Below are 57,671 nucleotides of genomic sequence, written 5' to 3' on the forward strand. Positions count from 1 at the left end.
ACTGATGGAGATCGCGGTGACTTTGCCGATTTCTACATTTAGGTATCTAATCTTGGTTTTATCCACTTCCAGACCTTCTGCGGTAGGAAAGCTGATCGTGATAACCGGGCCTTTTTCATTGTAGGATTTGGCGATTAGCCAGCCGCTGACCAGCAGGGCAATCAAGGGTAAAAACCACACCAGCGGCAATTCTGTTTTTTTATTGATGGTCACTTCTGACGCATCAGGGTCGATAAAGTCATTCATTTTTAGCGCTGGTTATCCCATAGTAATCGTGGATCGAAATTTTTCGCGGCAAACATGGTTAGCACCACGACCGCCGCAAATGCTGTTGCCGCAGGCCCGGCGATAACCTGAGCCACACCGCCCATGTCAACCAAAGACACCAGAATTGAGATCATAAAAATATCCAGCATCGACCAGCGGCCGACAAAAGCAATAATACGGTAAAGGATAGTCCATTTTTTTGCACGGCCTTGCCAGCGATAATGAACGTTGAGTAACAGCAGACTGATTCCCAGTAATTTTAACAAGGGTACCAGAATACTGGCGACCAGAACCAGCAGGGCAATGGGCACCATATTACCGTTAATCAACGCCATAATGCCGCCGATAATGGTGTGCGGCTCGCCGACGCCCAAGCTGGTGATGGTCATGATCGGAAAAATATTGGCTGGAATATACAAACAGAAGGCGCTTAACAGCAAGGCGGCGGTGCGTTGAAAACTATTGGGCAGCCTTGGATGCAAGCGGCCGCCGCATAACAGGCAAAGTCTGTTTTTGCCAGCCTGCTTTGATAAACAGCCGCAATCATGACAACGGATAAAACCCTGAGACAGGGCGGTCTTTTTGGCTTTCATTTTCTTAATTGCCCGATTTGCCGCCAGAACAAAACCTTATCCAGACTGCTCGTCAGCATGCCGGTCACGATCAGCAAGGCCACGAACGCGTAGAGCCCAAAACCGAATTTAAGTTCAGACGTGGAAGAAAGTTTAACGCAGGCGACAATAATGCCCAGCATATAAACTTCCAGCATCGCCCACTCATCGAGGTGTTGCAGCCAGCGCATCCAATGCGCCAGATGCCGGTTCGGCTGGTTAAAATAAAGATGCGCGCTGATCAGCAAGGATAAAACTATGTTCAGCAATGGAAATATAATGCTGGATAAAAACACCAGTACCGCAACCCCCCACAGCTGTTCTTCAAATAACGCAGCCACGCCCGACCACAACGTGCCGTCTTTAGTATTGCCGAACATTTTAATACCGACCAACGGCATTAAATTGGCCGGGAAAATCAAGATCAACCCGGCAATAGACAAGGCAAACGTACGCTCGATGCTTTGTTTGCGCGGCCGTTGCAGCAGGTAACCGCAACGGGGGCAGTGCGCCTTGTCACCGACTACAGGCGCGCCGGGGTTGAGTAATAAATCACACTCGGGGCAGGCGGTGAGGTTTGTTTGGTTCATGTTGTGCGACAATGTTTAGCGTGTGACGACTATTATCCCTGTCAAATCTCCGGTTGTCATTTTTAGCAAAAGGGTGAACGCGGTAAGGCGATGGGATGGGCTCCTTCCACCTACCGGCGTCGGGTAATGGGTCGCATCTGCAATTTTTAGAGGGTGTAAATAATTTCGTGTAACGGCTTAATTTCTGTTGGTGACATCAATTGTGAAAACCTATATTGCAATAAACGATGAGTTTATATAAGGAAGTCATTACTTTGATTTTCAAGATTAAAGATTTTTGTAAAGTTTCTTGATCCACTGGCTTACGCCTTGATCAATTTGAGCTAGCGCAGACTCGAAAGCTTTTAGATTCAATCGGTAGGGGTCGGGGATGTCATGTCCTTCCCATTCGCCTAATCTAAAAATCTTTCCTTTAGCGCTGGGTTCCTTGGTTTCGATATCCGTTTTATGAGCCAGTTCCATCACTAAAATTAGATCAGCTTTTCGAATCATTTCTTTATTTAACTGACAAGCACGATGCGGGGAAATATCCAATCCTCTTGCCGTCATAAGTTGACTCGCCTTGGCATCGGCTTTGTGACCAACCAAAGCACCGATTCCCGCAGAACTAACATGACAAGTATTCTGCTTTATTTTAGAAAGGGCATCTTTAAGAATTGCTTCCGCCATGGGACTACGGCATATGTTGCCTACACAGACAACTAGTATGTTATTGAACAAAATTGATATTTCCCTTTATTAGGTTGACGACCCTAAAATCATTCGACATATAATTCGATTATTGACATCCTCCCCAGCTCAAGGCGAGGGATTCCTGATAGAACTCAGGAGTAAGTGTGTATCGCTACTGTTCACTCGTTTCTGCTGCTAGCGGCATTGCTGCACAGCTCACCTCATTTTACAGACTAGTTCCGTCTATCTGACGGTTATTTTTTACTTATTTGCTATGGCATTCAAGAGGTCGCTAGTGTCACTTGGTTATCGCTGATAGTTATTTAAAGTCTTTTCTGCTGAGAAAATCTTACCAACAAGGGGCTTATTTTGCTAAACAAATTTAAAAGAATATCGGATGTAGAAAATCACTCGCTACTGAGCCGCTTATGTTCTTGCTCTGAACGGCGGGGGGAGGGGGGACGCTACTCCAGGATAAAAATACAATTGTCATATCATGTAATGGTAAACAACCATTAAAAAACGATAAAAATATAACTATGTAGTGATTAAAACGCAATAACTGGAACTGTTTCACAATTTTTATCAGGCTGATACTGTAAAAAGTGGTCATATTGAAATACTGAATCAAAAGCCAAAAAATGACCACCCAATTCATCCTGATTGATCGGTGATTCTAGTCAAGGGAATGTAAATACTTATGATAATGCAGCGATAAAATCATACATTGCGCAAAAATGGCAAGTCATAATCAAGCATATGAAGTCTGATATCAGCACGAACCGAAAATAGACGAGTTTACTGGAATTTGAAGGGAGCGCATTAAGAGGGGTGAGAGAGAAAATAACCTTGGTTGAATCATAAAACAAAACTAAGGGCAGTAAAAATTGTAACAACCCACTTTTTTGAACTTTAAACTTGATTAGGCGAGTTGTTTAGTTCTATTCATTCGACAGCACCTAAGCGACTTAATGAATGTGTCATCAAGCACTTAATTTTCTTTACTAATTCAAAGGTATTACGGCAAAAATTTGAAACTTTTTGCCGTAATACCTTAACTTTAAATGTTTAGATTTTATATCTAAAACCGTATTTTTGGCGAACCAGGAGACACTGTCTTGACTAATTTCGAAACATCATACTTAACCATGCTAATGAGCAGCTCTTTTTTTATAACGATAGCTGCAATGATATTGTTAAGGCCGGTTGCCTTTAAAATCGGTCTTACCGATCAGCCAAGTTCACGAAAAACACACCAGGGAGAAATCCCGATGATTGGGGGCTTGGCGATCTACCTTTGCATCACTTACATCATCCTGACACAAGGTGTGGACGTTCCGGTAAATATGGCTTTTTTGACAGCAGTCACCATCATTGTTATCACTGGATTAATTGATGATTTTAAAGACTTAAACTTTAAAGTCCGTTTAACCGCAGAAATAGTTGCGGCGCTGATCATGATAAAGTGGGGTGGCGTTGAGATAACCAGCTTAGGTAATTTATTAGGGTTTGGTGAAATACAACTGGGTATGTTTTCGACCTTGTTTACGGTGTTTGCCATTGTAGGCGGCATTAACGCCTTCAATATGATTGATGGCGTTGACGGCTTAGCGGGCGGCACTTCATTAGTTGTCTATTTGCTGCTGTCGATTTTGTGCCTTACTTATAATTCCACCAACTCCTTGCTATTTTGTTTCATCCTTGCTCCGGCTACAGCCGCATTTTTATTGTTTAACCTGCCTTTTCCAGGACGAAAAAAAGCACCGGCTTTTCTCGGTGATACGGGCAGCATGTTGCTTGGTTTTAGTATTTGCTGGCTGGTTATTTCTGCATCGCAGGGCGACAATAAAATCTTTTCGCCTGTTACCGTATTATGGCTTATTGGGGCGCCCATTTTGGACTCGTTGTGCATCATAATACGTCGTATAAGAAAAGGCCGGTCGCCATTTGCGCCTGACAGAGAGCATTTCCACCATATTCTCCAGGTTGCAGGCTATGGAAGATATGCGATTTTATTCATCATCTTATCGTTTACCACGTCCTTGGCCGTAATAGGGTTAGCAGGGGATATTCTGTTTAATGCGCCTGACTGGCTTATGTTCTACGGGTTTATCATCGTTTTTGCGCTCTATTACTGGGGTATGAGCCATGCATGGAAGATGGTGAAAGTTACCCGACATTTGCGAGAACATAAAAACGAGCATAGAGGGAACGACTCCTTACGCTTGTTGTTTGTCACGGAACCGGAGTTCGAGCGTAGTAATGGCAAATAGCTCCCCAGAAGCGTATAGCTATCTGTACACGTTTTCCTGAATTATGCGTTCCCACGCCCCCACAACCCTGTCCATGCGTCAACTTAATGGTGGTGACACTCTTGCGTGACAGCGAGCGCATAACTTGTGTAGATCGCTATGCCAGAAGCGATGGGGCATGTGTTTTCACGGTGCGTTTTTTGCCTAGCAAAAATGTAGGCTTTTCGGAATCGCGTTGCCTACACGGATGTAGGTACTTAGCGTGAGCAGGATGCGGAAGCTGCGAGTCTTGGGATAATATTCATCGGCTGTGAACGAGAAATGCAGGACGACTGAGGTAGTCGCAGGCATTGATAGCCGTGGTGTAATTGTTGCAGCTTTCTTTGGACGGAGACGCTAAAAATAGCGACTCCCTGTAGTCAAAAATGCACTCTCTTTTACTTGCCGAGCGTCGAATGTTAGCTGAACGGAATGCTGGCATGGATGCACCCCTTATCGCAAACTGACGCTATTGAATGTAATAGCTAGAATATTAGTAAGAGCGTGAGCTTTTATAACAACAAACCCAGTATTTATAATTGAAATAAAAGTGATATCTGTCGTTTATGCCACTTGCAACAAACAGCTCCATAGGTAGTAAACTTGAAAATTTTGTCTTTGATTTCATGATCTTAAATTCTTATATTTAATAAGAAATGAAAATTCAATCTCGGCGTACCATCAGGCAATCCCATTTGTTAAGCGGCCATTAAGGTTAAATCGAATAATATAGCTCAAAGTTTATCACTGAATAATTCATGTCTGTACGAAATCAATATACACCCCTAATTATTTAAGGAAGATAATGAAAAAGTCGTTTTTTAAATTCAATTAACTACCGTTGTAATCTTGTTTTCACCGCTTTTTATGCTGATAAATCGGAACACCGCGGCCACAGCTGGCACTACTACCATACCCACTTTGGCGAACCAGGAGACACTGTCTTGACTAATTTCGAAACATCATACTTAACCATGCTAATGAGCAGCTCTTTTTTTATAACGATAGCTGCAATGATATTGTTAAGGCCGGTTGCCTTTAAAATCGGTCTTACCGATCAGCCAAGTTCACGAAAAACACACCAGGGAGAAATCCCGATGATTGGGGGCTTGGCGATCTACCTTTGCATCACTTACATCATCCTGACACAAGGTGTGGACGTTCCGGTAAATATGGCTTTTTTGACAGCAGTCACCATCATTGTTATCACTGGATTAATTGATGATTTTAAAGACTTAAACTTTAAAGTCCGTTTAACCGCAGAAATAGTTGCGGCGCTGATCATGATAAAGTGGGGTGGCGTTGAGATAACCAGCTTAGGTAATTTATTAGGGTTTGGTGAAATACAACTGGGTATGTTTTCGACCTTGTTTACGGTGTTTGCCATTGTAGGCGGCATTAACGCCTTCAATATGATTGATGGCGTTGACGGCTTAGCGGGCGGCACTTCATTAGTTGTCTATTTGCTGCTGTCGATTTTGTGCCTTACTTATAATTCCACCAACTCCTTGCTATTTTGTTTCATCCTTGCTCCGGCTACAGCCGCATTTTTATTGTTTAACCTGCCCTTTCCAGGACGAAAAAAAGCACCGGCTTTTCTCGGTGATACGGGCAGCATGTTGCTTGGTTTTAGTATTTGCTGGCTGGTTATTTCTGCATCGCAGGGCGACAATAAAATCTTTTCGCCTGTTACCGTATTATGGCTTATTGGGGCGCCCATTTTGGACTCGTTGTGCATCATAATACGTCGTATAAGAAAAGGCCGGTCGCCATTTGCGCCTGACAGAGAGCATTTCCACCATATTCTCCAGGTTGCAGGCTATGGAAGATATGCGATTTTATTCATCATCTTATCGTTTACCACGTCCTTGGCCGTAATAGGGTTAGCAGGGGATATTCTGTTTAATGCGCCTGACTGGCTTATGTTCTACGGGTTTATCATCGTTTTTGCGCTCTATTACTGGGGTATGAGCCATGCATGGAAGATGGTGAAAGTTACCCGGCATTTGCGAGAACATAAACACCAACGCAGAATGAATAACTCCCTACGCTTGTTGTTTGTCACGGAACCGGAGTTCGAGCGTAGTGATGACAAATAGCTTCCTAGAAGCGATAGGCATGTGTTTTCACGGTGCGTTTTTTGCCTAGCAAAAATGTAAGTTTTTCGAAATCGCCGTTGCCTACATGGATGTAGGTACTAGCGTGAGCAAGCTTTTGCAACTGCGAGAGATATGGGATTTTTTCTACGGCAAACTCGTAGTTTAAAATTTATTAAAACCTTTACGTTCATCGCTTCGTAAGCGACTAATCGTTTCGCCTGTAAAGGGCTAATGAAAACGGGTATGTTCGTTTTTTGCTATGTGATCTTACCAATAGCAGCCAGTATATGAAATCCTCCATACCGACTAAAGTGTATAAGCAAGTAGTAATAGCATGAGATACATCGACTTAATCACATTGCCTCCCGTAAATAGTCTATTTTTAAAAATATACTCACATGTTAATTGTGTCAGAGTCAGTCGAGAATAGAGAAAAATTCAATTTTGAATACCCAAGCCCATAATATGCGAAAAAAATCCTTACTTATCTTGTTGATACTAGCCACTCTTACCGGTTGCACCATTATTCCCGGGATGCACGTGAGTCCATTCGCCAACCAATCCAGTATCGAAATGCCGATTGGGGAAAATAATGAAACCCTATTAAAGAAACTCAATATCCAGACCATCACTGCTCAGAAAATTATCGAGCTGGAAAAGAATGTCAATAATCGCAGTTTAGGTTCCAATAATGCGGCTAATCTTTATTTTGATTATCGCATAGGCTCAAAAACCGTAAAAGGTACTCCTGTCTCAAAAGACTATAAGCAATATTTGGTTGGCCCAAGAGATATTCTTAATATTACCGTATGGGAACATCCCGAATTGACTATTCCAGCCGGTGAATTTCGATCGGCTGAAACTGCCGGTAATGTTGTGGGCGAGGACGGAACTTTCTTCTACCCTTATGCGGGCATAGTAACAGCAGCCGGAAGAACAGTTGAAGAAATAAGAGCCGAGTTAACTGAAAAATTATCCAAATATATCGAACAAATTCAACTGGATGTGCGGGTAACTTCGTATCGTAGCCAGCGGGTTTATGTGGTCGGAGAAGTCAATCAACCCGGCATACAATTAGTAAAAGATATTCCCTTGACCGTCCTGGAAGCAATCAATAGTGCCGGTGGCGTAAAAGCTGACACCGCTGATCAACGCAACGTTACGCTTACCCGTGACGGAAAAACCTACAGTATTAATCTCTTGTCGCTCTATGAGGGTGGCGATATTACTCAAAATATAATGTTAAAGCACGGTGACGTGCTGAATGTAGCGGATAACAATTTCAACAAAATATTTGTTTTAGGCGAAACAACGATTGGCGGAAGTAATTCAGCAAGATCACGCAGTCTTTTCATGAATAAGGGGCGGATGACATTAGCTGAAGCGCTTAGCGATGCTGGTGGCGTTAATCAAGATACATCAGATGCAGCGCGAATCTTTGTCTTCAGAAGCGGGGTCAATAAACCAGAGATTTTCCATCTGGATGCAAAATCGCCAGACGCATTATTGTTAGCCGATCGCTTTCCTTTGCAACCACACGATGTGGTCTATGTTGATCGAGCTGAGGGTATCCGCTGGAATCAAATCATTGCTCAAATTCAACCCACCATTACGTTGTTGAATATATTTGACGGTTCTTTGAAGGTACAACCGTTTCTTGCTCAGTAATTAAATCAATGATGCTGTGGCTGGATAAATGCGCATGATTCAGATCAAAATTTTTGAATGCTTCTAAAAAAAGGAATCTATGCTTAAGTTCTTCGATAAGTCTCTGCTGAGAATAGTCGAAGAACTAAGCATTAACGCTAAAGGCTTCAACAGACCCCCTAGGGCAAGTTGATTACGTTCGCGAGCTTATCGAATAGTCGAACCATGAATGAATTCACATTATTCAAAGATTTCTTATGGTTTAATCTGATCGATTTTTCACACAAACTGTTAGAAAAATTATCCCAACAATAGACGACAGCATGACAAACCAACATTCAGCTATAACCAATCATCCAGGAAACTATCAAGCCAACCAAGAGGATGATGAAATTGATTTGGGAGAATTAATAGCGACCATTGTGGATGGCAAGTATCTGATTGCCATTATAACTTTAGTTTTTTTAACGCTAGGGGTGGCCAAAGCACTGATAGATACACCGATTTACAAAGCTGATGCGATGCTGCAGGTCGAAGTGAAGTCAAACTCCCTTGATGCCTTGGCATCGGTATCATCATTAATGGCAGGTAAAGAATCGGCATCGACGGAAATAGAAATAATTAAATCACGAAAGATTTTGGGGGAAGCCGTTAAAAATCTCAATCTGGATATTATCGCCAAACCAACATACTTTCCAAAGATCGGTGCAGCCATCGCCAGACGCTTTCAACAACAGAACATAACCGACCAGGTTTCCGCGCCGCTATTCGGACTGGATCAATATGCCTGGGGCGGCGAGTCAATTCGTATTGATACCTTCTCAACACCTGAAAGCTGGGTCGATAAAGAATTAACATTGATTGCCGGCGAACAAGGTCACTTTACCTTAGTGGATGACAATCAACTGATTCTTGAAGGTGAAGTTGGAAAACCGCTGATCGAACAACTGGCAGATAATCAGCAAACGCTTACCCTGTTTGTGTCGTTGTTAAAAGCGCGGCCAGGCACACACTTTACGCTAATGAAAAAATCCTTAGCCAGCGGTATTAATGACTTGTCTACGAATCTTGCCGTCGTTGAAAAAGGCAAAAGCAGTGGGATTTTAAGTTTTACCTTCGAATCTAATTCCCCGGCTGTGGCGGCACGGACACTCAACGAAGTGGCTAATATTTACGTAAAGCAGAATGTTGAGCAGAAATCCAAAGAAGCACAAAATACCCTTGAGTTTTTAGATAAACAATTACCTGCCATCAAAGACCAGTTGGAAGTATCGACAACAACCTTAAACGATTTTAGAGCCAACAAAGGTTCAATTGATCTAAATATTGAAACACAAAACGTTCTGACCGGTGTGGTGGCAATCAAAACACAGCTTACCCTTCTGCAGCAAAAAAGAGACGAATTACGCGGCAAATTTACCGAATCACACCCAGCAGTTGTAGCGATTGATAAACAAATTGCCCGACTACAAGTACAGATGAACGCAAACGATAAAAAAATTGAAACATTGCCGGAAACCCAGCAAGCTATCCTAAGATTATCTCGCGACGTTCAAGTCAGCAACGAGCTTTACACCACATTGCTCAACAACGCGCAAACCCTAAAAGTGGCCAAAGCGGGTACCGTTGGCGATGTAAGGATTATTGATGGAGCAATTCCCCCCACTGAATCAATAAAGCCTAAAAAACTGTTAATTATTGCAGTGTCGTTGATATTGGGGGTAATTGCTGGCGTAGGCTGGGTTTTTATTCGCAAAATGATGCGTCGTGGTGTTGAAGATCCTGATCAATTAGAAAAGCATCTCAATATTCCGGTTTATGCCACTATTCCTCATAGTGATGAACAAATAAAACTCAGCGAAAAGCTAAAAAAATTAGACAAAAAGCATAACGATCAACCCATGATTTTAGCAGTGGAAAACAAAGAAGACTTGGCGATAGAAAGCCTTAGAAGTTTGCGTACCACCTTACATTTTGCTTTTTTAGAAGCGCAAAATAATATCATTATGATTACCGGTCCCAGTCCTGGTATTGGCAAATCATTCGTATCAATCAACCTGGCAACCGTGTTAGCCGATGCGGGTAAAAAAATCCTGCTGATAGACGGTGATTTACGTAAAGGTTTTATCAACAAGGTTTTAGGCGTAAACAGAGAAGGTGGATTATCGGATCTAATCTCCAGCGCGACCACCCTGGATAAAGCCGTCCGTCATATTGCTGCGGCCAATATCGATTTTATTCCCACCGGATCAATTCCCCCTAATCCGTCAGAACTATTGCTGCATGAGCGTCTCGGACAGTTATTGGAGACTCTGGGCGAACAGTATGATCATATCATTATCGATTCACCGCCTATTTTGGCTGTTACCGACGCCTGCATTATAGGCCGTATGGCAAGCGCGACATTAATGGTTGTTAAAGCCGGCCAACATCCTATGCGCGAGTTAGAACAATGCACCAAACGTTTAGCTCAGTCTGGCGTCCATATGAAAGGCATCGTGTTTAACGACTTGCCAAAAACCTCGTCAAACTATGGCTCCGGTTATGGGAAATATGTATATCAATACAATTATCAAACATCCAATTAAATGGTCACATTGTCAATAAGCTAACGGGAAATCAATAAATGAAAATCAGTGTAATCGGTAGTGGGTATGTTGGCCTGGTAAGTGGCGCCTGTTTTGCCCAAATGGGTAATGACGTCACCTGTGTCGATATTGACGAAAGCAAAATAGCCAATCTTAAGCAAGGCATTGTGCCCATTTACGAACCTGGACTAGACGAAATGATCCAGGAAAATTTTAAACAAAAAACTTTACATTTCACCACAGATAGCCAAAAAGCCATTACGGAATCAAAAATAATATTTATTGCCGTCGGCACGCCCATGGGTGAGGACGGCAGTGCCGATCTGCAATATATTTTGGCGGTTGCAAAAAACATTGGCCAACATCTGCAAAGCCACGTTGTCGTCGTTGATAAGTCGACTGTTCCTGTGGGTACCGCTGAAAAAGTGCGCGAAACCATTCAAACCGAATTAAATCAACGCGGTTGCAACCTCACTTTTGATGTTGTATCAAATCCAGAGTTTCTAAAAGAAGGCGCAGCCATAGAAGACTTCATGAAACCAAATCGTGTTGTCGTTGGTGCTGATAACGCCAATGCTATGGACACCATGCGCGAACTCTATACCCCTTTCATGACTAAAAATGATCGGTTTATCGGCATGGATATTAAAAGCGCTGAAATGACAAAGTATGCCGCCAATGCAATGCTAGCTACCAAAATTTCATTTATGAATGAAATAGCCAATATTTGTGAACAAGTAGGCGCTGATGTTAATCAGGTTAGGCATGGTATTGGCTCTGACAATCGAATAGGTTACAGCTTTATTTATCCAGGCTGTGGATATGGCGGCAGTTGCTTTCCAAAAGACGTACAAGCGCTAGTTAAAACAGCAAAAAATAAGGGTTATAACCCCCGGTTATTAGCAGCGGTAGAAGCCGTTAATACGGATCAAAAATCCGTGCTTGCCCATAAAGTCATCAATCGCTTGGGAAAAGATTTAACCGGCAAAACCTTTGCCGTCTGGGGACTCGCATTTAAACCCGAAACTGATGATATGCGCGCCGCCGCCGCAATTATTATTATTAATATGCTGACCACGCAGGGTGCAAAAGTAGTGGCTTACGACCCTAAAGCACGACACGAAGCGGAAAGCTTTTATCTTAAGGGTAATAAAAATGTCAGTTATGTCGATAGCAAATACGAAGCCCTTAAAAATGCAGATGCCATGTTATTAATAACAGAATGGCAAGAATTTAGAAGTCCTGATTTTGATGAAATAAAAAAATTACTCAAAACTCCCTTATTTTTTGATGGGCGCAATCAGTTTAAACAACAGCGAATGGAAGCCATGGGCTTTGAATATATTCAAATTGGCGTTACGGCATAAAATATATTATGAAAATACTAGTTACCGGCACAGCAGGCTTTATCGGTTCATATGTTGTTCAATGTTTACTGGAAAGAGGTGATGAGGTCGTAGGCCTTGACAACATAAACGACTATTACGATGTCAATCTTAAACAGGGTCGCCTTGAAAAAGTCGGCATTAAAGAAGACCAACTTTCCTGGTATAAGTTTGTGCAAAGTGATAAATATCCCAATTACCGCTTTATTCGAATGAATTTGGAAGATAAGCAAGCTATGCAAATGCTTTTTGCTAATGAAAAGTTTGATAGGGTCTGTCATTTAGCCGCACAAGCCGGGGTACGTTATTCAATTGAAAATCCATATGCCTATATTCAAAGCAATATAGATGGCTTTTTAAATATTTTAGAAGCTTGCCGTTGGAACAACGTCAAGCATTTGGTCTATGCCAGTTCAAGTAGTGTTTATGGTTTAAACGGTAAGGTTCCATTTTCCGAAAAAGATGGAATAGCTCACCCAGTAAGCCTTTATGCAGCCACCAAAAAAAGTAATGAGTTAATGGCCCATTCCTACAGCCAACTCTATAACCTACCAACCACCGGCTTACGGTTTTTTACAGTATATGGCCCCTGGGGTCGGCCTGATATGTCACCGTTTCTTTTTGCGGATGCTATATTAAATGATAGGCCTATCAATGTATTTAATAATGGGGATATGTTGCGCGACTTTACCTATATTGATGACATTATAGAAGGCGTTATTCGCTGTATAGACAAAGTGGCATTACCTTTTATGGAATGGGATGCTGAAAACCCTGACCCAAGTTGTTCATTAGCGCCTTATCGTATTTATAATATTGGCAATTCATTTCCTATTAAATTAATGGATTTTATCCAGGCAATAGAATTAGCTTGTGGAAAAGAAGCGGTAAAAAACTATTTGCCGATGCAACCGGGAGATGTCTATCAGACCAATGCCGATACTACGGCATTAGAGAGCGATATGGGCTATAAACCATCTAAAAATCTTCTCGAAGGCATTAAAGAAACCGTGGAGTGGTTTAAGGAATACTATAAATTGTAGGGGAGATAGGCCGACCGCCGATTGTGAAAAAGTACTCTTTGTTCCCACGCTCCTGTGCGGAAACAAGGAAGTTATTGGTTACTAGGATGCTGTTAATGTTAAATTCACGTTTGATGTGTAAACGCTTTAAATTAAGATGTTAAACCCTAATAACTTGTAAGATGTATACCATTAGGCCCTACCTAGCTACTAAAAACTGTTGGATTATTGCCCTAGTCATACCCTACCTATTGGCGCTGGAATTGATGAAGCGCTGAAATAATATATATAAAGATATTATTGGATGATAGCGCGTTGTTAATATCGAATCTATATTTGACATGGAAATTCTTATTAAAACAACTAGGTTTTAATTAAACTGTCTGAACATCAAAATTCAGCATAATTCATACACATTAGTTGCTACTTGTTAAAACAGTAATACAGTAAAATCAGTTTTGATCCACAAAAAGTTCTAGATTTAATAATTAAGGGAGAAATTTTGCGAAAAAAATATAACGCCTTGCGCAGTAACACTTATGTTATGCAGATTTTTACGCTAATGTCCGGTACTTTAGTTGCGCAATTAGTCATGTTGGCCTTTGTGCCTATTTTGACAAGACTATATTCTCCAGCAGAATTTGGTGTTTATTCGTTGTTTTTCTCAGTATCAAATGTTCTTGGCATGGTTTCAAGCTTAAAATATGATCAAGCTATTATGCTACCCAGATCAGATAGAAATGCTCTAGCTTTGGTATTGTTGTCAATTTTTATCACATTGGGAATGGTTGTTCTTGTTGGTTTATCCATATTTTTATTCGATGATTTAATTATCAGTTATTTTAATAACCTAGGTCATGTTATTTGGTTAATACCTGTCGGGGTATTTTTAACCGGTTTTCTGCAAATATTCAATGCCTATTCAAGTAGATATCAATTTTACAAGCAGTTATCTGTGGTTCGTGTGGTCAACGCATTTTCAGTAATTAGTGTACAAATTGGGAGTAAGTATTTTATACAATACCAGTCTTCAATTATAGAGAAATTAAAACTAGATACTTTTATTCAAGAGAAATTAAAGCTATATCCTTTTATTCAAGAGAGATTAAAATTTGATGCTTTTATTCAAGAGGGATTACAAGAGGGATTAAAATTTGACGGTTTGATTATAGGGAAATTGTTGGCAGATCTTATTTCTCTTCTATCATTGATAAGACATCATTTTAAAAGACAAACACTTCAGTTTTTTTCAGTATCTCGTAGACGATTAATAGTAAATGCTAAACGTTATAGTCACTTTCCTAAATATCAAAGCATTACAGTTTTTTTAAATGCTATTTCTCAGAACATACCTATTCTTTTGCTTTCATCGCTTTATTCAGTGGAAATAGCAGGGCTCTATGCCTTGACTGTAAGGGTGTTACAAGCGCCAATTGGTCTGATAGGCGCATCTACCAGGGAAGTTTATTATCAGAAAGCATCAAAACTTCATGCTAATGACGAGAATTTTTATAATTTATATATAAAAACTACATTGGGGCTTTTAAAGATATTTATTTTCCCTCTTTTGATTGTTTTATTTTTTGGCGAATATTTATTTGGTTTTGTATTTGGTAGTCGATGGAATGAATCCGGGGTTTTTGCGCAAATTTTAATATTCTGGTTTGCTTGTGGCTTCATAAATTACCCATCAATTGTTTCTTATAGCATTCTTAATCTTCAAAAAATACAAATGAGGTTGGAAGTAATTTCCCTTATATTAAGGTTTTTAGCTATTTATATAGGATATTACTTATTTAAGTCATATTACATATCCATCGGTTTATTTATGATTGTTAGTGTTTTGACCAATGGTTTTTCTATTTTTTTCATAAAGCATAAATTAAAGAAAATAACTACTTAGAGATACAGCTGTGAAAAATATATTGAGTTTCCCAAAAAAATTATTTTTTTATTTACAAAGAAAATTTTTTATTAAAGCTATAAGAGCTAAAAATAATATTAAAATAGAAGGAAAAATAAATTTAATTTCCATTCCAATTATTGATATAAAATCTAATGCCTCCTTATACATTGAAAATAATGTAACACTAAATTCCAGTAATGACGGCTATCATATTAATATGCATTCTCCAGTTAAACTAATGGCTGATAGAGATGGCGCGATGATAAAGATAGGTCAAAATACTCGAATCCATGGTACTTGTATCCATGCTTATAAGTCCATAAGCATTGGTCGAAATTGCCTGATTGCGGCTAATTGCCAAATCATTGATGGGAATGGACATGATCTCTCTTTTCCAAATGTTCAAAATAGAATAAATACGAAAGGAAGCGCGAAAGAAATAACAATAGAAGATAATGTATGGATAGGAGCAAATACTTTTGTTTTACCAGGAGTAAGAATTGGTATGGGCTCGGTTATTTCTGCAAATAGTGTTGTGAAAGAAGATATACCTCCTATGGTCATCGCCGGTGGCAACCCTGCGATTATTATTAAAAAATGCAGCATAATAAATGATTAAGCATTAATATTTTATTAAATATGTCGGAATATCTATTTAATGAATGTCAGTAACTTTTTAAAACATATAGGCTCTTCCCGATTTCGTGAAATCCGGCTGCATATAGATATTTAGATACGGATCGATGAGAGTGAACTAATCTCAATGTCGTTTATGGTGAATGCATGAAATCTACATATAGTGGCTACCCCAAGAAATCGGGAAGAGCTGATTTTTTATGCATTTAACCAATTACCTAATGCTAATCGGCCAAGACAAAACTGCCAAAATATCTCACTCTATAGATTTCTAACATTCATGGTGGTGGCGTTAATCATTATCCTTAGAGGGATATGGGGCGTTATAGCGCCTTCATCTGGAGCAAGAAGGCAATGGGATCAGTAAGTTTTATATTTTGTCTAGACATTTTAGGTTGCGCAGACAATTAACATTAAGGACTGAAAGTGATTAATCAATACATTTTAAACGATACTCCAATTACCTTAACTTCTGATTTGGCGGGGGAGTTTCCGCTGTATTTGTATTTGGCGTCGGATAAGAAAAGCCTGATTTACTCGATTTCGATTATCGAACTGTTAAGCGATGCGCGGGTTAAAAAACATTTGGTGGTGTCTGCTGAGGGGATGTCGTTTTTATTGCAAAGCGGGGTAGTGCCACCGCCTAAAACCGTTTATGAAAATGTGTTTATTGTCGGTATTGGCGATAGCGTTGAGGTGGGTACGCAACAAAACCAAATCCAACTCCATTTTAAACATGAGTTCCCTTTTTTCAATGCCCATCGTCTTGCGTCTGAAGACATGCAACCCGATGAAGAACTGATTTTGCAAATATTGGCCGAAGCGACCATTTCTCGCATCGATGAATCAAAACCAACCTTTTTATTCCATAGCGCTGGTAAAGACAGTAATAGCATTGCGCTCGCGATGGCCGAAGCCGGTTGGCAAAATAAGGTGACGCTGATTACCCATAAATCCAAAGGACAGGCGGACGAAAGTGAGATTTCAAAATCCATCGCAAAACAACTCGGCTTTAAACATCAAATTTTGCATGAAGTCGATCAGCTTAAAGATCAACACAAGCGCGTAATCGAAGACTATTTTAGCAGCGTGCCTTTTCCTAGTACCGATAATGTCATGCTAGCCTACCCGCTCTATGCGCACCAAATACCAGAGCTAAAGGGGGCGAATATTATTGATGGAGGCGGCAATGACAGTTATATGATGACACCCCCTAGTAGGCACGAACAAAAGGTTTTACCACTTTCTAAATTGACATCTAAGTTTGCATTTATACGTGGAATGGCGGCCTCGGAAAGCCTATTAACGCCATTGTTACGTACCCCAGCTGAGTGGTGCGGTATGGCGGGTTTAAGTTATGCGGATAGCAAAAACATTTTCCCGGAAAGCATTTCGGTTTATGGGTATTGGCAGGCGGAATCAAAATTAAGACAAAATTGGGATAGCTTCGATTTTAAAACAGATATTCTTACAACAATTACTGCTGCGGAACTGCACATTAGAAAAGTAAGGACCTTTGCAGATTCAATCAATTCAAATTTAGTTTTGCCGTTTGCAAATCAAAATGTCGCTACATACTTTGCTAAAATGCCAGAAGCCTATTTATTTGACCGTAAACAGTTTAAAAACAAACTCATCCTGCGCACGCTACTAAAAGATCGCATCGGGCTAGATTCCGACAAACTTGGCAAAATGGGCTTCAGCTACGACTCGCGCAGCATTGTCCTACAAAACTGGGATTGGATTACTCAAGAAATCCACCAATGCAGCCTTTGGCATCAACCAGGCATGGAGAAGGTATTAAATAGATTAAAATCCACTATGCAAAACAAGCATAAATACGCGGAGTTCTCTGGTCGATTAATCTATCGAAAGTATTTGATTTCTTCATGGTTTAATCGTAATAGGTTTATTAATGACTGATATAAACAATAAAAAAATCACATTTCTAATAAGTACATTGGGCGGTGGTGGGGCTGAGGGCGTTTGTGTTAATTTGGCCAATGCTTTGGCGGAGTGTGGTTGGGCGGTGACGCTGGTAGTGTTGCACATGAATAACTCGGTTTACCATGATCGGCTGAGTGATAAAGTTGAGTTGCTTGTGTTGGGTATGAATCATGCGCGTTATGCGTTTAGTGGTTTGTGTCGGTTTTTAAAAGAGTACCAACCTGAAAAAGTGCTAGTGTTTAATTATGAATTAGCGGTGTTGTTAGTGGCGGCTCGCGCGTTAACGCGGCAGAAGTTTAAAATCATTGCACGCAATGTTAATACGTTATCGTATAACCGCCGCTTGTCAAAAGGATTTTGGCATAAGCAGGTAGTTAATCGTCTTGTTGATGAGCTGTATTGCAAGGTAGATCATGTGATTAACCAGTGCGAAGGCATGCGTGAGGATTTGATTATGCTTTATCCAAGTTTGGCGGATAGGTCGAGCGTGATTTATAACCCGGTTAACCAGATGGTAGCCGATACGGCGAAGCAGATTAATTCCAGTTCTGTACAAAAAGAAGATTATCTATTGTGTGTTGGCCGCTTAGAGCCGCAAAAAGCGTTTCATTATGCTATTGAGGCATTTGCAGAGATTGCGGTTACCTATCCAAGCTTGCGTTTAAAGATTGTCGGCACAGGAAGTTTGGAAGCCGATCTAAAAACCTTGGTAAAACGCTTGGGTATTATCGAGCGTGTTGATTTTGAAGGCTTTAAGAAGGATATGATTCCTTATTATTTAAAAGCCCGTGCTACGGTTTTAACTTCACTTTATGAGGGTTTTCCGAATGTATTGGTGGAATCGATTACACTCGGTACGCCAGTTGTCGCGTTTGATTGTCCAAGTGGTCCAAGTGAAATTATTCAACAGGGTCTGAATGGGTTTTTGGTGAATTATCAAGATCATACTCATTTGGTTTTGTCCTTGCACTCTGTTTTAACAAAATCTTTTAGTACTGAAATAGTTTCAGCCACGTCAAATAGCTACTCCATAGATCATATTCTTGATCAGTATATACGCTCAATAGGCTTGCCGACGGTATGAGACTGCCCAGAAAATTAATTTTATGTTACGCATTCTTGTATTCTTTTTGTTTTATTTTAATTCCCTGGGAATCCATGTTTCCATTGGGTTATTTCATAGATAAGTCCGTTTATTTAAAAAGAATGCTAGCTTTTTCAGAAGGCAGAGAGCTTTATGTTTTTGATAATATTACGTTAACTTCGTGGGTTACTAATGAATTAGGATGGGCCTATTTATTACTATTTTTTTCAAATTTAAATTTTAATCATGAGTGGTTTTTAAAATCTATTTCTTTTTTTATAGTATTTGTGAATTTATTTTTTGTCGTTACTAGAATTAATAAATTCAATGTATTCATATTGTTCATTATTTCTTTGTTATTTATAAATCCAATTTTTGTGGATTTTTCGATGTCGCAGATTAGATCTGCATTTTGTTTGTCAATATTTTTAGTTTTTTTGATGCTTTATGAATCAAATAAAAAAACTATTTCCTTGTTTTTCTTGTCAGTAGTTCCGATTATTCATACTATTGGGATTGTTTTAATTTCGTTTTATTTTTTGTATTTGTTACTAAAACGATTTAGTTTAAATATGCTACAAGGTCAATACTTTCCTGTTGTACTTGGACTTTTATTCTCTTTGTTTATGTTTGTAGGTTGGCATTATGTTTTAAGTTATTTAGGAGATAGGCGAGCAGAATATTCTGATATGTCTTCTAGTCTGAAATATATGATCTTTTGGGTTTTTTTGCTCTTTGCATTTGTTTTGTTGAAGATAAAGTGTGTTGAAAGTTATATATTTTTAGGTATGTTATTACTTTCAATAGCGGTATTTAACACCATATTTTCTTTATATTCTTCCAGATTTATTGCTTTAGGATTTGTTTTTATCATACCCATTTTTTTTATGATTAGGAAACCTATGTATTTTTATACTATAGTCCTTGCTTATATGTCGTTTACGCTTGTGCAATGGTTTTTTTGGTTTGAATTGCAGGAGTTAATATAATAATGATCATCCTACACATTATCTCAGGCCTCACCAACGGCGGGGCTGAATCGGTTCTGTATCGTTTATGTATGCATGATAAGGCTTACACTCACATCGTTATTTCGCTGATGGATGAGGGTAAGTATGGATCTTTGTTGCGTGAAGCGGGGATTGAGGTGCATTGTTTAAATATGGCATCTGGTCGCGTGACATTACAAGGCTTGGTGAAATTGTTTCGTCTTTTGCGTTCTTTAAAACCTGATGCGGTACAAACCTGGATGTATCATGCGGATTTGATCGGTGGTGTAATGGCAAGATTGGCGGGGATTAGAAATATAAATTGGGGTATTCACCACACCATACTAGATCCGAAGCAATCCAAAGGCACAACTATTTTGGCAGCTAAGTTATGCGCTAAGTTAAGTGGGTTTGTGCCCAAAAAAATTGTTTTTTGCGCGCAAAAATCTTTGGAGGTTCACAGGACTCTGGGTTATGCCTCGAATAAACTTGTTGTTGCAAATAATGGCTATGATTTGTCCCTGTTCTTTATCAATAGTTCGCTTGGCGATAAGGTTAGGGAGGAGTTTAACCTAGATGTCAATATACCTTTGTTGGGTTTAGTGGGGCGGTTTGATCCTTTAAAAGACCACCATAATTTAGTGAGTGCGCTTAGCTTAATTAAACAAAAAGGTGTTTCGTTTAAATGTCTTTTGATTGGTGCCGAATTAAATCGTCAAAATTCCACTTTACATGATTGGCTAGTGGAAAATGGTTTGAATGAGGAGGTGTTGTTACTTGACCAGCGTTCTGACATTCCGGCAATCATGAATGCGTTGGATATTCATGTTTTATCGAGCTTTAGTGAAGCGTTTCCCAATGTGCTTTGCGAGGCAATGGCTTGTGGTACACCTTGTGTGACTACTGATGTAGGGGATACAGCGTTAATTGTAGGAAAAACGGGCTGGGTGGTTCCGCCAAAAAATCCGCAAGCCTTAGCGGATACGATTATTACTGCATTAGATGAAAAGCAAAATAACCCAGAAAAATGGGCCGATCGTAAAGCACAAGTTCGTAAGCGTGTTGAAGCGAATTTTAGCATTGAAATTATGATTGCAAATTATCATGCAATATGGTCCGGTTATAGTAAAGAAAAAGGTAGTTTATGAAAGTTTTTAATTACAGGCATGGCTAGTTTTATTGGTGTTCATTTAGCGAATAAGTTGAATGCGCGTGGTGATTGAAGTATTTATAAGCTGATTCAATATATGGCTTGCCGGAAACCCGTTATCGCTTCACCGGCCGGATGAATCAGAAAGATCGACAGCCCTATACACTCATGTCATGAGTCCTTGAAAGAAATTGATATATCATCATGCCGAGGACATTATGATTGATTTTTTGATGATTAATGTGTGTCCGGAGACTACAAAAATATGGTTACTCGCCCGATGAAAGTTCTTTTTTTCGCAAATACTGAATGGTATCTGTTCAATTTTCGACTGGCACTTGCCAAACATCTGCGTAAGCGCGGGGTAGAAGTGGTGATGATATCGCCCCCCGGTCCTTACGGTAAAAAACTGGAGGAGGAAGGATTTCGCTGGATACCTGTACCCATGGCACGCCGCAGTCTTAACCCATTGCGCGAGGCTTGGTTGTTATGGAAACTTATCCGGATTTATCAAACCGAAAAGCCGGATATTGTGCATCACTTTACAATCAAGTGCGTTGTGTATGGTGGGCTGGCTGCACGTTTGGTTGGCATTAAAGGTATTGTTGGCGCTGTAGCAGGGATGGGTTTTGTGTTTGCGAGTTCAAGTGCTTTGGCCGTTATGCTACGACCAATGGTTCGAGTTCTTTTACAGATTGCACTAGGAGGAAGAAAGTGTCGATTAATCCTACAAAATCCCGATGATCTGAATGCATTTGTTTCTGCTTCGATAGCTGATCCTGCCAATGTTAGATTAATTCCGGGCTCCGGCGTAAATACCGACCGGTTTTCGCCGACTTTAAAATCGTCTGCATCAGAAGGTTCAAAAAAAGTTCTTTTGGCAGCGCGATTGCTTTGGGAAAAGGGTATTGCCGAGTATATTGAGGCGGCACAGCAGTTGAAGGCACTTGGGTATTCAGTCGATTTTTTGTTGGCTGGCGAACCCGACATGGGAAACCCTAATTCTGTTCAACAGGAACAAGTTGAGACATGGAAGCAAGCTGGAATTATTAAACCAGTCGGTCACGTTGTTGATATGGCTGAGTTGCTGAAATCGATTGACATTATGGTTCTACCAAGCTTTTATCGCGAGGGAGTTCCTCGTAGTTTGATCGAAGCCGCTGCCGCAGGTCTGCCTATCGTGACAACCGATGCACCAGGCTGTCGCGATATTGTGGAAAATGGTGTAAATGGTTTTTTGGTGCCAGTACGCGACAGTAATGCACTTGCTGAGGCCTTGTGTAAGATTCTCGAAGACCCCGCGCTCGCTTCCCGCATGGGCGAGGCCGGCAGGTCAAAGGCTTTAGCCGAGTTTGACGAACGGTTGGTATTTGAAAAAACCGTTGAAGTTTATCGTGAATTGGTTCCGAAGCTTTGACTGGAAAGGATTTTTCTTAATAACTGATGTTACGCAGGCAAATCAAAAATCAATAACTTACAAAGTAAAAAATGACCATAAGTTATTGATAATTTGTAGTCGGTGTGTAACATCAGTTAATAACTGATGTTACGCACCCACCCCTCAAAAAGCGTATTATTTCGGGATGGAAAAAATAAAACTAGAATTATACACAGACTACCTGATCTGCAATAACGGGTTTGCGACGGCGACCGGATTGTCGGCAATGATGGAAGGGGATATAAGCCATGACCAGATGACGCGTTTTCTGGCATCGAAAGCATTTACCTCCAAAGACCTGTGGGGGCAAGTTAAAGCGACAGTACGCCAGATAGAACGGGAAGATGGTTGCTTGATATTTGACGATACCATTCAGGAGAAGGCCTGGACGGATGAGAACGAAATCATGTGCTGGCACTTTGATCACTGCAAAGGGCGTTCGGTCAAAGGTATCAACTTGCTGAACGCCCTATACTATAGCGGGGAAGTTTCAATTCCCGTCGCCTTTGAAGTGGTGCGCAAGCCTTACCAGTTCAGTGATGTGAAGACCCGCAAGGTCAAGCGGGCCAGTGAGTTCACCAAAAATGAGCTGATGCGGGAGATGATAGCGACCAGTGTGGCGAATGCCATCAAGTTCCGCTATGTGTTGACAGACAGTTGGTTTGCCAGCAAGGAAAACTTTGCGTTCATCCTGAAAAAAGACAAGCACTTCATCAGCGCCCTAAAGGATAACCGCTTGGTGGCTTTAACAGAAGACGACAAGAAAGAAGGCCGTTTTGTACGGATCAGTCAGCTGGAATTGGCGGATCAGCAGGCGGTGCGCGGTTGGATGAAAGGTTTTCCTCATGAGGTGCTTTTCGTCCGTCGGGTCTTTACAAACAAAGACGGCAGCATCGGCCTATTGAATCTGGTATGCAGTGATTTAGCGTGCAATGGCGAACAAGCCGCCACGATCTACCAAAAACGGTGGAAAGTTGAGGAGTTCCACAAGTCATTAAAATCCAATGCGGGGTTGGCAAAGTCACCAACCCGTACGGTCACTACCCAGAACAACCCTGTCTTCATGTCGATCTATGCGGTGTTCAAGCTGGAATGTCTGAAGATAAAACACAAGGCCAATCATTTTGCGCTAAGAACTAAGCTGTTTATCAAAGCGAACCAGATAGCTTATGAAGAGTTGCAAAAATTACTGGCTGCGTAACATCAGTTAATAAAACATTCCTGATTAAGAATCTACAGCCAATACGTGACGTCCTATTTCGTCGTTCCGGCAGGAATTGCCGGAATCCAGCAGCCAAGGATATCTTGTGTAACTCAAGTCCATGTAGCCTGGATATAGGCAATCTTTGCTTGGTATGACGCCGTCTTCGCTTAGCTGAGGATACTGATTAATCCAAGTTATTGTTTAAAGTTTTTTTCACTCGTATTCAAGTTTCTATCGAGGTTGTTGTCAAAAACTGTATTTCCGCCATCGGCATCTTTAATGCCGTTTTTACCCGTGACGGTATTCCCAATGACGGTGTTTCCCTTCACTCCTTTCTGCAGGAGTATGCCGTAACTCTGGTTATCTTTAAGCCGATTGTTAATTAACTTGTGGCCAGAGGTATTGTTGTGAAGCTTGATTCCACCAGCAAGATTGTTGCTAATGGTGTTGCCATCTAGCGTTACATGCTTAATTAAGCTATGTTTAGCCCATTGAACAAGTTCTATTCCAAAACCCTTGTTGCCAATGGACTGCGAGTTCACTATCTGCACGTTGCTGATAGTGTCTTCTTTGTTTGGCTCAAAATCGATACCCGCCTGAGGAGGAGCACCACCGGTGTTCTTGAAAATCGAATTCTTCACGACCATTCCATCTACTGAGATGATAGACATTCCTTGGCGGCGGTTGCTATCTGCAATGACGGAGCAGAATTTGACATTCTTACTAGCACCACTAATGTAGAAGCCATCTCCCCAGTTGTTTTTGACCGTCACTCCCTCGATTACTACGTTAGCGGCACTACGCAACATAATCCCCATCCCCCATTCACCCGTAGTGCCTAAGTGTTCATCGCGTTCGCCGATCAACGTTCCATCAATCACATTGATGTTGGAAGCACCTGTAATATTGATGATGTTATAGTGATCCTTCTTGTTTGGCAGTGCCTTAAGTATGGTGCCTCTTGACATACGGAAGGTCATATCGCTTTTAATTTGAATGCCGGTGATGGCATCAATCATGTAAGTACCATCGGGCACCAGAACAGTCCCACCTGTCCCCGCCACCTGATTGACCGCGGCTTGAATAGCTGCCGTATCATCTGTGATTCCATTACTCTTCGCGCCTTTGTCCTTAACATTAACGACAAGGGATGAAGTTGGTGCTGCCGTACAGTTGTCACTGCCACTAGCATTTCCTATTACGCCAAAAAATAAAACAATAAAACTTATGGAAATCAACATATTAACATTCATATTTTTTAGTCTTCTCTGATTTTGATTAGTCGGGTAGGGAGGGCAACGCTTTTTTGCCCACGCGGTTTAACGCATAATTTGTATTTAATCGCAACCATCTATCTAATCCTTCATGGGGTTGGGGAGGGTTATAGCATTAAGCTGTGCTGCGTAAGTCGGAAACGTTATCTCACGCGACGCACTCATCTTTATACTACACAAGTGTTTACCAGACCCGTGTTAGGTGTTTTTTACTTCATGGGATAACTGTTTGCTGATCACTGATGGTAGCTTCTTGGGCGATGTAATCCGTACTTGTTTATTGACATTAAATCGGCCAAACACAACTTCAATATCATTGATAGTCACGCCAAATTCTTTTGCCAGGAATCGAACCATATAATCGGTTGCTCTACCCGCCACAGGTGAGGCAGTGACACTAATTTTGAGTTGATTGCCTTTAGCTTTACCCATGGCATCCTGTTTTGCGCTAGGTTTGCCAAGAATGTTAAGCACTAAGGTGTCATTGTCCCAGGTACAAAAGGAACTCATTGCCAATCTTTTGTGTGTCATTTTGTCTCCGTGTATTTGATTACCCTCGTTTCCGCGTTTCACTAATCCCAAGGCGGCACATCGCCGTTATAGGCAACAAAGTCTTTATCCTGTGTATGGGTTTTGGCCCCGGTGGTGGTCTTCTTGGATGAGGAACTGATTTTGGAAGCTGAAGCCTTCGATCCTGGCGATGTTACAGCACCGGCTTCGGTTTGCCACTTGGCAAAGAGTGCAATGTCCTTATCGGCTGGGGCATGCCATTTTTTTTGTACGGTATCCCACCTAGCACCAAGCGCTTTTGCCTCATCCTTTTGAGCAAAAGGTACATTCAAATAAATTTTTGAGTCTGCCATTTTGTAAAAATAGTGATTCGGAGTTGATTGGGTGAATTGTGACATTATAAGTCATTGCCTACTTGGCAGAATCAGATAATTGACATCTTTCCTAAATAGTCGGTACGGTTATTCCGGTCTACATACTTCGAACCTGACGGAAACGCTACCACGCGCTACGCTTGGGTAGCCTTATTTCGGCCACATGCCTATATAGCTGTATTTAGGAAAGATGTCTAATTAAGACCGGAGTAACTGTGCCGAAAAAACCTATGCTTGCGACGTCTAAAATAGCAGTCTTTAACACTGGATCGTCAACAGCTTAACTATTTATCATAGTGTGTAACCGGCGACAATTCTCGCCTTACGCTCGCGTTAACCCGGTATCTACAGGCTACAGACTTTTTTGAAGGCATTAATTCATTTTCAGCACCTTGGCGCCGCGAATTTTTCCGGTCTTGAGTTCAATCAACGCTTCATTTGCCTGTTCCAATGCAAATACCTGAATCTCTGGCTGGATATTCATTTTAGCCGCCAGACTCAAGAACTCTTTTACATCGCTCCGGGTGATGTTGGCGACGCTCTTTAGCTCTTTTTCTTGCCAGAGATGCAGCGGATAGTCAAGATTCAGCAGGCTGCGCTTGTCGCCTTCCTTGCGAATCGCATTAATCACCAGCCTTGCGCCCGATTCCAGGTTCGCTAATGCTTCCACGATCGGTTGCCATGCCGGGGTGGTATCGATGATGCCATCCAGTTTATGGGGCGCTCGCTCAGCGGTATCTCCGACCCACACTGCGCCCAGTTCTTTGGCAAACGCTCTTTCCTTGCTGCTTCGGGCAAAAACATAAACTTCACTATTCGGATAACGGTACTGCACCATTTTTAACACCAGATGCGCCGATGCGCCAAAGCCGGTCAGTCCCAACCGTTGCCCATCTTTCAGGCCTGTCAGGCGTAATGACCGGTAGCCGATGGCACCGGCGCAAAGTAAAGGAGCTGCCTGTACATCGGAAAAAACTTCCGGTATGGCATAGGTGAAATCTTCCGCAACCGTCATATATTCGGCATAGCCGCCATTGGCATCGCGACCTGTCGCCGCGAAAGCCGGACACAGGTTTTCCTTGCCTGACAGGCAGAATTTACAGGTGCCGCAAGCCGAGAAAATCCAGGCAACACCAACTCGGTCGCCTGTTTTAAGTGTATTCACCTGACTGCCGACGGTTTCGACACGTCCGACTACTTGATGCCCAGGAATTATCGGTAATCGTGGTGGCGGGGTGCGTCCTTCAATTTCATCCAGTTCGGTATGGCAAACTCCGCAAGCAGAAACTTTCAGCAGGATTTCCTGTGCACCAGGGATAGGAACAGGGAGTTCCATCAATGCAAGCGGCATCGGGTTTTCCTTAAGGTCGCAGAGCGCTTGCAATACCATAGCTTTCATTAGTTTCACCCTCATTCGATTTGCTTATGTCATCGTTCAGTCTGGAGTGCAGGCTTCGCCTGCGAAATGTCAGGCAAAGCCTGCACTCCATTGTTCGAATATGCGCCGGCTTTTTGCATAAGGCTATCAGTAATGTCCCCAATTGAAACTTTGCCGCAGTTATGTTGGAATCATGATTTGTATTGCCGGAGAAAACCATTCATCCATGTCGTGGCCTTAGGTTGATTCTTAAATAGAGCCTTTCACCCAGCCGTGAGAACGCAAAAAAACACTCCTCGGAGCATAATCAATGAACGATCTGCAACATATGTTGAGCGATATTGAAATGGAAGTTAACCTGACCCGCCATCTGATCGGCAAGGATGTCTTGGATCACAGGGTCATGGCTGCCATCAAGCAAGTACCGCGGGATGAATTTTTACCTGCGGATTTTCGTTTTCTTGCCTACGAAGACGGCCCTGCACCTATCGGTTACGGGCAGACCATCTCTCAGCCTTATATCGTCGCCTTGATGAGCGATTTACTGGCTACCAAATCCACCGATACCATTCTGGAAATAGGCACCGGTTCCGGCTATCAGGCGGCCATTCTTGCAAAATTAGTCAAACAGGTTTATTCGCTTGAAATACGGGAAGAACTGTCCACCCAAGCGCGACGGCGGCTTAAAAAACTGGGTTACCACAATGTCACGGTACGCACCGGCGACGGCCACCTCGGCTGGCCGGAACATGCGCCCTATGACGGCATCATCGTCACTGCCGCCGCAGCCTATATTCCCCAGCCGCTGATTGATCAGCTGCGTGTTGGCGCTCGGCTGGTCATACCGGTGGGTTTGCCTTACGATTATCAGGAACTGATGGTTGTAGAAAAAAAGGCCAATGGCGAAATCGAGATTAAGAATATTCTTGGCGTCAGTTTTGTACCGCTAGTCGCTGGCGACGCGAAAACAAAAGAGTTGGGTGAGCTGAATGACCAATAACCGCCATGACATCAAAGATTTATCGCTGGCCGATCAGGGACGCGAACGCATTGACTGGGCGCTGACAGAAATGCCGGTATTGAGCGCCATTCATGATCGTTTTGCCAAAGAACGGCCGCTGGAGGGCGCGCGGATCAGCGGCTGCCTGCATATCACTACGGAAACCGCCAACCTGGCCCGCACCCTGAAAGCAGGCGGTGCGGATCTGGTGTTATGCGCCAGCAATCCGCTGAGCACTCAGGACGATGTTGCGGCCGCGCTGGTGCAGCATTATCAGATTCCCACTTTTGCGATTCGCGGCGAAGACGACAGCACTTATTACCGGCATATAGCCAAGGCGCTGGAACACCGGCCGCAATTGACCATGGATGACGGCGCCGATCTGGTCAGCGAATTGCATAAAAATCGCAGCGATTTGTTGGCTGGGATTATCGGCGGCACCGAAGAAACCACCACCGGCGTCATTCGTCTGCGTGCCATGGCGGCAGAGGGTGCGCTCAAATTTCCGGTGATTGCGGTCAACGATGCGCTAACCAAACACCTGTTTGATAACCGTTACGGCACCGGCCAAAGCACGCTGGACGGCATTATACGCGCCACCAATATCCTGCTGGCCGGTAAAATCTTCACGGTTGCAGGTTACGGCTGGTGCGGACGCGGCATTGCGATGCGCGCCAAAGGCCACGGCGCACAAGTTATCATCACCGAAGTCGATCCGCTTAGGGCGCTGGAAGCTGCAATGGATGGTTTTAGGGTCATGCCTATGCTTGAGGCGGCCGCTATTTCGAATTTTATTATTACCGCAACCGGCGACAAGCATGTGCTGGATCAAGCGCATTTTGAAGTGATCAAAGACGGCTGCGTGATTGCCAATTCCGGTCATTTTAATGTTGAAATCAACATTCCGGCGCTGGAGAATATGGCGGTAAAAAAACACCGGCCGCGTAGCAACGTTGACGCCTATCAGCTTGAAGACGGGCGCACTATCCGGCTGCTGGCCGAAGGACGACTGGTCAATCTGGCTGCCGCAGAAGGCCATCCGGCAACCGTCATGGATATGAGTTTTGCCAATCAGGCCTTGAGCGTTGCCTATTTATGGGAACAGGGCGCTGGTCTTGAAAACAGCGTACACCCGGTGCCGAGCAATATTGACCAGAAGGTCGCGGTGATGAAACTGGCGGCAATGGGTCTCAGTATCGATAATTTAAGCCCGGAACAGCAGGCGTATCTGTCATCATGGAAAGAAGGCACATGAAACATCTTATCGCCCCCTAACATGGGCAGGAGCAATAGCTATGTCATCAAATCTTAACATCCTGAAATGGCTATTCGCGCTGGTGCTTATTTTTGGCGGATTTACCATTTACAAGATTTTTGGCGTCCTGGCTGTAGACCTTGGCGATAAAGAATACGTCTGGCTGGTAAAAATTATCTCCGAGTTCGGCTTGTTCACGTCGGTGGTGATTTCAGTGGGTTTTTTTCATCATTGGATCATCGCTACTGAAGAACGTAAAGAAACCGAGAAGATATTTCACAGCGTATTGTCCAAGTATATCGATGAGACGGTGATCAATGCCAAGAAACGGGGGTTTTTAGGCATCACCGAGAAAGAATTGGATTTTTCCGAGATCATGCACGGCCTGTATCCCGGCGATTATGTGTACTGGATGATTACTTTTGATCCCCGCTATAGGCATTATTGCCGGGAATTTGAACTCGCCATTAAAAAAGGCGTTCATTTCAGGATGCTTATTCTGAAGGATGGCCCGACTTCAGAGCACCATGCTAAGGAAATAATAGGCTTCGGCGCTGAGGAGTTCAGGCAATATAACCGTTTGTTTTTGTCATCACTCGAAGATATAGCCGGGCGAATCAATGAAAAGGACGAGGGGACGCTGGGCGTTTTTGTCTATGATTACGAGCACTTGCCCAGTACGCCGTTGTTTATTATTCTGCGCAAAAAATCAAAAGTCCTGGAGGTTTTTAACAGCTTTTACCTGTCCGAGCCGATAGGAAGAATGCCCTATTTGCATTGGCAGTCTGATCTTAAAAACGATAACCGTTATTTTTTCGAATCGGAACAGTGGAGCATGCCGGATCTATTTTTAGACTATTTTCACCGACACTGGATGATAGAAAGACATAACTTAACGATGGCCGATAAAGACAAATCACCCTACAATGATTTTATCTATGCACCCGCTTCGGCCAGAAAAAAATGCATCAGGCTGAGTGGTGAATCGGATGTGTTGAGTGGTTCTGAGAGCATGTGACCTTGATGGCAGGCAATAAGTTTAGGTTTGTAGAATACGGCTAAAGTACGAAGCCTGTTCTGAGCATGTCGGAGGAGGGTGTATGGATAGCGATGGATGCGCTACTGCGTACAGCGCGTCTTACCCGCTAATTTTTTTATTGATCTGGAGAACGATTATGTCTGAAATAGACCAACAACGCGATGTTAAAGGTGCAGTCCGGGCAGCGGTTAAGTCGGGGACTGATGTTCATCAACAAATCAAGGAGATTACCTTAAAAGCGCTGACAGCCCGTCAACTGGATATGGAAAACATCAAAAGTGTTACTGAAACGGTCATTAATGGCATTAATGAGGGCATGACTAGTCATGGCGATCATGGCAAAGAGGTCTTTATGCAGGCAGCTACAGCATTGGATGATGCTTTGGCGATTGCAGCAGAAGCCTCGGCATTGGCTATTGAAGAGGCGGCTGCCAAAGTTGCCGAGTATTCTGAACATGATTTTAATGATGCGATCAAAGATTTACAGGATAGGGAAGGGGTGTTTCTCGATACTCTGGAGAAAGTCGCTAAAGGCAGTAATCAGGTCATCGCCGACATTGTGAATGATTTTATTGCCCATTCGCGGCAAAGCGGAACCGCAGTTGGCGAACAAACTTTAATTGCCTTGGAAGCGCTGAAAGACTTGCCGAGGATAAGCAAGGACATCATTATTTCAAGTACGGTTGCCACAACTTCCACTTTAGCCCAGATAGCCAGCGGTATTTTATTGGGTATTGCTGAAAGCCTGCAGCCGTCTCATTCCAAAAAATAGAGTTTAGCCGTAGAGCATGTTATGGGAAATGTTAAATGCAGCCAGGGATCTGGGCAGGGTTCATGATATTGCATCGGTATTAATCCGTTACGGATTCGGCAGCTTTGTTCGCGGCTTGGGCATGGGCAAGGCATTGGAACGCGCGGGCAGGGTGCTGCATTGGCAGCATGTGGACGAGTATGTGAATCTCGACACGCCGCAACGTATGCGTCGTGTATTGGAGGAGTTGGGGCCTACCTTCATTAAATTGGGACAAATTCTTGCGACGCGTGTTGATTTATTCTCGCCTCAATATATTGCCGAATTTGAAAAGCTTCAGGATCAGGTGCCTCCCATGTCCTTTGAGGAACTACTACCCCAACTTGAAGAAGATCTTGGCGGCAGTATTGATGATTTTTTTTCACAGGTTGACAGACAATCGCTTGCCGCTGCATCCATTGCCCAAGTTCATAAAGCCGTACTCAAGAACGGAACGCCGGTTATCTTGAAAATTCGCAGACCCGGCCTACGCAAAATCATTGAAGCCGATTTACGCCTTTTACAGCGTATTGTTGATATTGCTGAGTCCGAATCACCGGAGATTCGTCGATTTCATCCGAAAGAAGTCCTTCGCCAGTTTAACCAATCATTACACCGGGAACTTGATCTTGCTGCCGAGAGTAGAAATGCAGAGCGGGTAGCCGCCAATTTAGTCGATGATCTTAATATCAAGATTCCTAAAGTCTATTGGCAATGGACTTGTGAAAGGCTCAATGTACAAGAGTATATTCAAGGTATTCAAGGCAGGGATCTTGACGCTGTCGATAAAGCGGGACTGAATAGAAAACTGCTGGCAGATCGAGGCACTCAGGCGGTCATGAAGATGATTATGGCAGACGGATTTTTTCATGCCGATCCGCATGCCGGCAATGTATTTTATCTGCAGGATAATAAACTGGCATTTATCGATTTCGGTATGGTTGGTCGATTAACTGAAGAGCGCAGAGAGCAGGTTGTCAGCTTGCTGTATAGCATGATTAATCATCTCCCGACTAAGGTGGCTGAGATACTTGAAGACTGGTCGGACAATATTTATACCGATGAACAAGTGCTTACTATTGAGATAGAAGCCTTTGTCGATCAATATAGTTCGCTGGCGCTAAAGGATTTAAGTATTACCAGCATGATGAGCGATTTAATGACAATATTGAGGGACCATAAGTTGATATTGCCTGCCGATCTCGCCTTGTTAGTCAAAACTTATATAACCCTGGACGGTTTAGGCAGGCATCTGAACCCGGAATTTAATATCTTGGTTTTTGCCGAGCCCTATGTCCAGAAAATCATGATGGAGCGTTACCGACCGGAGGCTATCGCCAGACGGGGCTGGCGCAATCTGATCAGCGTCACCGATCTTTTATCAAGCTTGCCAAAAGACCTGCGTAGACTGTTGCGCGCCTCCAGAAAAGGAGCTTTTCAGGTTGATATTACCGTCAAGCATCTCGGTCAGTATGTTAATCATATCGATAATGCCATTAGCCGGTTAACTATGGGTATAGTCATCGCCGCGCTCATTATCGGCTCGTCTATTATCATGACGGTAACAGGCGGGCCGGAAATATTTGGTTTGCCGGCATTCGGATTTCTGGGATACTCTTTTGCCACTATAGGCGGCATCTGGTTGTTGCTTTCCATTTGGCAAAGCGGGAAATAACGATGACAAATAGTTATCAGTTTGAGTTTCATAGAAAACTATGATTCTTTAAGCGCTTCAACATAGATTGCTTTGACCGAATAACCGTGAAAGTCTTATGCTCACAGATAAATATTCTCAATGTGACGGATGTGAGGGTGATGATTTTGCTATATCAGTTCTACGTAAAATATAGCGATCGGCAAGTTTTCCAGGGATTCGATTGCCAGTGTTATCGAGCTGAATGAGCCTGTTTTCGCCGACAAAATAGTGCCTTGTAGTTGAACTATTGCGTGGCGTTAAAACGATCGTATTGCTTTTATCACCCCACGTAAATTTCCCTTTTTCCACAAATTCTCTTTCTGACTTACCAACGTATTGGGTAATCAAGATATAACTGTTATTTTTATTTAAAGCGAGCGTAGTTTTAACTCCATTGCAATCAGCACAGGGCGTAAAACCGTAATAAATACCCGGCCAATCAAGGCTATTTTGGGCATGATGTGTATCTGTATCCTTTATCTCAGGCGGTTCAGCAAAAACAGGGTGGTAACCGGAGAAAGTTACGATGAAAATAAAAAAAGTCAGAATTTGTTTAAATTGTTGTCTATATGTGCGCATATTTTTCCTTCAGTAAAACTGACGATAATAATAAAGTAGAATGTAAAGCAGCGAAACCCATCCATAGAGGGATTTTTTGTTTAGAGGTTTGAGGTCAACTACAAACCCATTAATTTTAGTCAAAAAACATTAACCCGCTTCTGGCATCCGAGAAAATACGTAATCAGAGATAAAAAGGACTAGCGACTCCAAGTTATTCCTAATATATGCAATAAAAACAATTGGTTGAATCGGATTCACGCTCCCTCTCCTGTTGGAGAAGGAGTAACAACACTTGTGTGGATACCTAGGCTTATTCCGGGAGGGTAGCACGCTTCAATTTACAGTTTTACACATGAGCGATAGGCTTGTCGGTAAATAAATAGTCTTTCAGTTCATGGTCGAGACTCGAATCTTGACGCCGTATCCATTCCAGCAACATGGCTGCATGTTCTTTTTCTTCATCACGGTTATGCGCCAGGATTGCTTTGAGCTCAGGGTTCTTGCAGGCGTTGACGCGTTGGTTGTAAAAATCCACTGCTTCCAGTTCTTCTCGGAGCGAGATGAGCGCTCTATGCATGTCTCGGGTTTTGTCGTTCAGTTCATGAACGGGTTCTTGATAACCATCAGCTGCCATCGTAGTGCCTCCATAATTAAGTTATTGTATTTTTAATGTTTACGCCAGTTCCAGCTTAACCCGATAGCCTATTCAAATCAATGATACCGAGTCAGAAAGCACGTCAATATTTGCCGGAGGCAGTTGGTACAGCTGCGTGAATAATCTTAAAATGATTAAAAGCCATTAGATGGGATTGCTCTTTGCACTGGAAAAACTAAGTGCCACGGCCCATTTGAGTCCAGAATTTCAGCCGGTCATTAATGCGTAACTTCTATATGATTTAAGGCCGCTCATTAGGGGTATACTGATTGCATTTCAAAATTTGGCGCTTTTATGCTCTCTGTTGCTTGATAGGGTTATGGAGAAGAGATTCAAAAAAGCGAGATTTGATGTGTAAACACTATAGAATAGGACAGATAATAATAAAATTTTCGGCTATCAATGACAACTCAAACCCAAATTATAGATTCACGTTTTCTAAGAAAATACGTTAAGCGTTTTTTGACGAACTCTCAAGCGGTCGCACTGGCAATTATTCTTATTGTCAGTTTTGTGCTGATTTATTCATTGTCCGATTTGTTAATGCCGGTTTTTATATCAATCGTACTGGCATATCTGCTGGAAGGACTGGTGAGTAAGGCTGAAAGCATCAAGATGCCGCGTTTGCCGGCTGTGTGTCTGGTGTTTTCAGTGTTTATGGCTTGTTTTATTTTTTTATTGTTTTATCTGATACCGATTGCTTCACAACAGGCCATCGAGCTTGTTCAGCATCTCCCTGAGATCATTCACAGCGCGGAAAATGAAATTATGCGTTTGCCGGAAATGTATCCGCAATTGATTTCAGAAATAAAAGTCCGACAGATGTTGTATGCAGTGGAAAAGGACCTGTTAACTTACGTGCAAAATACGTTGTCGCGGTCTGCGGCATCTGTTATGGGTTTAGTCAGTGTAATGATTTATTTGTTTTTAGTGCCGATGATGGTGTTTTTCTTTTTAAAAGACAAGCAGATATTGGTATCCTGGTTTTTGCAGTTTATGCCCAAGGACAGGCATTTGACCGTGCGCGTATGGGAAGAGGTCGATGTCCAGATAGGTAATTATATACGCGGCAAGTTTGCCGAAGTGTTTATTCTCTGGGCCGTCAGTTATGTGACTTACGCGGCTATGGGGTTAAATTATGCCATGTTGCTGGCTGTTTTGATGGGTTTGCAGGTCATTATTCCTTACGTTGGGGCAACGCTGGTTACCTTTCCGGTTTTGGGTGTTGCTTATTTTCAGTGGGGATTAGGCGGCGATGAATTTATGTATATTGTTATTGCGTACTCAATTATTCAGATGCTGGACGGCGTTGTGTTAGTGCCGGTATTATTTTCAGAAGCAGTTAACTTACATGCCATCTCAATTATTGTTGCCATTTTGTTTTTTGGCGGCTTGTGGGGTTTTTGGGGGGTGTTTTTAGCCATTCCATTAGCGACGGTTGTTAAGGCGGTACTAACCGCCTGGCCACGGATTGGGGATGAAAATCCGAATACAAGTTATTAAACCTGATTTTAAATACAATAGAAGCTGTATCTGCGTTCTATTATATTGATAGCTGAGTAGTTACCTAGTTACAAAATATCTGAAGCGTAATCAGCCAAGCGTGAACGCTCGCCGCGCCGCAAGGTGATATGCGCTCCATGGGGCCAAGTTTTAAAACGGTCTACGACATAGGTTAAGCCTGATGTTGTTGCCGTTAAATAAGGCGTATCTATTTGCGACAGATTGCCGATACAGATAACCTTGGTTCCAGGGCCTGCGCGCGTTATCAGGGTTTTCATTTGTTTTGAAGTCAGGTTTTGAGCCTCATCGATGATCAGGTAGCGATTGAGGAACGTCCGTCCACGCATAAAGTTAAGCGACCTGATTTTGACCCGGTTCATAATAATATTGCTGGCCGCGCCTTGTTCCCATTCGCCGTGTTCGGCATTACTGCCCAGCAGTTCGAGATTGTCGATTAACGCGCCCATCCATGGGGCCATTTTTTCTTCTTCGGTGCCGGGCAGAAAACCTATGTCTTCGCCAACAGAGACGGTTTCGCGGGTCATGATGATTTCCTGATAGGCTTTTTTTTCCAGGGTCTGGTCAAGGCCTGCGGCCAGAGATAATAGGGTTTTTCCGGTGCCCGCCGTACCCAGTAAGGTGACAAAGTCGATGTCGGGGTCCAGCAAGACATTGAGGGCAAAGTTCTGCTCCCGGTTTTTTGCCGTTATGCCCCAGATATTATTGTGCTTTGCACGATAATCCTTTGCCAGTTCCAAAACTGCAATCTGTCCGTCGCAAGATCTGACGATGGCTTCAAAATTGGTTTCGTCTTCGATGTACACATATTGGTTGGGATACCATTCGGTTACTATGGGGTCTTCCAGTTTGTAAAAGGTGCGGTTTTTTTCCTGCCAGGATTCCATTTTGGTGCCATGTACAGTCCAGAAATCTTTTTCCAACGCCATTGCACCGCTGTATAACAGATCAATGTCATCGAGGGTCTGGTCGTTATGGTAGTCTTCCGCAAGCAACTCCAAGGTCGCTGCCTTGATGCGCATGTTGATGTCTTTTGACACCAGGATAACGGTGGTTCCTGGCAGTTCCTTAGTGAGCGCCAGGACGATTCTGAGTATAGAATTATCGGCAAGGTTACCGGGCATGCTTTCCGGCAGCAGTGCGGTCATGGTGCTGGTTTGGAAATATAAGCGTCCGCTGTCAGTCGTATCGGCATTCGGGCCGTGTTTTATGCTCGACAACGGTAGACCGTCGTTGATGGTTTGCTGGTTGGCGTCGCGGATTAATTCATCCAGAAACCGGCTGACTTGTCTGACGTTGCGTGCCAGTTCAGTTAGGCCTTTTTTTGCATGATCGAGTTCTTCCAGAACAATCATCGGGATAAAAAGGTCATGTTTCTTGAAACGAAAGATGGCGGCGGGATCGTGCATCAGCACGTTGGTATCTAAGACAAATAGCTTTTTATTCGGGGATGTTTGAATATTCACGGTTAGTTGCTGGTGAGTTCATGTAAGGCTTGCAGCACTTCTTCACAATGGCTTTTGACTTTTACTTTGCGCCATTCCCGAACCAATAGACCCTCTGGGTTAACCAAAAAGGTGCTGCGCTCGATGCCTCGAACCTGCTTGCCGTACATGTTTTTCATTTTGATAACGTCAAACAGCTGACACAGCTTTTCATCCGAGTCTGAAAGCAGGTCAAAGGGAAATTCCTGTTTGCATTTAAAGCCTTCGTGAACGCGGACGCTGTCACGGGATACGCCTAAGATGGCGGCATTGAGCGCGATGAATTTTTCGATGTTATCGCGAAAACTTTGGCCTTCCTGAGTGCAGCCGGGCGTGTTGTCTTTGGGGTAAAAATAAATAATAAGGTATTTGCCGCGGTAGTCGCTTAGTTTTACCGTTTTATCGCCGGTAGACAAAGCCTCAAAATCGGGCACAGGGTTTCCGGGAGTTATCATGGTTAAGTTTATCGTTTTATGGGTTCAAGGATCGCATCGATATTTAATTGGTCGCAGAAATCCATAAACTCTTCGCGCAGCGTCAGCAGATGAAGTTGCGGTGGGATCAAAATGACGAATTTGGTTGAGAATACTGAGGTTTGAATATACGGAGCTTGATAGCAGCTGCCGCTTATTTCCTCAATGTCTATCTCTCTGTCAAATAAAAAAGAGGTAATGGATTCGGTCACATTATCGCGATCCAGCGATATGGTTTCCAATGAGTAGGGAATGCACTCTTTGGGCTTGTCTTTTTGCTCAGGCCGTAAGGTGTGAATTTTAATGTCCAGTCGTTTTTGGATAATGTCCAGGGTGCTTTCAAGTTTGGCAATCTGGTTCCAGTTACCCGAAATAAGCAGGTAGGCCGCAGTGGACTGAGCGAGACGTGATGACCTTATTTCCAGAATATTACATTTACAGTCGCGCACGGCGGGTAATATTTCAGCAATAAAATTAATTTTATGGTTGCCTAAGGCGGTGATAGCTAGTTGCATTTTTCTTCTTAAAAGTTTTTTTGGCAGTTTAGCATCAAATCGGTGAAACTTTATGAACATTAAGCTTATTCGGTATTAAAATGATGAAAATTGTTTTCCTGCCGAAAAATATTGAATACGCCATTTAAACTTTTTGTAGTTATCTTACAACACATTGCTGAGCCTGAATATGACTGATCCAACAGATAAAAAAATAAATGAAAAGCGCGATAATCTTGATGCTATGTTGGACGAGGCGGATGCATCTTTTCTCCCGATGAATGAGTCTCAGGACGACGAAGATACTATTGATAGATTGCTGATGAATGCCGACTTTGATGTAGATAATACGTTAATACCGACAGAGGCGAACAAGGATATTGATGAGTTAGATGATTTTTTAAGTTTTGACGATTTTCGGGCTGAGTTTAATGAGCCGAAAATAGATCGACAGGATTCACCACAAGCCGCTGAGGTAGAAGCCGAGCGGGCAGAACAAGCTTTACGGAGATCATCTTTTACTCAGTCAAATGACTCGGAGGGTGACGAAGATGAGCTCGACAGGTTGCTGATGAGTGTGAATTTTGATGCTGACGGCGCGCCGGTGTATTCAGATATGGGTGTTCTTGAAGAGTTGGAACGGGTTGCGGAGAATCCGTTTACTGTTGTCGATGATGAGCTTGGCGCATCGGCTTCGGAGGGTTTCGCTGTTGATGCGCCGGATAATTTTTCAGACTTTAGTGATTTTATGGATGCGGACATAATTCCTTCAGCAGATGGCGATGTTACTGCCCTGTCGGATGAAGTGGATGATTTTTCCGGTGTTGATTTTGATGAATCGGACCTGATTCAGGATGACGAAGTTGAGACTTCAGCAGATGTGATTGCGCCCAATGATGAACCGCTAGCCGCTGACAAGGATGACTTGCTCCCGGATGTCGGTTTAGATGCCGCAGACCTGTTAGCGCAAGCAGACGAAAAAACGGAGTTTCCTGGTGATGTTACTGCCCTGTCGGATGAAGTGGATGATTTTTCCGGTGTTGATTTTGATGAATCGGATCTGATTCAGGATGCCGAAGTTGAGGCTTCAGCAGATGTGATTGCGCCCAATGATGAACCGCTAGCCGCTGACAAGGATGACTTGATCCCGGATGTCGGTTTAGATGCCGCAGACGTGTTAGCGCAAGTAGACGAAAAAACGGAAGCAGTTGATGAAGTTGTCGCTCTGCCGGGTGAGGTGGATGATTTTGTCGGCTATGGCGACGATTTTGACACATCGGACATGATTCAGGACGATGAAAATGGCTTTGCCAATCTCTTGGCTGATGCCGGTTTTGATTCCGAGGATGCATTAGAACCAACGGCAGGAAAAAAAGATGCGATGGGTGACGATTCTGACTTGAATAAAATTGATAACTTTTTCCAATTGGATGAGGTCAGCGATGATTTTTCTAAGGAGATGGAAGCGGACACTGATAATTCATCAGATGAAGAAGATGATTTTCTGTTGCCTGACTTTGATATTACTGCCGATATGGATATTTCCGAGATAGGCAGCGATGCAGGCATTCAAGAAGATGAGTTTGCAGATGCCTTTGGTGACAGTGACTTCTTAAATGAAGATGTAGCTATGCAGGCTTTTGAGTCGGAGCTGCAACCAAGCGGTAATGAAGCAGTTGTCGAAGCCAAGCCGAAACAAACAGTCGACACGATTGTAGATGACACTGAAGATGTCCAAATGAGTCCATTTGGATTTGAACGGGAAGACATTAAAAAACAGCTGGAAGATGCGGAAAATAAAGTTAAAAAAGCGAAGCTTTTCGGTTATGTGGCGTTGGGGTTCGGTGTTGTTGCGTTAAGTGCAGCCGCAGGATTGGGCGTGATGACCTATAGTGCTAAAACTGAAGTTTCAAAATTAACTGAAGATGTTTCAGCTCTTGAGGCGGATTTGGCAAAAATTGTTGCAAACAATCCTAATGCAGAAATTAACGCTATGGTGAATTCTGTGGTGCAGTTGAATCAGCAGGTTTATAGCTTTATAACCGAGCTGAAAGGGAATCCCCAGTTCCCCGTTGATTTATTAACTACCAAGGTACCTGATATTACGGAAAAACAGGATAGAGTCAGCAAGGCGCTGGACATGCTGCAGGTCAAAATTGGCGATTTAGAAGAAAAGGTATCTTTAGCTCCACTCGATGTTGAGCCGGCTAAGGTCGAAGTGGAGCCTGCACCGGTTAAAGAAGGTAATACACAGGAGCATGGGCCGGCGAAAGATGGAGTTACGAATGAGCATGGTCAGGCGAAAGATGGAGTTACGAATGAGCATGGGCAGATCAAAGAGAAGGCTATACATGAAACCGCTCCTGCTAAAGTAGCCGTAATACCTGAAGTTTTGCCTGCTAAAGTAGAAACTAAGCCTGAAGTGGTGCTTGCCAAAGAGAAAGTTAAGCCAAAAATGGTAACGGCTAAACCTGCATATGCAGCAAAACCTGTTAGTAAACCTGATGCCAGGCAAGCCATAAAGCAACAGGCCTATGGAGAATGGGGCGTGAATTTGATCGCATTCAAGCAGGAGTGGTTTGCCAGAAGCAAGGCGGCTGAATTTGCGCGCCTAGGTGTTTTTAGCGAAGTAGTGCCTGTGCGTGAAAAGAATGTAACTATGTACCGGCTCCGAGTTGGAGGTTTTAAAAGTAAAGCAGACGCGCTTTCAAATACGGCTAAACTCAAAAAATCGCTTAATTTGGATTCAGTTTGGGTGAGTGATAACTAAGGTTAATGCCCGCTTAGGAACATAGCTATCTACACCAGTCCCCGTTTCTTTCTTCTCGCTGCAACCCTCTTCAACAGGAGAGGGCGCTTGGCGTCACTGCAACTCATTGTTTTTATTGTGGAGTAAAGTGGTATAGATACCTATGCTTACAAAGGGGAAGTGACTGCTTAACTTGCTCAAGTTAAATCATGCACGATCCTAAGCTATAAAATAGACAGTTTTGATGTGGCCCCTGCTTGTTCTTTGACCAGCTTTGGCACCAGATAGCCGGGCAGGGTGGCTTGAACTTGCCGGATAAGTATTAAGGCTTGTTGTTCAGAAACCTCAAAATGTCCTGTGCCGGTGGCTTTGTCTAATAAATGCAAATAATAGGGGATGATGCCGTGGCTGAACAATCGTTCGCTCAATTCACATAGCACTTCGGCATTATCATTTATGCCTTTTAACAGCACCGATTGATTGAATACGGTGATGCCGCTAGTTTTCAGCAAGTTACAGGCGGCAATGACGCGGTCACTGATTTCATTGGCATGGTTGCAGTGGACGACAATAACAATTTGTTTGGGGCTTTCGGTCAGGGTATTAATGAACTCACCGGTTATGCGGGCAGGCAGAACGATAGGCAGTCGGCTGTGTATTCTGATACGTTTTACATGTTTGATAGCGTTCAATTGCTGAATGAGTCGGCTTAGCCGTGCATCGCTGAGCAGCAAGGGGTCGCCGCCGCTTAAAATAACTTCCGAGATACTGTCATCTGCCTGAATATATTGGACGGCGGCCTCTTCCTTTTGCTTGCTGAGTTGTAAATCAGCGTACGGAAAATTGCGCCGGAAACAATACCGGCAGTTGATGGCGCAGCTGCCGGTATTGATAAGCAAAACCCGGCCATAGTATTTGTGCAAAACACCGGTCTGGGCGGCTGCCGCAAGATCGCCGACCGGATCATGGTTAAAACCGGGATAGGCAAACAGTTCTTCCTTGATAGGTAATACTTGGCGTAATAAAGGATCATGCGGATTGCCTTTTTCCATGCAGGCTGCAAAGCTTAGCGGAACGCGTAAAGCGAAGTTTTCAGTTGCCGCAACTGAAACCGGCAAGTCATCCGGCGATAACTGTAAATAACGGCAGAGGTCTTCAATGTTGTTAAAAGCTTCGGCAAGTTGTTGTTGCCAGTTTTTAGTAAAGTGTTGAATTTCGAGCTGTGGTTCGGGCATGAGGGCTTATTAAAGTTTCTATCGGTTGTTGGCTCTATTATAATGGCTGAGTTTTATATTGTTTGTCATCTTTGAGGATAAAATGGCCACTTACAGCACTAATGAGTTTAAAGCCGGGTTAAAGGTTATGTTAGATAACGATCCCTGTGCGATTATTGAAAATGAATTTGTCAAACCGGGAAAGGGTCAAGCTTTTAGCCGGGTAAAAATCAGGAATTTGAAAACCGGCCGGGTTATTGAAAGAACCTTTAAATCGGGTGAGTCAATTGAAGGCGCTGATGTGGTTGATGCTGAGATGCAGTATCTTTATAACGACGGTCAATTCTGGCATTTTATGGTGCCGGATACTTTTGAGCAGTATCAGACTGATCAAAAAGTTGTCGGTGATGCGGGTAAGTGGTTGAAAGATCAGGATTCCTGTACGGTAACCTTATGGAATGATTCGCCTCTTGCGATCTCGCCGCCTAACTTTGTCGATTTGGCAATTACTGAAACCGATCCGGGCGTGCGTGGCGATACTTCAGGCGGAGGCGGCAAACCCGCAACCTTGGAGACTGGGGCGGTGGTCAGGGTGCCCTTGTTTGTGCAAATTGGTGAAGTGATTAAGGTCGATACCCGTACCGGCGAATACGTTTCCCGCGTAAAAGAATAGTGTTAGCTGACTGGCGGCCGTCATGCGCTATAGAGCTGATGCGTTTAAGAGCGCAGATGCTAGCCGAACTGCGTCAGTTTTTTGCTGAGCGATCGGTGCTGGAAGTGGAGACGCCGCTGCTCAGTCACAGTATTGGGACAGATCCTCAGTTGGAATTTTTTACCACTGAGTACTGTTTGTCACCGCAGCGGCAAACCCTGTTTTTGCAGACATCCCCTGAGTTTGCGATGAAACGGCTGCTCGCAGCCGGCAGCGGTTGTATCTATCAGATAGGCAAGGCATTCAGAAACGGAGAGTCAGGGCGTTTTCATAATCCTGAGTTTACGATGCTGGAATGGTATCGGGTTGGCTTTACCTTGCCGCAGTTAATGGATGAAATCACCGAGCTGTTTGCGGGTCTGTTTAAAGAACAGTCGTTACAGGAAACTCAAAGAGTCAGTTATCAGAGTATATTTGTTTCGTATACCGGTTTAGATCCCCTGATATTTTCTTATCAGGACTACTGCGTTTTTGCCAGGAAAAGCCAAATACCTGAAGCGGTGGATATTTGCGGACACGATCATGCGGTGTGGCTGGATTTTATATTCAGTCACAAGGTTCAGCCGCATTTGGGTGAAAATGCGTTGTGTATGGTTTACGGTTATCCCGCTTGCCAGTCGTCATTAGCAAGAATCAACGAAGGTAATGCACAGATCGCTGATCGCGTTGAATTGTTTATTAATGGCGTTGAGCTTGGCAATGGCTATTATGAGCTGACAGATGCTAAAGAACAAAGCAGGCGATTTGACCAAGAACTGGCTATCCGGAAACAACAAAAATTACCTGTTATCGTTAAAGACCAACGCCTTATTGCGGCTTTGGAATCGGGATTGCCGGAATGCTCTGGTATGGCTATAGGCCTGGACCGTTTATTGGCACTATTGTCGAATAGCGCCTCCCTCGATGAGGTGCTTAGTTTCCCTATTCGTCGGGCTTAAGTTCGTTTAAATTTTTACTGTGATATAATTCGGCAGTTTTTCAAGATTGCCCTATATTGTTTTATTGGTAACTGCATCAGCAGATGCTAACTAACTGATAAGAGCATGGATTAGACGGGTTTAAAAGGCTGACTAATAAGCCGAAGTCAAGTTCGTAATATACCTTTATCCACGAGTAGCGTAAAACCCCGCCGTTCAGGGTGGGGATGTAAGCGGCCCAGCTTCGTATTTCTCATAGTATTAAATCTTTCCATAGTGTTAAAATGGACCTGTTGCTACCAGAGGACGCTATCGGCTCGTTCCATGACGGCAACTTAGTTTTAAAAAAGACTTCAAATTCACTTTCAGCGAAAACCAAGCAACCAGTGTGAGGTCTTGAATAAGCGCTTAAAAAGTACAAAACAACCGTCGGGCTGACGGGGCTAGTCTGTGAAGTGAGCGATGCAACAATGTCGCCAGCAGCAGAAACCAGCAGGTAATAGCGATATATGCCTGCTCCTGAAGTTACATCAGGAATCTCCTTCCTTCAGGTGGGGGAGGATGTCAATAAAATACCTTAATGATTTTTCTGTCATCTTTATGAAAAAAGCTTGATGTTATCAGTCCTTGCCAGCCAAATTCGTGTCGTCTACTTTTGGCATCTGTGTTCTACTTTGCTAGCGGCTAAGTAGTTACTTTTATTTTTAGAATTCCACATGAAATTAAATATTTTTTCTTGCTTATTATTGCTGTTTGTACTTGTTTCTCAAGTGGTTAAAAGTGATGAAGGATTTCTTGTGGAAGATATTCAAGTCAAAGGGCTTCAGCGCATCTCTGTAGGTACTGTTTATAATTATCTCCCTATTAATGTGGGTGAAAAGTTTTCCCTGGATAATGTCGCTCCAGCAATCAAGGCGCTATTCAAAACCGGTTTTTTTAAGGACATTTCTCTGGAAAGAGAAGGTTCAACGCTGATTGTTAATGTGGTAGAGCGACCCTCGATTGCAAAAATCATTTTTGAAGGCAATAAAGATCTGAGTAAAGACGACTTGACCAAAGCTTTAAAGAAAATTGGTTTGGCTGAAGGCAAGGTATTTGACCAGCAGGTTCTGGATAAAGTCGAGCAGGAACTCAGTCGGCAATATTTCAGTCATGGTAAATACGGTTTAAATATAACGACGGATGTATCCAATCTCACTCGGAATCGGGTGGGTATTCATATCAAAATTTCTGAGGGTCGAGTAGCAAAGATCAAACAGATCAACATTGTTGGCAATAACGTTTTTGATGATAAAACGCTGTTGCGCAATCTGGAGTTGAATACCTCTAATTTGCTGTCGTTTTACACCAAAGACGACCAATATTCCAAGCAAAAGTTGTCGGGAGACTTAGAAACCTTGCGCTCCTATTACCTGGATCGCGGTTATATTAACTTTAACATTGAATCCACGCAGGTAGCCATTACCCCGGATAAAAAAGATATTTACGTCACCATTAATGTCAAAGAAGGTGATGTTTATAAGTTGGAAAAGGTCAAATTAGCCGGTAATTTGGTGGTTGCGCCTGAAGAGCTTATTAAGCTGGTAAAAGTCGGTCCTGGCGAGATTTTTTCCAGAAAAAACGCTACCGAAACTTCTAAAGCCATTTCTGAGCGTCTGGGTGATGACGGCTACGCTTTTGCCAACGTCAACATGATACCGGAAATCAACGAAGCCCAAAAAACCGTTGATATGACCTTTTTTGTCGATCCGGGAAAACGTGTTTATGTCAGACGCATTAACATGAAAGGTAATAGCAAAACCCGTGATGAAGTACTGCGCCGCGAAATGCGGCAGATGGAATCCAGTTGGGCTTCGAGTTCAAAAATTGAACGGTCAAAAACCCGGCTTGAACGTTTGGGCTACTTTGAAGAGGTGAATGTTGAAACACCTCCGGTTACAGGCACTGCCGATCAGATTGATGTTAATTATTCGGTAGTAGAAAAGCCCTCCGGCAACTTGTCGGCAGGTGTAGGCTTTTCTCAAGTCCAAGGGATAGTGTTAAACGCCAATATTGCTCAGGATAACGTGTTTGGTTCTGGCAAACGGGTCAATGTTGCCTTTAATAACAGTAGTTATGCGACCAGTTATCAGTTTGGTTTTTTTAATCCTTATTTCACCGTAGACGGTGTCAGTCAGGGCTATAATTTGGGTTATACCAAACGCAATGCCGGTCAAGTGAACATTGCCAATTATTCAACCAATGTGATGAATGCGGGAATAAATTTCGGCATTCCCCTGAATGAATTCGACAGCTTACGCTTTGATATTGATGCAAAACATACTGAGCTGAGTACCACTAATTTTTCATCCACACAAATTCAAGATTTTATTAATAAGGAAGGCGATACCTATCTGACACTGGCGCCGTCAGTGGGTTGGACTCATGACACCCTTAATCGGGCAATCTTCCCTAATAAAGGTGGGCAACAGCGGTTTTCTGCGTTGGGCACAGTCCCTGGCAGTGACCTGGAATATTATAAAATCGCTTATAAACATCAGCTTTATTTACCGTTGGCTAAAGATTTTACGTTCAGACTGCAAGCTGAAGCGGCCTATGGCGATGGTTACGGAAAGACGGATAGCTTGCCTTTCTTTGAGAATTATTTCGGGGGCGGTACCGGATCCATACGCGGCTTTAGGAATAATACCGTGGGTCCGAGAGAATCCAATGGTTATCCGTTTGGCGGCTCCAGTAAAATTATCGGCAATGCCGAAATGTTTTTCCCGGTACCTTTTATGCCGGAGACAAAATCAGTCAGGTTAGGTACCTTTCTGGACGCTGGAGCAATTAACGATGGCTTTAAAGTCGACAACATGAAATATTCTGTCGGGGTTTCCGGTGAATGGTTGTCGCCTTTCGGCGCTTTATCCGTTAGTGCCGCATTACCGTTAAATGCTGAGTCAGCTGGAACGTCAGATCTTGGTGTTGCAACAGGGGACCAAAAACAGATGTTCCAATTCAACTTCGGCCAAAACTTCTAGCAGAAGTAGGGTTACCGGCCGGTAGTCCCTACGTTTATAATTTGGCGAAATAGTCATATATTTTATTATTATTTTTTTAATTTAATCAGAGGCCTGTTTAACAATGAAATCAAAAATTGTTTTGTTTTTAGGATTATTGCTCGCTGCTAATGTGAGCTATGCTGATTTAAAAATTGGCTTTGTTAATATACCCTCTGTTCTTGAGAAAGCCCCGCAGGCAGAAAAAGCCAAAAAACGCTTGGAAAAAGAATTTTCACCGCGAGATAAGCAATTAGTTGCCCAGCAAAAAGAAATCCAAAGCATGGATGAAAGAATGGCTAAAGATGCAGCTGTGATGGGTGAATCAGCACGAGTCAATCTGGAAAAAGATATTTTAAATAAGAAAAGAGACGCAAAAAGAGCCCAGCAAGAGTTTAGCGAAGATTTTAATGTTCGTCGTAATCAAGAATTGGGTAAGTTACAGCGCCGTATTGTTGAAGCTATTCGGGAAATAGCCAAAGATCAAAACTTTGATTTGTTACTGACGGACGGCGTTATTTATGCCAGTGATAAAATTGACGTGACGACTCAAGTTCAACAAAAGTTGTCAACCATGCCGGAATAATTACACACGGGTTTTTTATTTAGGAAAGAAAATAAAATAACGCTATTTTGATCCGGTTAGTTAGTTACCGTTTTTTAATTGCATAGTCATCAACTTTTTAGAGAAGCATCCTCAGATATGTCCGTTAAGCTAGATATTTTACAAATACAAGAATTCTTACCACATCGTTACCCTTTTTTATTGGTTGATAAGGTTATTGAGTGTGAACCTGGCGTTAGACTACTGGGAGTAAAAAACGTTACTTATAACGAACCGTTTTTTCAAGGGCATTTTCCACAAAAACCCATTATGCCGGGCGTACTGATTTTGGAAGCTCTGGCGCAATCTACGGGATTGCTTGCATCAGAAACAGCCGGCGATGAATTAGCCGGGATGATTTATTACTTAACCGGTATTGATAAGGCAAAATTTAAAAGACCCGTTGTACCCGGTGATCAATTAATGCTGGAAGCAAGATTCGTTAAAAGTAAGCGCAATATCTGGGCATTTGAATGCCGTGCAGAAGTTGATGGTGAATTTGTTGCGAGTGCGGAAATCAGATGTGCAGCGGTGGTAAATTAGTTTTGATTGATCCGACAGCGATAATTGATAGTGAAGCGGAGTTAGCCGATGATGTATCGGTTGGCCCTTTTTCGGTTATAGGTCCCGGAGTAAAAATCGGTGCCGGTACGGTAATAGGTTCGCATGTTGTTATTAAGGGACCTACCACCATAGGCCAACAAAATCGTATTTATCAATTCACCTCTATCGGCGAAGATCCCCAAGACAAAAAATATGCAGCTGAGATAACTCGGCTGGAAATTGGCGATAGAAATACGATACGCGAATATACTTCCATGCACCGGGGGACTAAGCAGGATCGCAGTCTTACTAAGATAGGCAATGACAACCTGTTTATGGCATATACTCATGTGGCACATGATTGCATCATCGGCAACCACGTCATTATGGCCAATGGAGCCTCATTGGCCGGGCATGTGCATTTACATAGTCATGCTATTTTGGGTGGGTTCACCCTGGTGCATCAGTTCACCCAAATCGGCCAGTACAGCTTTGCCGCGATGGGCAGCGCGATTACTCAGGACATTCCCCCCTTTGTTATGGTCGGCGGTAAGCCTACCCGTCCGCATGGCATCAATTCAGTCGGTATGGAGCGTAACGGCATCTCTCCTGAAGACATCAGGTTAATCAGAAAAGCCTACAAGATCATTTACAAGACCAACCTGCGTCTGGAAGATGCGATTGACCAAATGGAAGATTTGGCCGGTGAAAGTAAAGAATTGTCTGATATGGTCAGTTTTTTGCGCAATGTGAATCGTGGCATATTACGATAGCTGATCGGGCTACCCATTTAAACCGGGACAACTGAGGCTATTGAGTAATAATTAGGTTGCAAGCCAAGCTCCATTTTCTGTTGAATCACTGCCATTATGTTTATATTGTGGGCGCGAATAAATTCGAGCCCACAACATTCAACTATAATTAGCTTCAGCGCGATAAAAAAGTGTGTAGATACCTATGAGCTTAAAGCGGAAGCCGGTTACGGCTAGTGGCCCTATAATCCAGCTTAAAGAGTTTTCGTGGGTTAATCGCTGTTTTAGGAGTGGAAGTTAGTATGGATGACGAGATTATTATTGCCGGCGTTGATGAAGCTGGACGCGGTCCGCTTGCAGGTCCGGTCTTTGCCGCAGCCGTTATCTTAGATCCCTTGAGGCCGATAGTCGGATTGGCTGATTCTAAAGTACTAAGCGCAAGCAAGCGCGATAGTCTGTATATCCTCATCAAGGAAGCAGCCTTAAGCTGGTCAATTGCGGAGGCCAGTGTTGAAGAGATCGATGAACTCAATATCCTGCAAGCCACGCTGCTGGCAATGCAAAGAGCGGTAAACGGCTTGCCTATCCAGCCGGATGAGGTTTTAGTGGACGGTAACCGTCTTCCTAAATTGTCGATGCCTGCCCAGGCCATCGTTAAAGGCGATAGCAAAGTGCAGGCGATCAGCGCAGCCTCAATATTGGCAAAAGTTGAACGGGATAAGTTGATGGTTGATTATCATCAAAACTACCCAGATTTTGCGTTTCATCTGCATAAGGGCTACGGCACCAAACAGCATCTGGCCGAAATCGAGCAATTCGGCTTTTTAGCTGTGCATAGAAAAACATTCAATCCGGTAAGAACCCTGCTGATGCGGCAGGGTAAGCTTTAAACCGAGTGCGTAGGATGTGCTGAACAACGTGAAGCGCATCAATCGCGTTAACCCAACTCAAGCGGCCCTTCATTCATTAACGCGATCTGTTCGCGCAGCTCAATAATTCGATCCTGCCAATAACGCGGGGTATCAAACCACGGAAACGCCATAGGGAACGCGGGATCATCCCAGCGCCGTGCAATCCAGGCAGAATAATGAATCAGACGCAAGGTACGCAGCGCTTCAATCAGATGCAGTTCCCGGGTATCGAAATCATAAAAAGTCCGGTAACCGGACAGCAGATGGTTTAATTGGATAGTCATGTCGGCGCGATCTCCTGAGAGCAGCATCCACAAATCCTGTATTGCCGGGCCCATTCGGCTGTCATCGAAATCAACAAAATGCGGGCCGTCATCTGTCCATAAAATATTGCCGGGATAACAATCGCCGTGCAGGCGAATATTTTTGACCTCACCGGCGCGTTCAAAGCAACGTCTTACGCCATCCAGAGCGTGTTCAGAGACACTGCGGTAAGCCTCGATAAGATCGGCGGGGATGAAGTTATTTGCCAGCAGAAAAGCTCTGGGGTTGTCGCCAAAACCGGTAATGTCAAGTGTCGGACGCTCCTTAAAAGGCTTTAGCGCGCCGACAGCATGAATGCGCGCGATAAATCGTCCCATCCATTCGAGCTTGTCGCGCCCCTCAAGTTCCGGCACGCGGCCGCCTTGCCTGGGAAATACCGAAAAGCGGAAGCCATCGGCGTGGATTAAGGTTTGATTTTTGCCAAAGGGAATCGCCGGTACCACAGGGATTTCAGCGTCGAATAATTCCTGAATGAAAGCATGCTCTTCAAGAATGGCGGCAGTCGTCCAGCGCTCGGGTCGGTAGAACTTGGTTACAATAAAGGAGGCATCCGCCATGCCGACCTGATAGACGCGATTTTCATAGCTATTGAGCGCCAGCAGTCGGCCGTCGCTATGCAGGCCGATACTGTCGAGCGCGTTCAACATAATATCGGGAGTGAGTGCTGAAAATGGAGTGAGATTAGTATTCATGGTTGCTATTGTAGCGCTGAATTCAGTTATGGCTTAATTAACCTGAGTTCGGGATAAGGATAAGGATTAGGGCTTGGTTGGGCAAACATTATTCCTGCAATAATTCGAGTATCCGTGCTTCCAGCTCGGGATAAACACCAAATGCACAGTCCCTGAGTATGCCTTGTTTGTCCACCAGAATGTGCGAGGGTGTGCCTTTTAACTCGAAACGTTCAAAGGTTTCCGCATGGTAATCAAGGGACTGTAAATAATTCAGTACTTGCTGTCTGAGCTGGTGTTGATGCGTTGTTGATTGTTGTTCAAACTCGGGTATATAGGTTTGAATGAAGTTGTTGATGTCGTTATCGCCCACTTCGCCGGATTGTCTGAGCAGATCCATCGCTAGCGGAAAGGGGATGCGATAGGGCAGGCGTCCTGCGTTTAACTGGCCTTGTTGGCTTAACACGCGCAATGTTTCGCCGACCACCTCGCCATGTTCAGCCAGACGGGTTAGATTTTCGAGATTGTTTTTATCAAAATCCTCAAATGCAGTGGCGACGCCCAATACCGTTAAGCCGTGTTCCGAATATTTTTGGTATAAGTTTACTGCTTGAGGCAATGTATATAAAAAGCAACCTGGACAATTGACCTGAAATACCTCGACTAATACGACTTGACCCGTTAGCCGGTCAAAATTCACCTCAGTTCCCTGAACCCAGGCAGACACGGATAATAACGGGGCTTTTTGACCTATTTGCGCTTTCATAATTGGAATAGTTAGGTGGCTTGGACTCAGGTTAATTCAAATTACATATAGGTAGACTTTCTAGCGACACAACTGGATAGAGCCGCACCAAAGAAGTTATTGCGTTGATGTTAGCTGTCATAGGCTTCGGATACCTTTTAATATTTTTAGTGAACTATTTCCAATTTAAAAAGAATTTTGATCGGCTCTTGTCGGGAGCAGTATTTATACGATTTTTTAATCGACCCTGCTCAGATTGCTGAGTGTCGGCGCCGGTTTTCCCCCGACTATTATGCTGATGATTGGGTGCATAATACGGATAAGCGGGATAAGTCGGGGGGAAACGATAAAGCGGAAAAGAAGGAAAATATTGATACTGCTGATAGGGAAGTTGTATATTTTGCCGCTCTAAGGCGTCTGCCTGTCGTTTTGTCTGATAGGCCTGCTGCTGTTGATATTCTGCACTTTTTTTCAGCGCCTCAACAGACGCTTTTCTGTCCAGTTCGGCTTGACGCTCTTGTTCAACCTTGACTCTTGCTTGTTCACGCTTTGCAAAGTCTTCCTTCCAAGCCTTTAGTTTGACTTCTGTCTCGGCAACCTTACGCGGATCGGATTTTTTAATCTCAAGAGCTTGCTGTTTTGCTGAAGATTGGCAGGGCGTAGACTGATAAATGGTTTTGCCTGATTCTAGCAGGCATTTAAAAACCTCAGCCCCGGCAGATGGACTGAGTAGGAGCAATAGCATGAAAAACAGGATTTTCATTATTGAACTTCCGTATTGATGTGCGTAAGCGGAATGATACAAATAATCCTGATCGGTGTCATGTTAAATTACTGACTGATGTTGTGCTAAGGCCCATTGCACGTGCTCCTTAACCATAGCGGAGTCGTGATTGAGCATAGGCTTTAAGGCCTCAACAATAGGCGCTGATGCCGGTGCATTGCCCAAAGCCACGGCGATATTTCTGAGCCAGCGTTGATGGCCGATTCTGCGTATCGCCGAGCCTTCGGTTTTTGCCAGAAATTCCGTTTCGCTCCAGGCGAAGACGTCAAGTAATTGCTGGGTATTAAGCCGATGTCTGGGGCTGAAATCCTGTTCACCGGTTGGCTTGGCAAAACGATTCCACGGGCAGATGATTTGGCAGTCGTCGCAACCATAGATACGGTTGCCGATCAGCGGTCTTAGGTTTTCCGGTATTGAACCGTGCAGTTCGATAGTCAGATAGGATACGCAGCGCCTGGCATCGACCTGATAGGGCGCAATAATCGCCTGGGTCGGGCACACATCCAGACAGGCGCGGCATTCGCCGCAATGCGCGGTAGCAGGGGTGTCGATCGGTAGCGGCAGGTTAGTGAATAGTTCACCGAGAAAAAACCACGATCCGGCTTTGCGGTTGATGACATTGGAATGTTTGCCTATCCAGCCTAGGCCTGCTTTTTCGGCCAAAGCTTTTTCCAGAACCGGGGCGCTGTCGACAAAAGCCCGCATTGAGCCGGGAAGGTCGGAGCCGATTTCTGCCTGAATTTTATCCGCCAGTTTTTGCAGGCGGTTACGCATCAATTTGTGGTAATCACGACCCAGAGCATAACGAGAAATATAGGCCGAAGTGGGATCAGCCAGGGCTTGATTCATAGCAATGGCAGCTTCGGTCTGGTAATCCATACGCACGGAAATAATACGCAATGTTCCCGCATGCAATAACTCGGGTCTGCTGCGTTTAAGGCCGTGACGCTGCATATAGTCCATTTCACCGTGGAAGTTATTGTCCAGCCAATTTTTCAGGTGGGCTTCCGCTTCAGGCAAATCGGTGTCGGTAATGCCGACCTGTTGAAAGCCCAGTTCCAGTCCCCATTGTTTAATTTGCAAGGCTAGGCTTGCCATTTTTTGACTGCTGATGTCCATAATTGTTGACAGGGATATAATATGTTGTAGTGGCAACCGGCAGATTGCCATTAGATTTCTTGGCGCTACCTAAAGGCAACCTGTCGGTTGCCGCTACGAAAATTACATTACAATACCATGCAAAATTTACCAGTAAAACTCTATCGCGCGGCGCAAGTCAGGGAAATGGATCGGATTGCTATACAGGAACGCGGCATTCCCGGTTTTGAATTAATGGGCCGGGCGGGATATGAGGTTTTCCACTGTATCAAACAACACTGGCCTAAAGCCCGGTCTTTAGCGGTTTTTTGCGGTTCCGGCAATAATGCAGGCGATGGCTATATTATTGCCGGATTGGCTCTGGCGGCAGGCTTGACCGTTTGCGTCTATACGCTTGCAGAACCCGAAAAGCTTAACGGCGATGCGTTGCTCGCTTACCGAAAATATAGTGAAGCATCTGGAATGGTTATGCCATTTCAGGCTGGGCAGATCATTCATGCCGATGTATTAGTTGACGCATTGTTGGGTACCGGGCTAGATAGGCCGGTAACGGGACTTTACGCGGAAGCGATACAGGCTATCAATGCCCATTCATCCCCCGTGGTTGCCGTGGATATTCCCTCCGGCTTAAATGCCGATACCGGTAATGTAATGGCTTGTGCGGTAAAAGCCGATTGTACGGTGACCTTTATCGGCTTAAAGCAGGGTTTATTTACCGGCCAGGCGGCTGAATATTGTGGTGAAATTTGCTATGCCCAATTAGCCGTGCCCGATGAGGTGTTTTCCGGGTTTAAAGCAACGGCGACCCGTGTCGTTAAATCCCAATTGCCGCGACGCCACCGTTGTGCGCATAAAGGCAGCTGTGGGCATGTGCTGATAATAGGCGGTGATCTGGGTTATTCCGGTGCTGCCAGAATGGCGGGCGAGGCGGCTTTGCGCGTGGGTGCTGGTTTAGTTAGTATAGCGACGCGGCCTGAACACTCCGGGCTGATGAACCTGAACAGGCCGGAATTAATGTGTCATGGCGTGGAAACTGCCGCACAACTTGCGAAGTTATTGGAAAAAGCCGATGTCGTTGTGCTAGGGCCTGGATTAGGGCAAAGTACTTGGGCAAAAACCTTATTTAATACGGTGAGAATTGCTGAAAAACCGATGATCATCGATGCAGACGGTTTGAACCTGTTAGCTAACGCACGAGCAGCGAAACCTAACTGGATTTTAACGCCGCATCCCGGCGAAGCGGCTAGGCTATTGAATTGCACGATAGCCGACATACAGCAAGACCGGTTTGCGGCGGTTTTATCTATTCAGGCTAACTACGGCGGAGTTGCCATTCTTAAAGGTGCGGGAACATTAATCGCATCCGAACAGCAGCTTGCCGTTTCCAATAGCGGAAATCCCGGCATGGCATCGGGCGGCATGGGCGATGTGCTGGCCGGTGTGATTGCAGGATTACTGGCTCAGGGCTTATCTTTGCAGGATGCGGCGCAACAAGGGGTTTATCATCACGGCCTAGCGGCGGATTTAGCCGTAGTAAAAGACGGGGAAAGAGGTTTGCTGGCGAGTGATTTAATGCCTTATCTTAGACAATTGGTAAATGAATGAAGACATATTTAAAAGATACCGAAGCGACGGAACAGTTTGGTGCCAGGCTCTGGGCAGAATTGCCGCCAAAGTGCCTGATATTTTTGCATGGCGAACTGGGCGCTGGCAAAACCACGTTGGTTAGAGGCTTGCTGCGTGCGGCAGGTTATACCGGTGCGGTTAAAAGCCCGACTTACACGCTGGTCGAAGAATATACGATAGGCGGACGCAAAATATTCCATTTTGATTTGTACCGGATTGCCGATCCCGAAGAGTTGGAGTGGATCGGAATAAGAGATTATTTTGATCAGGATTGCCTTTGTTTTATTGAATGGCCGGATATGGGTAAAGGTTTTTTACCCGATCCGGATAGGATTATTAATTTGGTTGCGGATGGATCCGGTCGCTCAGTAACTATACGTAGCTCGACACAGGGCTAAAAAATAAATGCAACTGCTCTGGAAAAACAACTACATACTGCTATAATCTAATTTAAATTATCACTTTTTGGATTTATGTCGATGGGAAGTTTCTGGAAGGTCTTGTTTATTATTGGATTACAGTTATTAGCTGTACCCGGTTACGCGCAACAGATCGATATTGGTTTACTGCAATATTGGAATACGCCCGATCAAACGCAAATGCTGTTTGATGTAACATCTTCTCCTGAACATCGGGTTTTTCTGATGAAGAATCCAGCCCGCTTAGTGATTGACATGCGCAATGCCAATGTCAAGCAAGGATTAAGCCAGCCGCCATCATCTCACCCGCTGTTTTCCCGAGTACGTTTTTCAACCAGAAATAAAACCGATCTAAGGATTGTCGTCGATTTAAAACAAGAAATTAGCGCAAAGAATATGTCATTAATGACCAATAGCAGGAATGGACATCGCTTGGTTATCGAATTATTGAATAAAGGATTGAAGAAATCTGGGGAGGCTGTGATTGAAACAGCTGCCGCTAAAACGACGAGCACTAAACAACATGCAGCAAAAACGGTTAAAAAGCCTCAAGAAATAGCGATTAATAAGGTTGAATTCAGTTCGGTTAAATCAACAAAAACTTCCGGGCGGCGAGATAAAAGCGTCGTTATTGCGATTGATGCGGGTCATGGGGGCAACGATCCCGGTGCTCATGGGAACAATGGTACCGAGGAGAAAAAGATTACGCTAGCCATTGCCAAAAAACTCGCGTATTTGATCAATAAACAGCCGGGCATGAAGGCCGTTATGGTTCGTAAAGGTGATTATTACGTGGGTCTGAGAGAAAGAATGCAAATCGCCAGAACAGCTAAGGCCGATTTATTTATCTCGATTCATGCCGATGCCTTTCAGAACTCGACAGTTAAAGGCGCTTCGGTATATACCTTATCCACGAAGGGAGCCACCAGTGAAGCCGCACGTTGGTTAGCTAACAGTGAAAATGCATCCGATTTGGTTGGCGGTGTTAGTCTAAGCGATAAAGAAGATGTGTTGGCTTCAGTATTATTGGATTTGTCGCAGACCGCTACGGAAGATGCCAGTGTGAAGATTGCCGGGAAGGTGTTGAAGAATTTTGAACGTATCGGTGAACTGCATTACAAGTCAGTGCAAAAGGCTGGGTTCGCTGTATTAAAATCGCCAGATGTACCGTCTATTTTGATAGAAACGGCGTTTATCTCTAATCCGTCAGAAGAACTTAAGCTAGTCAATACCACGCACCAATCAAACATAGCACTGGCTATATTTGATGGTGTGCGTAGTTATTTCAATAATGCTTCTCCGGTGGAAAGCAAAGTGGCAGCTTTGGAGATGTGATTTTAAGACTACAAAAGGCTAAGGCTTTATTGCTTTTTCAAATTGAACTTCATTTTGCTATTTTAAATTTTGACTAACCAAAATCTTGTCAATCCGTGTACCGTCCATGTCGACAATTTCAAATCGCCAATCATCTGTTTCATAAATTTCCGCCAACCGAGGAAGTCTCTCCAAATTAAACAAAATCATTCCAGCTAATGTGTGATACGCATTACTCGATTCACCAGGAAATTGGCCATTCATTCCGATAGTCGATTTAAGCTGGGCAATGGACACATCCCCATCAATCAACCACGAACCGTCAGATCGTTGCGTAACTTCAAAAGAAGATTCAGGGGACACAGAGGGAAGTTCACCAACAATCGCGGTGAGTATATCTATTACGGTTACGAGTCCTTCTATATCGCCATATTCATCGACAATCAACGCCAAATCTGATCGGGCTTCCCGGAAGTGACTGAGCAGATGTGTAAGCGTCATGGTTTCTTGAATATAGAACGGCGGTCTTAATGCCTTTTCAATGTTGAACTCAGGATTGCCCAGCATTGTTTTTAGCAAATCGCCGCAATGCAAGATTCCAAGCACATTTTCAAATCCACCCCGGCAGACGACTATTTTATTATAAGGACACTGTTCGATTTTACTTCGTTGTTTATTAGACTCTTCCAAACTGTCGAGCATATAAATTTCTTGACGAGGAACCATAATTGCCCTGACGCGCACTTCATCCATTTTCATTACATTGCTGACTAATTGGCTTTCATCCGCGTGGAATACCCCAGATTCGGAGCCCATTTCCATCATGATTCGAATTTCTTCGTCGGTTACTGTTGTTTCTAGGGTTCGATGAAGTCTCAACAATCTGAGCAGAAAGTGGCTTGATGCGGACAGCAGCCAAACCAAAGGGCTTACCAGTAATGCCAGTCCTTGCATCGGTTTTGCAATGGTGGCAGCGATACCTTCAGGGTTTTGCAAGGCTAGGCGTTTAGGCACTAGCTCGCCAAGTACCACTGAAAAATAGGTAATTATGGTCACGGTCAGCATTAAAGCCAGCGTTTCTGCATGAGGTGCCAACAATGGAATTTGCAAAAGCTCTTGATACAAGGGTGTCCGTAATATTTCCTCACCGAATACTCCGCTCAAAATCCCGACCGCCGTGATACCAACTTGTACCGTTGATAAGAAATGTGTGGGCT

The 57,671-nt window shown here is 43.6% G+C and carries 50 protein-coding genes (2 of these 50 cut by a window edge); 31 read left to right on the forward strand and 19 right to left on the reverse strand.

Annotation, left to right across the window (positions count from 1 at the left end):
- The 4 genes from ABXJ76_RS06980 to ABXJ76_RS06995 all read right to left on the reverse strand — a co-directional run.
- A protein-coding gene (locus tag ABXJ76_RS06980) for an intermembrane transport protein PqiB (protein WP_432745475.1) crosses the window boundary here: on the reverse strand, positions 1 to 246 show its 5' portion. The gene continues 1,335 nt to the left of window position 1, outside the view; the window shows 246 of its 1,581 coding nt (coding positions 1-246); it begins with the start codon at positions 244 to 246; its stop codon lies off the left edge, out of view.
- Positions 247 to 248: 2 nt separating this feature from the next.
- On the reverse strand, positions 249 to 860 hold the full coding sequence (locus ABXJ76_RS06985; protein ID WP_432745477.1) for a paraquat-inducible protein A: 612 nt from the start codon (positions 858 to 860) through the stop codon (positions 249 to 251).
- Positions 857 to 1,468 (reverse strand): paraquat-inducible protein A, encoded by a 612-nt coding sequence (locus tag ABXJ76_RS06990; RefSeq protein WP_432745479.1) that lies wholly within the window; start codon positions 1,466 to 1,468, stop codon positions 857 to 859. The genes ABXJ76_RS06985 and ABXJ76_RS06990 overlap by 4 nt, the downstream gene beginning before the upstream one ends.
- A gap of 267 nt (positions 1,469 to 1,735) precedes the next feature.
- Positions 1,736 to 2,188: a low molecular weight protein-tyrosine-phosphatase gene (locus tag ABXJ76_RS06995; protein ID WP_432745481.1), complete on the reverse strand. Its 453-nt coding sequence runs from the start codon at positions 2,186 to 2,188 to the stop codon at positions 1,736 to 1,738.
- A gap of 1,106 nt (positions 2,189 to 3,294) precedes the next feature.
- Between ABXJ76_RS06995 and wecA (ABXJ76_RS07000) the strand changes: the two genes are divergently transcribed.
- The 14 genes from wecA (ABXJ76_RS07000) (at position 3,295) to ABXJ76_RS07065 (ending at position 23,523) form a co-directional block, all read left to right on the forward strand.
- Positions 3,295 to 4,413, forward strand: coding sequence for a UDP-N-acetylglucosamine--undecaprenyl-phosphate N-acetylglucosaminephosphotransferase (gene wecA, locus ABXJ76_RS07000; protein ID WP_432745483.1), 1,119 nt, complete (start codon positions 3,295 to 3,297; stop codon positions 4,411 to 4,413).
- Positions 4,414 to 5,411: 998 nt separating this feature from the next.
- On the forward strand, positions 5,412 to 6,530 hold the full coding sequence (gene wecA, locus ABXJ76_RS07005) for a UDP-N-acetylglucosamine--undecaprenyl-phosphate N-acetylglucosaminephosphotransferase (RefSeq protein ID WP_432745485.1): 1,119 nt from the start codon (positions 5,412 to 5,414) through the stop codon (positions 6,528 to 6,530).
- 444 nt (positions 6,531 to 6,974) lie between these two features.
- A complete protein-coding gene (locus ABXJ76_RS07010; protein WP_432745487.1) occupies positions 6,975 to 8,198 on the forward strand; it encodes a polysaccharide export protein in 1,224 nt (407 codons plus the stop codon).
- 302 nt (positions 8,199 to 8,500) lie between these two features.
- The gene (locus tag ABXJ76_RS07015) at positions 8,501 to 10,765 is read left to right on the forward strand and encodes a polysaccharide biosynthesis tyrosine autokinase (protein WP_432745489.1); all 2,265 of its coding nucleotides are present in this window, start codon (positions 8,501 to 8,503) and stop codon (positions 10,763 to 10,765) included.
- Positions 10,766 to 10,803: 38 nt separating this feature from the next.
- Positions 10,804 to 12,132, forward strand: coding sequence for a UDP-glucose dehydrogenase family protein (locus ABXJ76_RS07020; RefSeq protein ID WP_432745491.1), 1,329 nt, complete (start codon positions 10,804 to 10,806; stop codon positions 12,130 to 12,132).
- 8 nt (positions 12,133 to 12,140) lie between these two features.
- The gene (locus ABXJ76_RS07025; protein WP_432745492.1) at positions 12,141 to 13,193 is read left to right on the forward strand and encodes an NAD-dependent epimerase; all 1,053 of its coding nucleotides are present in this window, start codon (positions 12,141 to 12,143) and stop codon (positions 13,191 to 13,193) included.
- 481 nt (positions 13,194 to 13,674) lie between these two features.
- A complete protein-coding gene (locus ABXJ76_RS07030; protein WP_432745494.1) occupies positions 13,675 to 15,075 on the forward strand; it encodes an oligosaccharide flippase family protein in 1,401 nt (466 codons plus the stop codon).
- A 10-nt stretch (positions 15,076 to 15,085) separates the two neighbouring features.
- The gene (locus tag ABXJ76_RS07035; RefSeq protein WP_432745496.1) at positions 15,086 to 15,697 is read left to right on the forward strand and encodes an acyltransferase; all 612 of its coding nucleotides are present in this window, start codon (positions 15,086 to 15,088) and stop codon (positions 15,695 to 15,697) included.
- 443 nt (positions 15,698 to 16,140) lie between these two features.
- The gene (locus ABXJ76_RS07040) at positions 16,141 to 17,637 is read left to right on the forward strand and encodes an asparagine synthase-related protein (RefSeq protein WP_432745498.1); all 1,497 of its coding nucleotides are present in this window, start codon (positions 16,141 to 16,143) and stop codon (positions 17,635 to 17,637) included.
- Positions 17,630 to 18,745 carry a glycosyltransferase gene (locus ABXJ76_RS07045; RefSeq protein WP_432745500.1) on the forward strand — a complete coding sequence of 372 codons (1,116 nt, stop codon included), beginning with the start codon at positions 17,630 to 17,632 and terminating at the stop codon, positions 18,743 to 18,745. The genes ABXJ76_RS07040 and ABXJ76_RS07045 overlap by 8 nt, the downstream gene beginning before the upstream one ends.
- Before the next feature lie 74 nt (positions 18,746 to 18,819).
- Positions 18,820 to 19,734 (forward strand): hypothetical protein, encoded by a 915-nt coding sequence (locus tag ABXJ76_RS07050; RefSeq protein WP_432745501.1) that lies wholly within the window; start codon positions 18,820 to 18,822, stop codon positions 19,732 to 19,734.
- A 2-nt stretch (positions 19,735 to 19,736) separates the two neighbouring features.
- Positions 19,737 to 20,882, forward strand: a complete 1,146-nt coding sequence (locus ABXJ76_RS07055) for a glycosyltransferase family 4 protein (RefSeq protein WP_432745503.1) — start codon at positions 19,737 to 19,739, stop codon at positions 20,880 to 20,882.
- A 246-nt stretch (positions 20,883 to 21,128) separates the two neighbouring features.
- The gene (locus tag ABXJ76_RS07060; RefSeq protein WP_432745505.1) at positions 21,129 to 22,301 is read left to right on the forward strand and encodes a glycosyltransferase family 4 protein; all 1,173 of its coding nucleotides are present in this window, start codon (positions 21,129 to 21,131) and stop codon (positions 22,299 to 22,301) included.
- Positions 22,302 to 22,467: 166 nt separating this feature from the next.
- Positions 22,468 to 23,523, forward strand: a complete 1,056-nt coding sequence (locus ABXJ76_RS07065) for an IS701 family transposase (protein ID WP_432745507.1) — start codon at positions 22,468 to 22,470, stop codon at positions 23,521 to 23,523.
- A 197-nt stretch (positions 23,524 to 23,720) separates the two neighbouring features.
- On the opposite strand, the gene ABXJ76_RS07070 is transcribed toward ABXJ76_RS07065, so the two are convergent.
- The 4 genes from ABXJ76_RS07070 to ABXJ76_RS07085 all read right to left on the reverse strand — a co-directional run bounded on the left by ABXJ76_RS07070 (position 23,721) and on the right by ABXJ76_RS07085 (position 27,083).
- On the reverse strand, positions 23,721 to 24,779 hold the full coding sequence (locus ABXJ76_RS07070) for a right-handed parallel beta-helix repeat-containing protein (RefSeq protein WP_432745509.1): 1,059 nt from the start codon (positions 24,777 to 24,779) through the stop codon (positions 23,721 to 23,723).
- 219 nt (positions 24,780 to 24,998) lie between these two features.
- Positions 24,999 to 25,331, reverse strand: a complete 333-nt coding sequence (locus ABXJ76_RS07075; protein ID WP_432745511.1) for a DUF167 domain-containing protein — start codon at positions 25,329 to 25,331, stop codon at positions 24,999 to 25,001.
- A 41-nt stretch (positions 25,332 to 25,372) separates the two neighbouring features.
- Complete coding sequence (locus tag ABXJ76_RS07080; protein WP_432745513.1) at positions 25,373 to 25,663, reverse strand: DUF5710 domain-containing protein; 291 nt, start codon at positions 25,661 to 25,663, stop codon at positions 25,373 to 25,375.
- A gap of 394 nt (positions 25,664 to 26,057) precedes the next feature.
- On the reverse strand, positions 26,058 to 27,083 hold the full coding sequence (locus ABXJ76_RS07085; RefSeq protein ID WP_432745515.1) for a zinc-dependent alcohol dehydrogenase family protein: 1,026 nt from the start codon (positions 27,081 to 27,083) through the stop codon (positions 26,058 to 26,060).
- Positions 27,084 to 27,372: 289 nt separating this feature from the next.
- Between ABXJ76_RS07085 and ABXJ76_RS07090 the strand changes: the two genes are divergently transcribed.
- The 5 genes from ABXJ76_RS07090 to ABXJ76_RS07110 all read left to right on the forward strand — a co-directional run bounded on the left by ABXJ76_RS07090 (position 27,373) and on the right by ABXJ76_RS07110 (position 32,821).
- The gene (locus tag ABXJ76_RS07090) at positions 27,373 to 28,062 is read left to right on the forward strand and encodes a protein-L-isoaspartate(D-aspartate) O-methyltransferase (protein ID WP_432745517.1); all 690 of its coding nucleotides are present in this window, start codon (positions 27,373 to 27,375) and stop codon (positions 28,060 to 28,062) included.
- The gene (gene ahcY / locus ABXJ76_RS07095) at positions 28,052 to 29,317 is read left to right on the forward strand and encodes an adenosylhomocysteinase (protein WP_432745519.1); all 1,266 of its coding nucleotides are present in this window, start codon (positions 28,052 to 28,054) and stop codon (positions 29,315 to 29,317) included. The genes ABXJ76_RS07090 and ahcY overlap by 11 nt, the downstream gene beginning before the upstream one ends.
- Before the next feature lie 40 nt (positions 29,318 to 29,357).
- On the forward strand, positions 29,358 to 30,335 hold the full coding sequence (locus tag ABXJ76_RS07100; RefSeq protein ID WP_432745521.1) for a hypothetical protein: 978 nt from the start codon (positions 29,358 to 29,360) through the stop codon (positions 30,333 to 30,335).
- Between the two features lie 157 nt (positions 30,336 to 30,492).
- The gene (locus ABXJ76_RS07105; RefSeq protein ID WP_432745523.1) at positions 30,493 to 31,128 is read left to right on the forward strand and encodes a DUF6781 family protein; all 636 of its coding nucleotides are present in this window, start codon (positions 30,493 to 30,495) and stop codon (positions 31,126 to 31,128) included.
- A 16-nt stretch (positions 31,129 to 31,144) separates the two neighbouring features.
- A complete protein-coding gene (locus ABXJ76_RS07110; protein WP_432745525.1) occupies positions 31,145 to 32,821 on the forward strand; it encodes an ABC1 kinase family protein in 1,677 nt (558 codons plus the stop codon).
- A 117-nt stretch (positions 32,822 to 32,938) separates the two neighbouring features.
- On the opposite strand, the gene ABXJ76_RS07115 is transcribed toward ABXJ76_RS07110, so the two are convergent.
- Positions 32,939 to 33,421 (reverse strand): copper resistance protein NlpE, encoded by a 483-nt coding sequence (locus tag ABXJ76_RS07115; RefSeq protein ID WP_432745527.1) that lies wholly within the window; start codon positions 33,419 to 33,421, stop codon positions 32,939 to 32,941.
- 328 nt (positions 33,422 to 33,749) lie between these two features.
- Positions 33,750 to 34,037 (reverse strand): encapsulin-associated ferritin-like protein, encoded by a 288-nt coding sequence (locus tag ABXJ76_RS07120; RefSeq protein WP_432745529.1) that lies wholly within the window; start codon positions 34,035 to 34,037, stop codon positions 33,750 to 33,752.
- A 423-nt stretch (positions 34,038 to 34,460) separates the two neighbouring features.
- Between ABXJ76_RS07120 and ABXJ76_RS07125 the strand changes: the two genes are divergently transcribed.
- A complete protein-coding gene (locus ABXJ76_RS07125; protein ID WP_432745531.1) occupies positions 34,461 to 35,561 on the forward strand; it encodes an AI-2E family transporter in 1,101 nt (366 codons plus the stop codon).
- Positions 35,562 to 35,629: 68 nt separating this feature from the next.
- Here ABXJ76_RS07125 and ABXJ76_RS07130 read toward each other — a convergent pair whose 3' ends face one another.
- The 3 genes from ABXJ76_RS07130 to ABXJ76_RS07140 are packed head-to-tail and all read right to left on the reverse strand — an operon-like array spanning position 35,630 to position 38,051.
- Positions 35,630 to 37,045 carry a PhoH family protein gene (locus ABXJ76_RS07130; RefSeq protein WP_432745533.1) on the reverse strand — a complete coding sequence of 472 codons (1,416 nt, stop codon included), beginning with the start codon at positions 37,043 to 37,045 and terminating at the stop codon, positions 35,630 to 35,632.
- Between the two features lie 2 nt (positions 37,046 to 37,047).
- Positions 37,048 to 37,518 carry a peroxiredoxin gene (locus ABXJ76_RS07135; protein WP_432745535.1) on the reverse strand — a complete coding sequence of 157 codons (471 nt, stop codon included), beginning with the start codon at positions 37,516 to 37,518 and terminating at the stop codon, positions 37,048 to 37,050.
- Between the two features lie 8 nt (positions 37,519 to 37,526).
- On the reverse strand, positions 37,527 to 38,051 hold the full coding sequence (locus tag ABXJ76_RS07140) for a glycine cleavage system protein R (protein WP_432745537.1): 525 nt from the start codon (positions 38,049 to 38,051) through the stop codon (positions 37,527 to 37,529).
- A gap of 169 nt (positions 38,052 to 38,220) precedes the next feature.
- On the opposite strand from ABXJ76_RS07140, the gene ABXJ76_RS07145 reads away from it, so the two are divergent.
- Entirely contained in the window at positions 38,221 to 40,800 is a 2,580-nt protein-coding gene (locus ABXJ76_RS07145) for an SPOR domain-containing protein (protein WP_432745539.1), read from the forward strand.
- Positions 40,801 to 41,003: 203 nt separating this feature from the next.
- On the opposite strand, the gene epmB is transcribed toward ABXJ76_RS07145, so the two are convergent.
- On the reverse strand, positions 41,004 to 42,014 hold the full coding sequence (gene epmB / locus ABXJ76_RS07150) for an EF-P beta-lysylation protein EpmB (protein WP_432745541.1): 1,011 nt from the start codon (positions 42,012 to 42,014) through the stop codon (positions 41,004 to 41,006).
- A gap of 82 nt (positions 42,015 to 42,096) precedes the next feature.
- Here epmB and efp point away from each other — a divergent pair, with 82 nt between their 5' ends.
- From efp to rnhB, 7 genes are all read left to right on the forward strand, one after another.
- Complete coding sequence (gene efp / locus ABXJ76_RS07155; RefSeq protein ID WP_432745543.1) at positions 42,097 to 42,666, forward strand: elongation factor P; 570 nt, start codon at positions 42,097 to 42,099, stop codon at positions 42,664 to 42,666.
- A 56-nt stretch (positions 42,667 to 42,722) separates the two neighbouring features.
- A complete protein-coding gene (gene epmA / locus ABXJ76_RS07160) occupies positions 42,723 to 43,643 on the forward strand; it encodes an EF-P lysine aminoacylase EpmA (protein WP_432745545.1) in 921 nt (306 codons plus the stop codon).
- A 695-nt stretch (positions 43,644 to 44,338) separates the two neighbouring features.
- Positions 44,339 to 46,645 carry an outer membrane protein assembly factor BamA gene (bamA, locus tag ABXJ76_RS07165; protein WP_432745547.1) on the forward strand — a complete coding sequence of 769 codons (2,307 nt, stop codon included), beginning with the start codon at positions 44,339 to 44,341 and terminating at the stop codon, positions 46,643 to 46,645.
- Between the two features lie 103 nt (positions 46,646 to 46,748).
- Positions 46,749 to 47,249, forward strand: coding sequence for an OmpH family outer membrane protein (locus ABXJ76_RS07170; protein ID WP_432745549.1), 501 nt, complete (start codon positions 46,749 to 46,751; stop codon positions 47,247 to 47,249).
- A gap of 117 nt (positions 47,250 to 47,366) precedes the next feature.
- Positions 47,367 to 47,810, forward strand: a complete 444-nt coding sequence (fabZ, locus tag ABXJ76_RS07175) for a 3-hydroxyacyl-ACP dehydratase FabZ (protein WP_432745551.1) — start codon at positions 47,367 to 47,369, stop codon at positions 47,808 to 47,810.
- A gap of 2 nt (positions 47,811 to 47,812) precedes the next feature.
- Positions 47,813 to 48,583, forward strand: coding sequence for an acyl-ACP--UDP-N-acetylglucosamine O-acyltransferase (gene lpxA, locus ABXJ76_RS07180; RefSeq protein ID WP_432745553.1), 771 nt, complete (start codon positions 47,813 to 47,815; stop codon positions 48,581 to 48,583).
- A gap of 281 nt (positions 48,584 to 48,864) precedes the next feature.
- Positions 48,865 to 49,452, forward strand: coding sequence for a ribonuclease HII (gene rnhB, locus ABXJ76_RS07185; protein WP_432745555.1), 588 nt, complete (start codon positions 48,865 to 48,867; stop codon positions 49,450 to 49,452).
- Between the two features lie 47 nt (positions 49,453 to 49,499).
- Here the strand turns inward: rnhB and ABXJ76_RS07190 are convergent, their stop codons facing one another.
- The 4 genes from ABXJ76_RS07190 to queG all read right to left on the reverse strand — a co-directional run bounded on the left by ABXJ76_RS07190 (position 49,500) and on the right by queG (position 53,095).
- Positions 49,500 to 50,489, reverse strand: a complete 990-nt coding sequence (locus tag ABXJ76_RS07190) for a serine/threonine protein kinase (protein ID WP_432745557.1) — start codon at positions 50,487 to 50,489, stop codon at positions 49,500 to 49,502.
- An 88-nt stretch (positions 50,490 to 50,577) separates the two neighbouring features.
- The gene (locus ABXJ76_RS07195) at positions 50,578 to 51,234 is read right to left on the reverse strand and encodes a peroxiredoxin family protein (RefSeq protein ID WP_432745559.1); all 657 of its coding nucleotides are present in this window, start codon (positions 51,232 to 51,234) and stop codon (positions 50,578 to 50,580) included.
- 154 nt (positions 51,235 to 51,388) lie between these two features.
- On the reverse strand, positions 51,389 to 51,976 hold the full coding sequence (locus tag ABXJ76_RS07200) for a DUF4124 domain-containing protein (protein WP_432745561.1): 588 nt from the start codon (positions 51,974 to 51,976) through the stop codon (positions 51,389 to 51,391).
- Between the two features lie 63 nt (positions 51,977 to 52,039).
- Positions 52,040 to 53,095, reverse strand: a complete 1,056-nt coding sequence (queG, locus tag ABXJ76_RS07205) for a tRNA epoxyqueuosine(34) reductase QueG (protein WP_432745563.1) — start codon at positions 53,093 to 53,095, stop codon at positions 52,040 to 52,042.
- A gap of 138 nt (positions 53,096 to 53,233) precedes the next feature.
- Here queG and ABXJ76_RS07210 point away from each other — a divergent pair, with 138 nt between their 5' ends.
- From ABXJ76_RS07210 to ABXJ76_RS07220, 3 genes are all read left to right on the forward strand, one after another.
- On the forward strand, positions 53,234 to 54,700 hold the full coding sequence (locus tag ABXJ76_RS07210; RefSeq protein ID WP_432745565.1) for an NAD(P)H-hydrate dehydratase: 1,467 nt from the start codon (positions 53,234 to 53,236) through the stop codon (positions 54,698 to 54,700).
- Positions 54,697 to 55,119, forward strand: a complete 423-nt coding sequence (gene tsaE, locus ABXJ76_RS07215; RefSeq protein WP_432745566.1) for a tRNA (adenosine(37)-N6)-threonylcarbamoyltransferase complex ATPase subunit type 1 TsaE — start codon at positions 54,697 to 54,699, stop codon at positions 55,117 to 55,119. The genes ABXJ76_RS07210 and tsaE overlap by 4 nt, the downstream gene beginning before the upstream one ends.
- Positions 55,120 to 55,320: 201 nt before the next feature.
- Positions 55,321 to 56,475 carry an N-acetylmuramoyl-L-alanine amidase gene (locus ABXJ76_RS07220; protein WP_432745568.1) on the forward strand — a complete coding sequence of 385 codons (1,155 nt, stop codon included), beginning with the start codon at positions 55,321 to 55,323 and terminating at the stop codon, positions 56,473 to 56,475.
- Between the two features lie 57 nt (positions 56,476 to 56,532).
- Here the strand turns inward: ABXJ76_RS07220 and ABXJ76_RS07225 are convergent, their stop codons facing one another.
- On the reverse strand, positions 56,533 to 57,671 hold the 3' portion of the coding sequence (locus tag ABXJ76_RS07225; protein ID WP_432745570.1) for a hemolysin family protein. 166 nt of this gene lie beyond the right edge of the window; the window shows 1,139 of its 1,305 coding nt (coding positions 167-1,305); its start codon lies beyond the right edge, outside the window — the gene reads right to left on this strand; the stop codon is at positions 56,533 to 56,535.

It is taken from the genome of Methylobacter arcticus, from assembly GCF_050917435.1.
In the GTDB taxonomy this organism is placed as follows: Bacteria; Pseudomonadota; Gammaproteobacteria; order Methylococcales; family Methylomonadaceae; genus Methylobacter_A; species Methylobacter_A titanis.

Coding starts and splice junctions, on each gene's coding strand:
- ABXJ76_RS07195 (WP_432745559.1), bottom strand. CDS start 51,234: ATGAAAGCGCAAATAGGTCAAAAAGCCCCGTTATTATCCGTGTCTGCC.
- ABXJ76_RS07110 (WP_432745525.1), top strand. CDS start 31,145: ATGTTATGGGAAATGTTAAATGCAGCCAGGGATCTGGGCAGGGTTCAT.
- rnhB (WP_432745555.1), top strand. CDS start 48,865: ATGGATGACGAGATTATTATTGCCGGCGTTGATGAAGCTGGACGCGGT.
- fabZ (WP_432745551.1), top strand. CDS start 47,367: ATGTCCGTTAAGCTAGATATTTTACAAATACAAGAATTCTTACCACAT.
- ABXJ76_RS07045 (WP_432745500.1), top strand. CDS start 17,630: ATGACTGATATAAACAATAAAAAAATCACATTTCTAATAAGTACATTG.
- ABXJ76_RS07100 (WP_432745521.1), top strand. CDS start 29,358: ATGTCATCAAATCTTAACATCCTGAAATGGCTATTCGCGCTGGTGCTT.
- ABXJ76_RS07125 (WP_432745531.1), top strand. CDS start 34,461: ATGACAACTCAAACCCAAATTATAGATTCACGTTTTCTAAGAAAATAC.
- ABXJ76_RS07020 (WP_432745491.1), top strand. CDS start 10,804: ATGAAAATCAGTGTAATCGGTAGTGGGTATGTTGGCCTGGTAAGTGGC.
- ABXJ76_RS07050 (WP_432745501.1), top strand. CDS start 18,820: ATGTTTCCATTGGGTTATTTCATAGATAAGTCCGTTTATTTAAAAAGA.
- wecA (WP_432745483.1), top strand. CDS start 3,295: ATGAGCAGCTCTTTTTTTATAACGATAGCTGCAATGATATTGTTAAGG.
- ABXJ76_RS07105 (WP_432745523.1), top strand. CDS start 30,493: ATGTCTGAAATAGACCAACAACGCGATGTTAAAGGTGCAGTCCGGGCA.
- ABXJ76_RS07200 (WP_432745561.1), bottom strand. CDS start 51,976: ATGAAAATCCTGTTTTTCATGCTATTGCTCCTACTCAGTCCATCTGCC.
- epmA (WP_432745545.1), top strand. CDS start 42,723: ATGCTAGCCGAACTGCGTCAGTTTTTTGCTGAGCGATCGGTGCTGGAA.
- ABXJ76_RS07115 (WP_432745527.1), bottom strand. CDS start 33,421: ATGCGCACATATAGACAACAATTTAAACAAATTCTGACTTTTTTTATT.
- efp (WP_432745543.1), top strand. CDS start 42,097: ATGGCCACTTACAGCACTAATGAGTTTAAAGCCGGGTTAAAGGTTATG.
- ABXJ76_RS07170 (WP_432745549.1), top strand. CDS start 46,749: ATGAAATCAAAAATTGTTTTGTTTTTAGGATTATTGCTCGCTGCTAAT.
- ABXJ76_RS07070 (WP_432745509.1), bottom strand. CDS start 24,779: ATGAATGTTAATATGTTGATTTCCATAAGTTTTATTGTTTTATTTTTT.
- ABXJ76_RS07145 (WP_432745539.1), top strand. CDS start 38,221: ATGACTGATCCAACAGATAAAAAAATAAATGAAAAGCGCGATAATCTT.
- ABXJ76_RS07120 (WP_432745529.1), bottom strand. CDS start 34,037: ATGGCAGCTGATGGTTATCAAGAACCCGTTCATGAACTGAACGACAAA.
- ABXJ76_RS07135 (WP_432745535.1), bottom strand. CDS start 37,518: ATGATAACTCCCGGAAACCCTGTGCCCGATTTTGAGGCTTTGTCTACC.
- ABXJ76_RS07075 (WP_432745511.1), bottom strand. CDS start 25,331: ATGACACACAAAAGATTGGCAATGAGTTCCTTTTGTACCTGGGACAAT.
- ABXJ76_RS07190 (WP_432745557.1), bottom strand. CDS start 50,489: ATGAATACTAATCTCACTCCATTTTCAGCACTCACTCCCGATATTATG.
- ABXJ76_RS07080 (WP_432745513.1), bottom strand. CDS start 25,663: ATGGCAGACTCAAAAATTTATTTGAATGTACCTTTTGCTCAAAAGGAT.
- queG (WP_432745563.1), bottom strand. CDS start 53,095: ATGGCAAGCCTAGCCTTGCAAATTAAACAATGGGGACTGGAACTGGGC.
- ABXJ76_RS07015 (WP_432745489.1), top strand. CDS start 8,501: ATGACAAACCAACATTCAGCTATAACCAATCATCCAGGAAACTATCAA.
- ABXJ76_RS07025 (WP_432745492.1), top strand. CDS start 12,141: ATGAAAATACTAGTTACCGGCACAGCAGGCTTTATCGGTTCATATGTT.
- ABXJ76_RS07090 (WP_432745517.1), top strand. CDS start 27,373: ATGAACGATCTGCAACATATGTTGAGCGATATTGAAATGGAAGTTAAC.
- ABXJ76_RS07220 (WP_432745568.1), top strand. CDS start 55,321: ATGCTGTTTGATGTAACATCTTCTCCTGAACATCGGGTTTTTCTGATG.
- epmB (WP_432745541.1), bottom strand. CDS start 42,014: ATGCCCGAACCACAGCTCGAAATTCAACACTTTACTAAAAACTGGCAA.
- tsaE (WP_432745566.1), top strand. CDS start 54,697: ATGAAGACATATTTAAAAGATACCGAAGCGACGGAACAGTTTGGTGCC.
- ahcY (WP_432745519.1), top strand. CDS start 28,052: ATGACCAATAACCGCCATGACATCAAAGATTTATCGCTGGCCGATCAG.
- ABXJ76_RS06985 (WP_432745477.1), bottom strand. CDS start 860: ATGAAAGCCAAAAAGACCGCCCTGTCTCAGGGTTTTATCCGTTGTCAT.
- wecA (WP_432745485.1), top strand. CDS start 5,412: ATGAGCAGCTCTTTTTTTATAACGATAGCTGCAATGATATTGTTAAGG.
- ABXJ76_RS07065 (WP_432745507.1), top strand. CDS start 22,468: ATGGAAAAAATAAAACTAGAATTATACACAGACTACCTGATCTGCAAT.
- ABXJ76_RS07140 (WP_432745537.1), bottom strand. CDS start 38,051: ATGCAACTAGCTATCACCGCCTTAGGCAACCATAAAATTAATTTTATT.
- bamA (WP_432745547.1), top strand. CDS start 44,339: ATGAAATTAAATATTTTTTCTTGCTTATTATTGCTGTTTGTACTTGTT.
- ABXJ76_RS07085 (WP_432745515.1), bottom strand. CDS start 27,083: ATGAAAGCTATGGTATTGCAAGCGCTCTGCGACCTTAAGGAAAACCCG.
- ABXJ76_RS07055 (WP_432745503.1), top strand. CDS start 19,737: ATGATCATCCTACACATTATCTCAGGCCTCACCAACGGCGGGGCTGAA.
- ABXJ76_RS07210 (WP_432745565.1), top strand. CDS start 53,234: ATGCAAAATTTACCAGTAAAACTCTATCGCGCGGCGCAAGTCAGGGAA.
- ABXJ76_RS06990 (WP_432745479.1), bottom strand. CDS start 1,468: ATGAACCAAACAAACCTCACCGCCTGCCCCGAGTGTGATTTATTACTC.